We start from the raw sequence: 49444 nt of genomic DNA, 5'->3' as shown, positions 1-49444 counted from the left end.
GGTCTCCACGCATCGTCAGGCATTGGCGGCCTTGCTGTTCTTCTACGGCAAGGTGCTGTGCACGGATCTGCCCTGGCTTCAGGAGATCGGAAGACCTCGGCCGTCGCGGCGCTTGCCGGTGGTGCTGACCCCGGATGAAGTGGTTCGCATCCTCGGTTTTCTGGAAGGCGAGCATCGTTTGTTCGCCCAGCTTCTGTATGGAACGGGCATGCGGATCAGTGAGGGTTTGCAACTGCGGGTCAAGGATCTGGATTTCGATCACGGCACGATCATCGTGCGGGAGGGCAAGGGCTCCAAGGATCGGGCCTTGATGTTACCCGAGAGCTTGGCACCCAGCCTGCGCGAGCAGCTGTCGCGTGCACGGGCATGGTGGCTGAAGGACCAGGCCGAGGGCCGCAGCGGCGTTGCGCTTCCCGACGCCCTTGAGCGGAAGTATCCGCGCGCCGGGCATTCCTGGCCGTGGTTCTGGGTTTTTGCGCAGCACACGCATTCGACCGATCCACGGAGCGGTGTCGTGCGTCGCCATCACATGTATGACCAGACCTTTCAGCGCGCCTTCAAACGTGCCGTAGAACAAGCAGGCATCACGAAGCCCGCCACACCGCACACCCTCCGCCGCTCGTTCGCGACGGCCTTGCTCCGCAGCGGTTACGACATTCGAACCGTGCAGGATCTGCTCGGCCATTCCGACGTCTCTACGACGATGATTTACACGCATGTGCTGAAAGTTGGCGGTGCCGGAGTGCGCTCACCGCTTGATGCGCTGCCGCCCCTCACTAGTGAGAGGTAGGGCAGCGCAAGTCAATCCTGGCGGATTCACTACCCCTGCGCGAAGGCCATCGGTGCCGCATCGAACGGCCGGTTGCGGAAAGTCCTCCCTGCGTCCGCTGATGGCCGGCAGCAGCCCGTCGTTGCCTGATGGATCCAACCCCTCCGCTGCTATAGTGCAGTCGGCTTCTGACGTTCAGTGCAGCCGTCTTCTGAAAACGACAGCTACCCCGGTTACGCGCTGGGAACCGACAGCGAGCTGCCCGAGCCGGTCATCCTGTGGGTGGCCAAGCAAGTCCAGGCCGAGCCGGCGAGCTGGGCAAAGTACGGCGAGCGCGACGTGACCCGTCGCGAGCATGCCCAGGAACTGCGCACCGACCTGCAACTGGCCCCGTTCGGCCTGTCCGACTTCCGCGCCCTGGTGCGCGAGCTAACCGAGCTGGCCCAGCAGACCGACAAAGGCTTGCTGCTGGCCGGTCAGGCCCTGGAGAGCCTACGGCAGAAACGACGCATCCTGCCGGCGCTGAGCGTGATTGACCGGGCCTGCTCGGAAGCCATTGCGCGAGCCAATCGGCGGGTCTACCGCGCCCTGGTCGAACCACTCACGGACTCGCATCGGGCCAAGCTGGACGAGCTGTTGAAGCTCAAGGCCGGCAGCAGCATCACCTGGTTGACCTGGCTGCGCCAGGCACCGCTGAAACCCAACTCTCGGCACATGCTGGAACACATCGAGCGGCTGAAGACATTTCAGTTGGTGGACTTGCCCGAAGGCCTGGGCCGGCACATCCACCAGAACCGCCTGCTCAAGCTGGCCCGCGAGGGTGGGCAGATGACGCCCAAAGACCTCGGTAAGTTCGAGCCGCAGCGCCGCTACGCGACCCTGGCCGCCGTGGTGCTGGAGAGCACCGCGACCGTGATCGATGAGCTGGTCGATCTGCATGACCGCATCCTGGTCAAGCTGTTCAGCGGCGCGAAGCACAAGCATCAGCAGCAGTTCCAGAAGCAGGGCAAGGCGATCAACGACAAGGTGCGCCTGTACTCCAGGATCGGCCAGGCGCTGCTGGAAGCGAAGGAAAGCGGCAGCGACCCCTATGCCGCCATCGAGGCGGTGATTCCCTGGGACGAGTTCACCGAGAGCGTCAGCGAGGCCGAGCTGCTGGCCCGGCCGGAAGGCTTCGACCACCTGCACCTGGTCGGCGAGAACTTCGCCACCCTGCGCCGTTACACGCCGGCCTTGCTGGAGGTGCTGGAACTGCGCGCCGCGCCGGCCGCGCAAGGCGTGCTGGCAGCCGTGCAGACCCTGCGTGAGATGAACGCCGACAACCTGCGCAAGGTGCCGGCCGATGCACCCACGGCCTTCATCAAGCCGCGCTGGAAGCCGCTGGTGATCACCCCGGAAGGCCTCGACCGGAAATTCTACGAAATCTGCGCCCTGTCCGAGCTGAAGAACGCCCTGCGCTCCGGCGACATCTGGGTCAAGGGCTCGCGGCAGTTCCGCGACTTCGACGACTACCTGCTGCCGGCCGAGAAGTTCGCCGCACTCAAGCGCGAGCAGGCCCTGCCCCTGGCGATCAACCCGAACAGCGACCAGTACCTGGAAGAGCGTTTGCAGCTGCTGGACGAGCAGTTGGCCACCGTCACCCGCCTGGCCAAGGACAACGAGCTGCCCGATGCCATCCTCACCGAGTCAGGGCTGAAAATCACCCCGCTGGATGCGGCGGTGCCGGATCGGGCGCAGGCGCTGATCGACCAAACCAGCCAGTTACTGCCGCGCATCAAGATCACCGAACTGCTGATGGACGTGGACGACTGGACGGGCTTCAGCCGCCACTTCACCCACTTGAAGGACGGGGCCGAGGCCAAAGACAGGACGTTGCTGCTGTCCGCAATCCTCGGTGATGCGATCAACCTCGGGCTGACCAAGATGGCCGAGTCGAGCCCCGGCCTGACCTACGCCAAGCTGTCCTGGCTGCAAGCCTGGCACATCCGCGACGAAACCTATTCGGCGGCCTTGGCCGAGCTGGTCAACCACCAGTATCGCCACGCCTTTGCCGCCCACTGGGGCGACGGCACGACCTCATCCTCCGATGGCCAGCGCTTCCGCGCGGGTGGCCGGGGCGAGAGCACCGGGCACGTCAACCCGAAGTACGGTAGCGAGCCGGGACGGCTGTTCTACACCCACATCTCCGACCAGTACGCGCCGTTCAGCACCCGCGTGGTGAATGTCGGCGTGCGCGATTCCACCTATGTGCTCGACGGCTTGCTGTACCACGAGTCCGATCTACGGATCGAGGAGCACTACACCGACACGGCCGGCTTCACCGATCACGTCTTTGCCCTGATGCACCTGCTGGGCTTCCGCTTCGCGCCACGCATCCGCGACCTCGGCGAAACCAAACTGTACGTGCCGCAGGTCGTGCAGGCCTACCCGACGCTGCGCCCGCTGATCGGCGGCACCCTGAACATCAAGCACGTCCGCGCCCATTGGGACGACATCCTGCGCCTGGCCAGCTCGATCAAGCAGGGCACGGTCACCGCCTCGCTGATGCTGCGCAAGCTCGGCAGCTATCCGCGCCAGAACGGCCTGGCCGTGGCCCGGCGCGAGCTGGGCCGGATCGAGCGCACGCTGTTCATCCTCGACTGGTTGCAGAGCGTCGAGCTGCGCCGCCGCGTGCATGCCGGATTGAACAAGGGGGAAGCGCGCAACTCCCTGGCCAGGGCGGTGTTCTTCAACCGCCTCGGTGAGATCAGGGATCGGAGCTTCGAGCAGCAGCGCTATCGGGCCAGCGGCCTCAACCTGGTGACGGCGGCCATCGTGCTGTGGAACACGGTGTACCTGGAGCGCGCCACCCAGGCGATGGGCGACACGGGCAAGCCGGTAGACGGCGAGCTGCTGCAATACCTGTCGCCGCTGGGCTGGGAGCACATCAACCTGACTGGCGATTACGTCTGGCGGCAGAGCCGCAGGCTGGAAGACGGTAAGTTCCGCCCGCTACGAATGCCCGGAAAACCTTAGCGTACGATTTTTTCCGAATTCTGCGGGCTCCCCTTGAAGCGCCTCAACAGCCGCGCTGATGCTGTCAGCCCCTTGTGCCGGATCGACGCCAAGCGAGCGAGCAACCACGCGCAAAGCACGCACTGCATCACGGGCGGCGGTGCTGGCCTCGTCGTCGATTACTGTGCATTCTGCAAGCGCGTCCAGCTTCCAGAAAACATCCGCCAGCTTCATTTCCTGCTTCGTGCTCATTGGTGATTTCCTCGAACTGTAAGTGTTGCTCTTGATGCCATATTAGGTCAGCTCAACTGACCTTGCAAGAGCTTTTTTATCCCTGCCTTTTTGATCACCGGCCCCCAGTCCACAAGCCTGTATTCAGCACCCTCCTTTTCGACCTGGACGCCTAGCTGCTCGCGCAGACGAGGCACATCATCAAGGATGGTCTGCTTATGATGGCCCGTCTCAGCGGCCAGCGCGTTGAGCGTCGGGCGCTCAAGCTCAGCCATGGCCAGGGCGAGGCGCAGCAGGCGCCGAACATCGCCACGAGGAAATTGCGGTTTCGACTCAACAGCCATTTGGTTAAACTCCAGACCTATGAAATCACTCTGTATTATGGTCAGTTGTGCTGACCTTTGGAAGTGCCTATGTTGCTGAGCGAAATCATGCCCGAGAGGCCGCGTCCGCATGCGCAGCAGGTCTGACTGGAAGCCGTTGCTCTTGGTCATCGCGGCAGTCGTTGGCTTCGTCGTTTTTGTTTCCGCGAGATACCCGAGCATGATCGAGCGGCGGCAAGCGGCGAATCAGACGTGGAAGGAATCGCAGCAGGTGAAGCAGGAAAGAGGCCCGTCGATAACGATAACCCTGCCTAACGGCACACAGCTTGATTCCGCCCCTTTCTTGAAGGCCACCCCATAGGCCGCTTTGGTGGCCTCAGACTTCTGTGCTGCCAATCCACTCGTTGCCGAGGTAGGCATCCGCACCGTCGCGGTACAGCTCATGCTGCCGTGCCGCGACTTCGATCAAGCTGTCGTGTGACCAGCCCGTTGCCGGTGCCTGCAATTGCTTGATGATGGAGCCGGTGAGGCTCCTGATTTCAAGCGGCTGATGTTCGCTCCCCGAGATAATGTTCGGTTCACCAGGTTGCTGATCGGTGACGAGGTGCATCGTGGTGTCCTCTGCAGGCTCAGCTCATGTGCGAAAAGCGACTATCGAAGACCGAGCCATCCGGCTCGACCTCATCACGCATGATGGCCACCAGCTGCCCGCCACCGAAGGACTGCTGCAGGGTCAGCGCCAGCGTGTGACACTGCCGGGCCTCAAACACATGCTCATCGATCTGCGCGCGGATGACGCTCAGCAACCCCTCAACCTCAGCCCACTCCTGCACCCGTAACCTCCCTGCCGGCGCCGCCCGCTTTTATACCATCCTCAACAACGACCCCGGATGGAGCGCGCTGCACACCTCGAAATTCCGTGCCTGACCCGAACCCCGAGCCAGACCCATAATTTATACCATCCTCAACACCGACCTACGGGGTAAAGCCGCCCCGTGTACTTCTTTTGCCCTGCCCCTCCCCGCCACAGGCGGCCTCTGGTCGCCCTTGCAGCAGTGGCAGCTCACGCCGGCCAACTGGGTGCAGCACCTGCGCGCCGCTTCGCGTGTTGCCGAAGCCAGCTCTTCGCAAGCATGGTGTAGATTTATCGTTTACATATTATAATACCGTGACCGTAAAAGCCTAGGTGTCAACATGCCTGCTAACGAGCTACACGAAAACGATGGGAAAAATTCGGCTCCACTGACCAGCGTGCGCCTGCACAACATGGTCTTGGATCACATGCTCGATAACCCAGAGCTATTCATTGCCAACGAGGCAAGCGACCCGGTAGGCCACTTCAAATCTGTTCTCGATAGCCTGGTACAGATGGCACATAAGATCGCTGCCGAGAGTCTTGCTAACCGGCAGTTCTTGTCACCGATCAACACCTTCGATGGCGCTATCTCTGCTAACCCGGATGATCAGCCTGATGACGCCCAACGCTATGAGCTGCGTTATCGCCTGGTTGAACAACTCGGCACCAGCACACCCGCTAAAGACACCACGATGACGTTTGAGGAAGCGACGGATATCTATGGTGAAGGCTTCGTAGATAACTACTGGGGCCGACTGGGTGAGCACTGCCCACGCCGGGTTACTACGCCCGGTGATCGAACCTTGTGGTTCACGGTTGTACGGTTGCCTGCTGCCGAACAATCCATGCTCGATAGCGCGGATCAGCAGCGCGAGCACAAGCCTCGTTCCCCAAGCCTTTAACGTCCTCACAGATGCTCTTCGTTCACACCAGCTCAGTTGCCGAGCATCCTCGGTAGCACAGCTGGTGAAAGCGAATACCTCGCCTCGCCCTCACCTCTCCCAGTTCACGAGATAGACGCTATCGAGTTTGCTCGCTAACGAGACAATCGACAGCACAGACACACTCGGCCTCACCCTATCGGTAGGTAACACCCAGACTCGTGATCAGGTACATCGCTATCAGGGTTTCTCGTCACCAAGAACAAGCTCTTCTCGTAATCAGGTAACAGCCTTCATGGGATCGAAAAGCAGTCCTCGGAAACGAGCGAAGCAGCCCCCCAGCGTTCCAGGGCAAGGCCAGCGGGGCGAATAGAACGGCAAGGCACGCAGAAGCGTGCGCGGGGCGCACGGAGGTGGGGCAGAAGAAGAACAGGTGTGCTGGGTTTGAGCCGAGGGCTATGGTGAGGATGGTATAAGTTGGACCGGTACACCAGGCGCTTGGCCGGTGATCCGGGGGCGCTCGCGCGGCCAGCCTACAAGGGTGGCCTGTACCAGGGGCGCGCCGGCGGGCGCGCAGGTCAACAGGACTCGCCGCAGCGGCGCAGCCGATGCCACACCTCTCTCCCCAGCACCGCAGGAAAACAGGTCAACCCGGTGGAGGGCCTACCTCCCTTGTGAGGATGGTATAAATATAGCGTGAAAGGTAAGTACAGCTGACCTATAATAGACGCAGGAACCGCTTAGGGCCTGCCTGCAGGTCATCCGCCTTGGCATCGAGTGATGCCCCATCATCCTCTGGAGTATCCTATGTCCACTCAGCTTCGCGCCATCGACGACCCCGCCGTTCACGACGCCATTGAGCGCGCCGCAAGCGCCGCCTGCAGCCAGCTCGATGCCCTCTTCCCCGGCTGTGACCGTGGCGGCATCGGCTCCAACTTTCAGGCCCTGCTGGGCCAGTGCATTGGCCACATGCTCCAAGGCGGCTCCCTACTCGATCAGCAGCGTGGCCACCGCATCGCTCTGCGCCAGCTCGTCGCCAGCTCGACGATGTTTGGTGATCCACGCATGCCCGGCAACGCCTTCCTGGTCGTGCGCGACGATGACGCTCACCCGTGGCTGACCTCGCGCCCTGAAACGCTGGCGCTGTGCCTCGATACCAACCGCTTCCGCCCGCTCTCTCAAATTGGCGATGCCTGGACCTCCTTCGATGCCGCCGCTAAAGCCGCTCTCGCCTACTGCCAGGGCCAAGGCATGACACTGGAAGAAACCAAGCGACTCGGCCTGCAGGTGCGCGCCGTCACCAACAACGCCAACGCCAACGCCACAGGCCTGCAGCCAGTTGCAGCACTCCAGCCGGTTCAGGCCGCTGGGTAAGCGCCAACCACCTGCCCACACTCGACGAGGATTGGATATGTCAATTACAGCGCCTGCGACGGTCTATCGAACCCTGCATCGGTTGACCAACAAGCTGCACAAGTTCAACGCTCGCGTTGAGTTCGTCATCCTGGCTTTCAAGCACAACATCGTGGATGAAATCACCAACTACGAGCTTTGGGATCGCGGCTACGAAGGCCTTGGCGAACGCGAGTTCGATGCCTGCTTTGAAATGGGTGACTCCCAGGACGTGATCGCTGAGCTGATCAAGACAGCGCGCCGCGACGGCTTCATCGACAACATCCGCGCCTGGTGCGGTGACGAGAGCTTTGGCCGCTGGTGCTCGTATGCAGATCGCCAAGCACAGCTGTTCTAGCCTGCAATCGGCCCGGCGTGCCGGGCCGCTCCCCAGGCAAGTGCGAAATTGCACTCATCTGACCAGGCAATTGCATTGATGCTGACCACCCGCTTGCATTCGACTTGAACAGCGGGCGGCAGAGACGCGGAGGCAGAGACCGCCCCATTGCTGCCGGTAGCAATAGGCAGCAACCGGCCAGAAGCGGCCTTTCATAGACGTTCGTGGCAGCCAATACAGCGGCGGTAGCGTCTAGGAATCCAAGGGTGATTCAGTGTGACAGAGATGCAGCTCGGCGGAATTTTCAGAAAGGCGTTTAAGGCCACTGGAATCTGAACTAGGCTACGCTGCCATGCCAGCTACCCTGTGTCCCGGCGTTAGCGTCATTGGGCCCTTGACTATGAAAATCAAAATGCGAAATGGATGGTTGCAGACTAAATAGCCGCGGTACATTTAACCGAGGTCTAGATAGTCGCAAGTAACAAACCACGGGTGGTGGAAGATGGCGAACGGTAAAATTCTTCGGCAGCTGTTCAGAGCAGGTACGGCAGGGGATGCAGAAGCATTTCGCCTTGCGTCAAAAGCTGTCATCGAAGAAGAAAGACAGAAACAGCACCACCTTCTCGCTAACGATCTTGAGCAGATCCTTTACGGCGGTGACTTAAGCTTACGTGCCACCAATGTTCCGCGCGCGCACTACGATGTTCCGGTAGATAAAGAGCGTGGCCTACCGCTACTGGATATCAGAACGCCCAAGCGCTCACTCGATGAAGTGATTTTGCCCCCAAGCAGTTCTGCTGCTCTCGAGGAAATTCTCGAGGAAAACAGACGTGCCGATGTCTTGCGCAGTTATGGGATGAAACCTGCTGGTAAGGTCATATTCTTTGGCCCCCCTGGTTGCGGGAAGACCTTGGCGGCGGAGGTTGTGGCCTTCGAACTTGATCGGCCACTGGCGATCGTTCGACTGGATGCCCTGGTCTCCTCTTTCTTGGGGGAGACTGCCGCAAACCTCCGGAAGGTTTTCGACTTCATTGCCCAGTATCCGTTTGTGGTCCTGTTCGATGAGTTCGACGCTATCGGTAAAGAGCGGGACAGCAGCAGTGATCATGGCGAACTGCGTCGAGTAGTAAACGCTGTGCTTCAGATGATGGACTCATACGAAGGTAGCAGCTTGATTCTTGCCGCTACAAACCATGAAAAAATCCTCGATTCGGCGATCTGGAGACGATTCGATGAATCCATCGAATTCCCCCTTCCAGATGAAAAACAGCTGAAAGAGATTTTGCATCTGAAGCTGCGAGGCATCCGCCGTCAATTTGAGATTGACGACAAAGAAGTATTGAAGGAGTTTAAGGGTAAGAGCGGAGCAGACGTCGAACGCGTAATACGCCGTGCCGCAAAACGGATGATCCTGCGGGAGCAAGAGTTTCTGACCATCAAGGAGCTGAAAAGCGCTCTTGTTAGGGAGGATCTCAGGAAGTCCTAAATATCAGCCTTCTGGGACGAAGCATTGGCTACCTACAAGCACCTGAACATTGCGCGTGAGGTACTGGACAACCAGCGCCGCACCAAGAATCCACCCCGTTTCGTGACCCGTGGTGATCTCCGCGGGCATGGCCAGAAGCTCAACGGCTACTTCGCTACAGCTGAGGGTCAAGCCAGAAAGCAAATCGGCTCCTCAGCGATCTCTCCCTATGTCCTCAAACTGAAGTACGAGGGCGCCCTTACGTTCGCTAACCTGTCACATCACGGGTTGGAATTCATCAGCCAGGAAGACAAACAGCTCTGTGTGGTGTTTGCAACGGAGGCTGGCTTGTCCATGTTCGCCGACCACCTGAAAAAGCTGGGTGTCTTGGATTCCAGCTTGACCTACCGCCAGATCTTGGAGGCTATCGAGGGTATCGAGGCGTGGTCGGCAGAGGATCGCAAGAGCTGGGCGCTCAAGAATATCGGCCTTCCCAATACTCCTAGCTTCAAGCTTGACGTCGAACTCTGGCCTGTTGACGTAGCGAACCACCCCAACCGCATCCGGCTCACGACTGCTTTCGAAGGGTGGCTGGAGAGCCAGAAGATCTGCAGGCTCGACAAGGTCAATCTGGATAGCCTGTTGCTGTATAGGGTTGAGGTGACTTCGGGCCAGGCGCAACTCCTGCTGGATCATCGCGATGTGCGACTGGTGGACCTGCTTCCTGCTACTGGAATTAGCATTCGCCAGCTGAATCGCGACATCAATGAGCTCCCCCGGAACATTCCTTCCCCGCCCACCGATGCAGCTCGGATCTGTATCTTGGACAGCGGTATCAATGGGAACCACCCACTGTTGAAGCCAGCCATGGCAGAGAGCGCCTCTTTCATTGATGAAGAGGGGGACGCCGATGAGGTAGGGCATGGCACCGCCGTGGCAGGTGTCGCTCTCTACGGCGATGTTGAGGCCTGTGATAACTCGAATTACTGGCGGCCGGAATTCTGGATCTACAACGGGAAGGTGATGAAGAAATGCCCGCATACCGGAAATGCGGTCTATGACGAGCACTCGCTTGAAGCCTCCCTAACCAAGGCTGTCGAGTATTTCGTTGACCTTGGTTGCAGGATCTTTAATCTCTCGTTGGGTAACAGCCACGCTCCCTATGATGGGGCCCATGTGCGAGGCCTTGCCTACATCTTGGATGTCCTCTCCAGGCGCCACAATATTCTGTTCGTAGTTTCGACGGGAAACTTCTGCGGTTCGGATAATCCGCCAATGCCCATCAACAGTTGGCGAGACGAATACCCCGAGTACTTGATAGCAGAGCAGAGCGCCATCATCGATCCGGCTCCCGCTATGACGGTGCTGACGGTAGGGAGCATCTCTCGGCACAATGCCACCTACGATGCCCAGCGGTTTCCTGAGATTCAGCAGCTCTCACCGGCCGCTGAAAACCAGCCATCACCGTTCACCCGGCATGGCCCCTCGGTAAAAGGCGCCTTCAAGCCGGAGCTCGTCGCTGCAGGCGGCAATCTCGCAAGTCCCATGAGGCAGGCAAATGGGCAGTGGCGCCCAGATATGCGTGGCCTAGGTGTCCTCACTCTCAATCACCAGGTGATCGGTAACACGCTGTTCAAAGAGGTAAGTGGCACCAGTTTTGCGGCGCCCTACATCACTCATCTGGCCGGACGTTTGCTGAACGAGTATCCAGCGGCATCTGCCAACCTGCTTCGCGCCATGTTGGTTAACCACGCCTATTTGCCGAACGAGGTTTTTTCCACCTTCCCTGATGAGTACAGGAAGGCCTACAAGAAGGATAAAAAAACCTACAATCGTGAGGTCGCACGGGACGTAGCCGGCTATGGCGCTGTGAGCGAGAGTGACCTATTCCGATCTTCCGACAACGTCGTCGTTCTAATATCGGAAGAAAGCATCGAAAACGACTCGTGCCAGTTTTTTGAGCTACCGCTACCGGCCGACTACCTACGTAGCACCCGCGGCACACGGGAGCTGTCTGTGACGCTAGCCTATTCGCCAGCAGTCCGTACCACCAGAATTGATTACCTGGCGACACAAATCAGCTATCGCTTGGTGAAAGGCACTTCGTTGGATGACGTTCAAAAATACTTCAACCAGTTGAAGAAGGCCGAGACCGAGACGAGAAACGATGACGCGACGTCCAATCGTGACATCTCAGCTCAAACACGTAGCCGGGGAACTGTGCAGTCCTCTCGGTGGACCTTCCAGCAGCGCAAGCCCGATGAAAAATGGTTTGTAGTGGTGATAAGGCAGGACCGCGAGTGGAGTCATCCTGACGTACTGGACAAGGAGCCGTACGCGTTAGTGGTCACCGTTGCGGATCGAGACAATGAAAAGGCTGATCTTTACAACCAAATCCAGGCCCTGATACGGCAGCAAGTCACAGCGAGAGAGCAGTTGCAGGCTGCGACTCGGTTGCAAAACAGAGGGTAAGTCTGTGAGAGCTTCTGGTTCTACTCGGAGCTCCCTCAGTCAGCTCTTGGCCGGTTCCTGTGGCCCGTTCTGTGGCGGGCCCTGACGGCCATGATCACGATATGAATTACCTGCGTGAAATCATGCTGAGCCTAGCCTAAAGTCAGATGTCGCATTCAAGATATATAACCGGCTAGGACAGCAGCCCCCCTCGAAAGGAATTCGACTATGCCTACGATCCTCCGCTACCTTTCCGTCTCCCTTGCTTCCGCCCTGGTGGCCGCTTATACGGCCCTGTGGTTGGCCTACCCCGCGCCCCTGGAACAGCCCCATGCGGTTGTTCGCCCGCCGCTGATCATTCAGCAGCAGGGGGACGATCTGTTGTTGTGGGGTGGCTGGAATACGGTGGCCGGTTACGAGCCGCCCGGGGTGAATGCAGTGGAGATTCGCTGCAACCGCGGCCGCGGCACCTGCCAGGAGGCTTTTGCCTCGATCCACCATCACGACGAGGGCGAAGACCTGGAAGCCCAGGTGTTCGACTACGAAGTGGTGGAGTGGACGGAGCAGATGCTGCATGCCACGGCGACCATGCCCGAGGCCGAGTGCGTGACACGCAGCCTGGTGGTCGCACTGCCGGCCGGCTCCGCCTCGCTGGAGCTGGTGCCGCAGGGCGATGACTGCGAGTTCGAGGTCAGCGCTGCGATGCTGGAGGGTGACCCGCTCTAGGCCGTTACCAGGCTCGGCCAGCGGTCGTGCACCGTTGGCCCACCCTGCGGCGGTGTGGTGGTGACCACGTAGACCCGCCGTTCTTCCCCGTGCTCAATGAGCAGCGCCTCAATGGTTTGGCCTGGCTCCAGGTCAAACCAGTGCGAGGCACCGGCTGCATTCTTCTCCATAAAGCGTTCGGCCAGCACCTGCACTGGCTGCGGGTGGTAGCGCGCCCATTTGCCGGCGGTGATGGAGTCGGTTCGGGCCCAACCGGTGGCGGGCAGGTGGCCGGGTTGCTCTTTGCGGCGGCCCCAGGGGACCCAGGCCACGGCGCCATCGGCCTGACGCACGGGCAGGGCGGCGCGTGGGTTAGGGAAGTAGATTCGCAGTTGCTGGCCGGTTTGGGTGTAGCGCCCAGCCACTTCGACGCCGCCGCACATGAGGTGCCTCCCGTCTATTGTCGTTGCCAAGGTTGGGGTTTGATAATACTGTATTCATATACAGTATTGGTGAGGTTATCCATGGCCCTGACAGTGATCGGCCGCCCGTTGCGGCCAGGTCTGCGGCTACCGTTGTTCCTGAGCCGCGTTGCCGCCGGCTTTCCTTCCCCCGCTGAGGACCATATCGAGGCCAGCCTCTCGCTGGACGAGCTGTGCGTACTGCACCCGGCGGCCACCTTCTTTCTGCGGGTGGTGGGGGACAGTATGACCGGCCTGGGGATTTTCGACGGCGACATCCTGGTGGTAGACCGCTCGATCACGCCGCGCGCGGGCATGGTGGTGGTGGCGGTGGTGAACGGGGAGTTCACCTGCAAGCAGTTGGCCTATGAGCACGGCGCGCCGGTGCTGCGCGCGGCGAACAAGGCCTACCCGGACATTCGCCTGCGCGACGGCGAGGACCTGGAGGTGTTGGGGTTTGGGGAGCAGTGGAACCAAAAACCAACGTAAGGCTTAGCTAGAGTTCACCGCTGCCGAAAATAGGGGCGGTTATCCAGACTTTGTTTTACTGAACGACTTTTCTGCACTGCTTTTCATGCGTTTGGACGGCCTGGCGTCAGTGCCTGCCAGGGTTCGACAAAAGGATGGTTTTCCCGAACTAACCAGACGCCACAAGGGTTTGCGGGCAGGCGCTGGGCTTAAGTGCGGATTCCACGCCATTCGGACACTCAGCCCACGCTGATCCGGACACCTGTTCCACGATCATTCGGACAGGCAGTCGGAGCGCAGCGACGCAGGGGTTGCATTGTTAGTCTGAGGCGCCCGGCGCCGTCAATTTCTTCACCCGCTTTCTCATCGACTCGCCCTTGAGGTTGATCCGGTAGGCGTTGTGCACCAGGCGGTCGAGGATGGCATCGGCCAGGGTTGGATCGCCGATCAGTTCGTGCCAGTTGTCCACGGGCATTTGGCTGGTCACGAGGGTCGAGCGCTGGCCGTAGCGGTCGTCCAGTAGCTCCAGCATGTCGCGGCGCTGTTCGGCGGTGAACGGGGCCAGGCCCGAATGGCACTTACTTAATCGTTAACCGATTGATCTAGAAGAAGAAAGGCTGCTCTTGGTCTACGGTGATAGTTGCGAACACACACCGAGCCCAAGGAGCAGCCCAGATGAATCCTAGGCGCCAAGCCGCCATCCTTCAACAGCGCCGTACGCATCACCTCGCATCCAATGCGGATGCCTATGCGTTCTTCAATCTGCTGACCGGCCCCGAGCTGTTTGACCAGGTCGAATCGCTGCTGCCAGACCACAGAGAGCGTCTGTTTCCGCCGACCGAGACGCTATCCATGTTCATGGCTCAGGCTCTGAGCGCTGATCGGTCCTGCCAGAGGGCGGTCAATGAGTTGGCGGTCAAGCAGTTACGAGCAGGGTTGAAGCCATGCAGTACACACACCGGCGGCTACTGCCGTGCCCGTCAGCGCTTGCCGGTGGAGATGGTTTCCAGTCTGGTACGTAACACCGGCAACTTGATCAGCAGCAACGCCCGATCCGGGCAATGGATGGGGCGCCCCGTTCGGTTGGTAGACGGCACGACAGTGGTGATGCCCGATACCCAGGCGAACCAGGATGCCTACCCGCAATCGCGAGGGCAAAAGCCTGGGCTTGGTTTTCCCATTTGCCGGATGGTCGGCATCGTCTGCCTTTCCAGCGGAGCCTTGCTGAATGCAGCCCTCGGGCGCTTCAGAGGCAAGGGTGGCGACGAGCAGACGCTGCTGCGTTCGATGCTCGACACCTTGAATACTGGGGATGTTTTGCTGGGGGACGCCTTCTACGCGACCTACTTTTTACTCTGTGAATTGCAGCGCAGAGGTATTGATGGCGTGTTCGAACAATATGGTGCTCGCCGACGGAGTACTGACTTCCGGCGAGGTACGCGTCTTGGCACGCGCGATCACCTAATCACCCTGGAAAAGCCTCGCAAACGGCCCGCCTGGATGAGCCAGGCCAGCTACGAGCAAGCGCCTGATCAGTTGGAGGTCCGGGAGCTGAAAGCGGGAAACAAGATCCTGGTTACGACGCTGGGCTGCGCTCGCGAAACCCCAAAAGCGGCTTTGAAGGCGCTGTTCAAAGACAGGTGGCACGTCGAGCTGGACCTGCGCAATCTCAAGACCACGATGGGATTGGAGATGTTGAGCTGCAAAACGGCCGCCATGGCAGTGAAGGAGCTGTGGGTTTATCTATTGGCGCACAACTTGATCCGGCTGCTCATGGTGCAATCGGCATCAATCGCGGACTGTCTGCCACGCCAGCTGAGCTTCAAGCACACCCTGCAGCTGTGGCTTGCTTGGCGGCAATTTGATGGATCGGATATTGATGAGTGCTTCCATCAGCTTCTGATGCTCATTGCCCAACAACGCGTAGGTGGCCGGTCAGGCCGAATGGAGCCGAGAGCAGTAAAGCGAAGGCAGAAACCCTATCCATTGCTGACCCGAGCCCGCCAAGCGGAGCGCAAGGAAATCAGGAAAAATGGACATCCAAGGAAGGGCGGCCGCGAAAACTGAGTGCAACACCTGACCTTTCCGGTACGGTGCTGCCCCTATGTCCTATTCCGAACTCAGCGTCGAAGAGCGCGCCATCATTCAACTCAGTCAAGCTCAAGGCTTCAGCCTGCGCGGCATTGCTCGCCTGATTGACAGGTCGCCCTCGACCATCAGCCGAGAGCTGAAGCGCAATCGAGGCAGTAGTGGTGCTTACTCGGCCCGCTGCGCCCAGCAACAGATGAACATTCGGCGCCAGGTTTGTCGCCCCAAGCGCAAGCTTGTGCCGGGCAGCGAGCGCTTCGAACTGGTGGCCCACATGCTGCGTAAGCGTTTGTCTCCCGAGCAGATTGCCGGCAAGCTGCGCAGCATGACCATACCCAACCTCAGAGATGCCTACGTCTGTCGTGAGACGATCTATAACGCGATCTATGCCTTGCCGGTCGGCGAGTTGCGCAAGGAGCTGATCGTCTGCCTGCGCCAAGGCAAGACGACGCGCCGGCCGCGCTCTGGTGGCGTGGATCGGCGCGGCCAGATCCCTGAGATGGTCAGCATTCATGTTCGCCCGCCAGAGATCGAAGACCGGCTGATGCCGGGGCATTGGGAGGGCGACCTGATCAAGGGTAAGGCCAACGCCTCGTCGGTAGGCACGTTGGTGGAGCGCACCAGTGGCTACCTGATGCTGATGAAGATGAACGACGCAACGGCGACCTCGGCGATGGAGGGCTTCAGTGCAGCGCTCAACAGCATGCCGCTGGCGATGCGCAAGAGCATGACCTACGACCAGGGCCGGGAGATGGCGCGGCATGCTGAAATCACCCAGCAGACAGGGGTCGCTATTTACTTCTGCGACCCGCACAGCCCCTGGCAGCGCGGTAGCAACGAAAACATCAACGGCCTGATCCGCCAGTACCTGCCCAAGGGGACTGACTTGTCGGTACACAGTCAAGAGCAATTGAATGCCATCGCCTTGGAGCTGAATATGCGCCCCCGTAAACGCTTCGATTTCAAGTGCCCGATCGAAGTCATGGGCGAGGTGATGCAGGAAGCCATGGCTATGCGGCATCATGCTCCAGCTTCAAATCAATAACCGTGTTGCACTCAGCTTCTGCAACCGCCTACCCTTGTCTTACTTTATTTTTTAGGAGCGGTAAAAACCAATGGCCCACGAACATAACCATAACACCGAAGCCATAGGCGATAAGCGTTTAATCGCTGCCATTGGCGTTAATGCTGCGTTAACTCTGGCACAAGTTGTTGGAGGAATACTTTCTGGCAGCTTATCGCTTATAGCTGACGCGCTACATAATTTGAGCGATGCCGCATCACTGGTTATTGCGCTAATCGCGCGTAAGATCGGTCGCAGGCCGCCGGATGCTTTTAAAACCTTCGGCTACCGACGCAGTGAAACCATAGCGGCCTTAATCAACTTGGTCTCGTTGATTATCATCGGTCTCTACCTTATTTACGAGGCTATAGGTCGGTTATATTCCCCTCAGCCTATTGAGGGTTGGACAGTGGTCGTGGTGGCGGGAATAGCCTTGATTGTAGATATCGCCACGGCCTTGCTCACCTACACAATGTCTAAGGACAGCATGAATATAAAGGCGGCATTCCTGCATAATGTATCGGATGCACTAGCCTCCGTCGGCGTTGTTGTCGCCGGGACATTGATTCTTTTGTACGGCTGGTACTGGACGGATACTGTAGTGACATTGATGATTGCTGGTTACGTGCTCTGGCAGGGCTTTAGCATGCTGCCTAAAACCATTCACTTGTTGATGGAGGGCGCACCAGAAGGAGTTTCCATCGCCGATATAATCAACGTCATGGAGCAAGTAGACGATGTTGAGAGTGTTCACCACGTACATGTTTGGGAAATCGCGGAACATACAATTGCATTGGAAGCCCACGTTGTCATAAAGAAGGCTAGTCTGCCTGATATCGAACGAGTGAAGACCGATTTAAAACGAGTACTCCATGAGCAATTCAAAGTCAGCCACTCGACACTTGAAATGGAGCTAGACGGCAGTGTTTGTATCGACACCAGGCAGGCCGACAATCATCGCAGCGAAGCATAAGCCTGCTTTGCTTTTACCGCTGTCACCTGACAGTTAGCTCGATATCAACGGAGCGAATTCGCGTGCGTCACTCGTTGGCGCTATGCCCTTGACCTTAGAAATGCTAACGGCATGTGGCCAAAGTAGCTCGCCACGAGGAGATCAGGCTAGGTCGTGGCACCTTCAGCAGGCTGCCGCGACGAGTAAGCCCCGCCAGTCGCTACCGCCGCCGACGCTCAGAGCCAGCGGCGGACTCGTGCACGGTAGCGGGCGAATGATTCGCCGAACAGTGCTTCCAGCGCCCACTCTTCGGGTGTGATCTGGAAACGGTTCATGTAGGGGTTTGGGGAGCAATGGAACCAAAAACCAACGTAAGCTCTGAATCCCACCGTAAAGGGGCTTTCCGATCTCCAGCTCACCCGCCAGGCATTACTCTCTGATCAGTGCCTCGATGATCGGGCAGATCGTTCCGCCGTCTCCCGCATCACATTGCTGCACCAGTTCGCCTAACAGTTGCTGCATGACGACCAAGTCGGCCATCTTCTGCTCGATCAACGCGAGCTTGCGTGCAGCCCGTGCTCGCGTTTCGGCACAGGCGCACGACTCATCCAGCGTCAGCAGTCCACCGACTTCCGAGAGCGTGAAACCCAGCGCCTGAGCCCGCTTGATGAAACGCAGTCGCTTCACCATGTCCACCGGATAGCGCCGATGGCCACCCAAGGGTTTGGCTGGTTCATCCAGCAGCCCGCGTCGCTGGTAGTAGCGGATCGTCTCGACGTTCACCCCGGCGGCGTCTGCCAGCTTGCCAATGGTCAGCTCTGTGGCCATCACTTTCTCCTTGATTCCGTACTTTGGTACGGAGTTTAGAATAGCACCTAGGCAATCAGGCTCAGGAGATGGGAATGGGGATGCAACTCACCGGGAAAGGCTCGCTGGTCGCGAGTTCGCTGACCGCCATCGGTGCGTCGGTGTGCTGTGTCGGGCCACTGGTGCTGTTGGCACTCGGTGTCGGCGGTACGTGGGTGGGCGCTCTGACCATGATGGAGCCACTACGCCCCCTCTTCATCGGGTTGACTCTACTGTTCCTGGGATTGGCATTCCGCAAGCTCTACCTGGTGCCACAGGTTTGTACGCCAGGTACACCCTGCGCCGATCCGCGCACGCTCGTGCGACAGCGACTCGTGTTCTGGATCGTCAGCGTGCTGCTGCTCGGCCTATTGGCCGTGCCGTGGCTCGCCCCGCTGTTCTACTGAAGGAGATTAACCATGCGCAAACTGCTGATCGCCGTGCTTTTCGCCTTGCCCTTCGTGGCGCTGGCGGCTCCCCCGAAAACCGTCACGCTCGACGTGCAGAACATGACGTGCGGACTCTGTCCGATCACGGTCAAGAAGTCGCTGGAGAAGGTGTCCGGCGTGAGTGACGTCCAGGTCAATTTCGACCAGAAGACGGCGACCGTCACCTACGATCCCGATAAGGCCCAGCCCGAGGCACTGACTGAGGCGACCGCGAACGCGGGATACCCCTCCACAGTGCAGAAGTGAGGTCACGATGAGCGCCATTGTCCTTGAGTCCGTGCTGACTTGCCCGCGCTGCGGCTTCGCCAAGCCGGAAACCATGCCCACGGACGCCTGCCAGTTCTATTACGAGTGCAGCAACTGCAAGGCGCTGCTGCGCCCCAACCCAGGGGATTGCTGCGTTTTCTGTTCGTTCGGCTCGGTGAAGTGCCCGCCGATCCAGCAGCAGCTTGGGTGTTGCTCATAGCGTTTAGGGGGATCACAGGTCGTCGTCTGGATTACGCAGTGGCCGCAGCTCGCCGCGCGCAACTTCTTCCGGTACCGCAAAGGAATACCGCCCGAGCATGTTGATGTGCTCGTAGATCAGCGGCGATAGCCGGGCCAAATCCTCTTCCAGCACTGGATAGCCGTGCTGCTTGAGCCGTTCCACGGCCGCCGTCATGTAGAGGGTGTTCCACAGCACGATGATGTTCACCACCAGGCCCAGAGCACCGAGCTGGTCTTCCTGGCCTTCGCGGTAGCGCTGGCGGAGCTCGCCGCGTTTGCCGTGGAACACGGCGCGGGCCAGGCTGTGCCGGCCTTCGCCTCGGTTCAACTGGGTCAGGGTGGCGCGGCGCTTGGACTCGTCGTCGATATAGGTCAACGTGTGCAGAGTCTTTTCGATCCGCCCGAATTCGGCCAGCGCCTGGGCCAGCCGGGTGGGTCTATCTCCCGTTTGCAGCGTGCGCATGATGCCAGTCGCCGGCACCCGGCCGAGTTTGAGCGAGCCGGCCAGGCGCAGCAGGTCGTCCCAGTGCTCGGCGATCAGGTCGAGTTTGACCGACTGGCGGGCCAGCCCGTTGAGCTTGCCGTAGTCCGCGTCCGGGCGCGTGCGCCAGAAGCGGGTACCGCCGACATCGGCCAGCCGCGGACTGAAGTGGTAGCCAAGTAGGCGGAAGAGCCCGAACACCACATCGCTGTAGGCCCCGGTGTCGGTCATGATTTGCGTCGGCTGCAACTCGGTCTGCTGTTCCAGCACGACCGCCAGCAACACCAGGCTGTCGCGCAGCGTGCCGGGCACGGTGATGGCGTTGAGGCCGGAGAATTGGTCGGAAATCAGGTTGTACCAGGTGACACCCCGGCCGGTGCCGAAATACTTCGGATTGGGGCCGGCATGCACGGTGCGCACCGGTACGACGAAGCGCATGCCATCGGCGGAGGCGACCTCGCCGCCACCCCAGACTTGGGCCAGTTCCAGTTGGCTTTGCGCTCCGACCAGGATGGCGTTAGCCGCTGACAGGGTGTCGTCGCGGATATAATTCTGGCTGACCCAGGACAGCCGGTCACGGCGCAGCGCCGGGTTGTCGGTGCGGATCAAGGGCTCCAGGCCGGTGTTGCAGGCCCCGCCCAACAGCACCGCGCAGAGGCTGGTGACCAGGTTGTCGGCGCGTGCATTGCGTTCGGAGACATGGGTGAAGGCCTCGGAAAAGCCAGTGCGGGCGGCGATTTCCAAGAGGATTTCCGGCAGATCGACACGCGGCATCAGGTCAGACACGGCCGCCCGCAGTTGCAGCAACGAGCAGGGCTCGTCCAGCTTGTCCAGCGCCCCGAGCGACAGTTCGGTCTTGCCCTCGGTGTTCTCGCTCAGTTGAATCGCCGGGTTGTCGGGCAGGCGCGCGGCTACTGCCAGCCAGGTTGCATCCAGCTCGACGGACAAGGCGTCCAGGGTGGTTTTGGCGTCGATGGTCAGGCCCAGTGACCGGCAGATGATCGGTCGCGCCGCCAGCCATTCGGCACCGTCGAGCAGGCCAAGGCGCGGGTCGGCATAGCGCCAACTGGGCGAGACGAAGACATCGCGGCGGCGCAGGGCCGTGCGCAGCGCATCGAGCGTGCAGAACACATAGGCACCCATGTCGAGGGAGCCATCTTCGCGGGTGATGTGCTTCTGCCAAGCCTTGGCCACGATCTCCTGCGGCGCGTCATCCTCTGGCTTCCGGCGCGGCAGGTTCAGTTGCAGCCACTCCAGACTAGCCGCCACGCCCTTGCCGGCCGGGCTGAAGCCGAAGCGGATGTGCTTGAGCAGGTCGGGCAGGAAGCGGCGCACGCTGCGGTAGCGCGCTTCCAATGCAAGAAAATAGACGTCATCTACCGGGCGGATCAGCGCGTTGACCTCTTCCAGGGCCTTTTCCAGGGTGGTCCTCGGCAGGTCGTTGAACAGCCGGGCGCGCACGTTGTCATCGCTGATCGAGCTGTCCAGCACGACCTTGCACGCGGCGGCGAGCGTCGCGGCCGACCGATCCAGGTCTTTCAGGCTGCGCATGCGGGCTTTCTTGTCGGCCTTCTCCGCGTTGCTGAACAGGTCGCGCAGCAAGGCCTCCAGGACTTCCAGTGCGTCGTCGTGCGCAGTCGCCTCCAGGCAGAGTGCGAAGGCCACCAGTGTCGCCATCCGCCGCGACGCCGGCAGCCGATTAATCGCGGTGACCTTGGCCGTGTTGGCGAAGCGGGCCAGGGCGGCGATACGGCTGGGAGGGATGTGCGCCGCCGCCGGCAAGGTGATGCCGATGCCGCGCACGTCATCGAGCCGGCGCAGTGCCCGAATCAACGCGGGGCCACTGACCATGACCGGGCCGGAGCGCAATTGATCCAGCCGGGAGCTGCGGTTGCCTTCGGCCACCGTCAGCAAGTCTTGCAGTTGCAATCGCTGTTCCTCAGTCACGCTGCGGCCCAGCGTAAACCAGAGGCGTTCTTCGACCCGACTGCGCAACTGGGCGATAAAGCGCTCTAGTTGAGACACACCAGGCAGGAGGACTTTCTGTGTGAACAGCCACGAGGTGGCTCGCTCAAACAGCACTCCCGGCCGGTCGGTGCCCGTCCAGCAGAGGGCATACAGCCAGCGGCTCAAGCGAAAGCCGATGCCCGGATCGGTGAAATGACGATAGCCAAAGCGGTTCTGAATATCGGTGGCATGTATCCAGCGGCGATGATCGCTATAGCGCTGGAGGCAGTCGGGGTCTGGAATCGCCAGTTGTCGGCAAAGCACCTGCAGGACTTCCACCGGCACGGCGGCGGGCTTGTCCGGCAGAACGCCAACGAAGCGGACGGTGGTCAGCAGAACGGCATAACCCAGACGGTTATGGTTACCCCGCAGCACCTGGATGGCTTCACGGTCTTCATCGCTCAGGTGGAAGTAACGTTCCAGCTCTTCACGGCTGGGCGAATCAACATAGCGGCCAAAACCGTCGCGTTGCTCTTGAGTCAGAAAACCGACCGGCATTGATCACAGCACCTCGACGCAGAACACGGCGGGCGTGACGATCCGCGTGCGTTCGATGTGCCCGCGTTGCAGCAGGCCGGCGCGGCGATCACCGGTTACCAGGTAGTCCGCATCGCCCGCCAAGGCCATGGCCAGCAAAAACGAGTCATCCGGATCATCGGCTTCGACCTCGATGGTCAGGCGCTCCAGTACCACAGCCCGTTGCAGGTTATTGATCATGGCGCCCACCTTGGCGGGCTGTAGGATGGCCTGAAGCTTGGGATAGCGGCTGGCTCGACGAATTTCATCGAGTTGCATCCGCGAGGTCACCACCTCGAAACGCGCCGCCCGCCAGGCACGGTAGATCGCATCGGGCGCGCCATGTGGCGAGATCAGGGCGCTGAACAGGATGTTGGTATCCAACACGACCCGCATCAGCGCTTACGTGCCCAGTCGAGCGCTTCGTCAACCGCGTTGGTCAATTCTGCCTCACTCAGATGGGCGTTAGCGGCCTTGGCCTGCTCAGCGCTCAGCTCCAGGATGTGTGCCCGTACCGCTTCTTCGATGAAGCGCGACAGGTCGCCCTTACGGCCGCCGCCCTGGCTGGCCAGAAACATCCGAAGCGACTGGTCGGTGTCGGCCGAGACGGCGACATTCCAGCGAATGGTATTCATAGCGTTCTCCGCTAATAGGTGTTTGTGTGTTTATACGCCAATCACAAAGGGCGATGCAATGGTTCGACAAAACGAAGGTTTTGCCGAACTCTATCGAGGAATGGCTCGGTTCGTTAAGCTCCCCGCGCTACGGTTCAAATAACTGGTACGCTTAATCAAAGTTCAACTATTACTAACGTAGTCGAGTAAACAGTACTTTTGATGAAGATCGGTTATGCGCGAGTGAGCACTCGGGATCAGAAAGCCGACCTACAAGTCGATGCCCTGAAACAGGCCGGGTGCGAACGCATCTACCAAGACATCGCCAGCGGCGCGAAAAGCGCCCGGCCGGAGTTGGACAAACTGCTGGCCAACGTGCGGCCGGGTGATGCCGTGGTGATCTGGAAGCTGGATCGCCTTGGGCGTTCCCTCAAGCACCTGGTCGAGTTGGTCGGCGAGCTGGCAGAGCGCAAGGTCGGCTTACAGAGCCTGAATGACCCCATCGACACCACCCACGCCCAAGGCCGCCTGGTGTTCAACCTGTTCGCCTCGCTGGCGGAGTTCGAGCGCGAGCTGATCCGCGAGCGGACTCAGGCGGGTCTGTCGGCCGCACGGGCGCGTGGCCGGATCGGTGGCCGTCCCAAGGGCCTGCCAGCCAAGGCTGAGGCCACCGCCATGGCGGCCGAAACCCTCTACCGCGAAGGTCGCCTGAGCGTCAGCGCGATCGGCGAGAAGCTGCACATCTCCAAGAGCACGCTGTACAGCTACCTGCGCCACCGTGGTGTCGAGATCGGCGCGTACCAGAAGAGCGCCAGGTCACGCGACCAGCAGCCTTCGGCCGCGTCGCCGGCAGAGCCGCCCGCCGCCGAGCGGGTGGCCACCGTCACCCTGCGCCTCGCGGTGGTGAATAACAGCAAGTTCGTGCGCGGCCGGAAGCGGGCCACGGAGAACATTGAGCGCTACTGCCTGGAGCCCTATGGCATGAAGCGGCTGGATGCCGGCCACTATGAGTTGACCATTCCGTATCGGAGCGACGATGAGCTGGACAAGAGCGTGCATGACCTGCTGACCGAGATCAGCCAGGAGGCCGACATGCGCAACTGTTTTGTCGAGATGGGCGCCTGGGAAGAAGACACCGAAAAGCGTTGGTAGGGCTTACGTTGGTTTTTGGTTCCATTGCTCCCCAAACCCCATAATCGGATAAAATGTAGCAATTCATATTCGTAAGCGTGGAGTAATCAGATGGGAAATTCCAAGTCAGCAGACAAGTAAGCCGCAACAACAAACACTGTTGTTGCGGCGTTCTGTAAGACCAATCCCAATCTGATTGTTGACGAGCAGACGCCGCCCGGAATCCTTAATCGAGCGGTTTATTCGTCATGACTATCACACGCCCCGCGTGGGCCTATACGTTGCCGGCAGCCCTGCTGCTGATGGCTCCCTTCGACATCCTCGCGTCACTGGCGATGGATATTTATCTCCCCGTCGTTCCAGCGATGCCTGGCATCCTGAACACGACGCCATCCATGATCCAACTCACGTTGAGCCTCTACATGGTTATGCTCGGCGTGGGGCAGGTGATCTTTGGCCCAATGTCGGATCGCATCGGGCGACGGCCGATCTTGCTTGCGGGCGGGGCGCTTTTCATCGTTGCTTCTCTCGGAGCGGCATGGTCGTCAACGGCCGCAACCTTCGTCGCGTTTCGCTTGCTACAAGCGGTCGGCGCGTCGGCGGCGTTGGTGGCGACGTTCGCGACGGTTCGCGACGTTTATGCCAGCCGCCCCGAGGGTGTCGTCATCTACGGTCTTTTCAGTTCGATGCTGGCCTTCGTGCCCGCCCTTGGCCCCATCGCCGGAGCACTGATCTGCGAGTTTTTCGGATGGCGGGCGATATTCGTCACGCTGGCTGCACTTGCGTTGCCTGCACTCTTGAACGCCGGTTTCAGATGGCACGAAACCCGCCCCTCGGATGAAGTAAACACACGCCGTTCCGTTTTGCCTATCTTCGTGAGTCCAACCTTTTGGGTTTACACGGTCGGCTTTAGCGCTGGCATGGGCACCTTCTTCGTCTTCTTCTCGACAGCCCCCCGAGTGCTCATAGGCCAAGCCGATTATTCCGAAATCGGGTTCAGTTTGGCTTTCGCCACTGTCGCACTGGTCATGATTGTGACAACCCGTTTCGCGAAGTCCTTTGTAGCCAGATGGGGCATTGCGGGATGCGCGGCGCGTGGGATGGCGTTGCTCGTTTGCGGGGCGATTCTGTTGGGAATCGGTGAACTTTTCGGCTCACCATCGTTCCTCAGCTTCATCCTGCCAATGTGGGTAATGGCAGTCGGCATTGTCTTCACGGTGTCCGTCACCGCCAATGGTGCTCTCGCACAGTTCGACGACATCGCAGGATCGGCAGTCGCCTTCTACTTCTGCGTCCAAAGCCTGATCGTCAGCATCGTCGGGACACTAGCGGTAACGCTGTTGAACGGAGATACGGCTTGGCCCGTGATCTGTTACGCCACGACGATGGCGATGCTAGTTTCGACGGGTCTTGCGCTACTTCGATTCCGTGAGGTTCACGCCGAGAGGTCGACGGTCGTCTGACCGGCAACTGGCAGGACGGTCGGCACCCATTCGGCGCACCCGTCATCGCAGCTTCATGAATGGCGGTATCCTGTCCGGCAGGATACCGCTCATTTCCCTTGTTCAGTTCATGGCCGTTGCCGAGCATTTGAATTTTCGGCACGCGGCCAACGCGCTCGGCGTCAGTCAGTCGAGCGTCAGCGCGCGCGTGAAGGCGCTGGAGAAAATCTTGGTGTCCTGCTGTTCGAGCGCCATGCGCGAGGCGTCCGGTTAACGGATGCAGGCAGACATTTCATGGAGCTGGTCGCGGTGGGCGTCGATCAGCTCGATCACGCCGTCAAGACCGCCGGCATGACAGCGCAAGGCGAATGCGGCCGGCTACGCATCGTTGTCTATGCCCTGATTCCGGGCAGCTTCCTTGCAGAGCTCGTCGCCAGTATCGGAAGGACCATCCCAATCTCGACATCGAAATCACGGAGGGCACCGCTGGCGGCCGGTCATCGACCGCCAGATCGGCCGCAAGGTCATGGGCGTCGTGCAGGGCGGATCGGAATCGTGGCAACTCGCGCGGCAGAGGGGGATAAGCCCCTAATCTGTTGTAGATGAACGTAGCCGCTCGAAACCGGTGATGAGGCTGTCAAGTCCGAAGTTGAACGCAGCATCTATGCCTTCTGTTTCCAACTCGTGAAACAGATCGTGCAGGAAGGACGATGCTGCCTGCCCGGACACATCTGATCTGTCCGACATTCTCTCATCAGCATCAGATGCCTGCTGTTCGAGAACGGAACCGACCACATAGTGACTGACCGCCCGGAGCGCCCAAACAGCGTGCTTCGGACCAAAGCCCGCCGCGCAGAGAAAGCGTATTTGTGTCTCGGCAGCGCCAAAATTCGGTTCTGTCGGTCGAGTGCCGGCATGGATGCGCGCACCGTCGCGATAATAGAGCAACGCCGTTCTGAAACTCTGGGCGTTCTCTTTCAGGAATAGCCGCCAGTCTTCGTTCTCTTCGGGTAGCGAGCGGGTGTGACGTTCCGTCAGCATTGCCTCGGCCAGTGCGTCAAGCAGCGCGCGCTTGTTCTGGAAATGCCAGTAAAGCGCAGGCTGCTGAACCTTGAGGCGTTCAGCGAGCTTTCGCGTCGTCAGGTTGTCCATGCCAACCTCGTTCAGCAACTCCAGCGCCGCCGCGATCACGGTGCCCTTGTCCAGTTTGGTCATTCACGTTCCTTCGCTAGTGCTTGACAATTTATCACCGATAAGTTCTATGTCTATGTCCTTATCATTGATAAAGTCGCTCGCATTGAGCGGCGCTGGAGTTTCAGGTGCGCAGCTCTGCCATCATCGCCCTGCTGATCGTCAGTCTCGACGCCATGGGACTCGGCCTCATCATGCCGGTCCTTCCGACGCTTCTGCGCGAGCTTGTGCCGGCGGAGCAGGTCGCTGGTCACTATGGTGCTTTGCTGTCACTCTATGCGTTGATGCAGGTCATCTTCGCGCCCGTGCTTGGACAATTTTCAGATGCTTACGGTCGGCGTCCGGTGCTTCTGGCTTCTCTTGCGGGGGCCGCAGTCGATTACACGATTATGGCATCAGCGCCGGTCTTATGGGTGCTCTATATCGGCCGACTCGTCTCCGGCGTCACGGGCGCAACCGGAGCTGTAGCTGCCTCAACCATTGCGGATTCGACGGGGGAAGGTTCTCGCGCACGCTGGTTCGGCTACATGGGGGCCTGTTATGGGGCAGGCATGATTGCCGGGCCAGCACTTGGTGGTATGCTCGGTGGTATTTCTGCCCATGCTCCGTTTATCGCCGCTGCCCTTCTCAACGGCTTCGCGTTCCTGCTAGCCTGCATTTTCCTCAGGGAGACTCGTCGCGGCGATGGCGAGACCGGAAAGCCGGTTCGCATCAAACCATTCGTTCTGTTCCGGCTGGATGATGCATTGCGCGGGCTAGCGGCCCTTTTCGCAGTTTTCTTCATTATTCAACTGATCGGCCAGGTCCCTGCGGCCCTATGGGTCATATATGGCGAGGATCGTTTTCAGTGGAACACCACGACCGTTGGCTTGTCGCTCGCGGCGTTTGGAGCAACGCACGCGATTTTTCAGGCGTTTGTTACCGGCCCTCTTTCAAGCCGGCTTGGAGAACGGCGCACGCTACTCTTTGGCATGGCTGCGGATGCGACTGGCTTCATTCTTCTGGCTTTTGCCACGCAGGGATGGATGGTGTTCCCGATTTTGTTGCTGCTTGCCGCCGGAGGTGTTGGCATGCCGGCCTTGCAGGCAATGCTTTCAAATAATGTCAGCAGTAACAAGCAAGGAGCTTTACAGGGAACGCTTACAAGCCTCATCAATCTAAGCTCTATCGCGGGACCGCTTGGCTTCACGGCACTCTATTCTGCCACCGTAGGAGCATGGAACGGTTGGGTTTGGATTGTCGGCGCGATCCTCTACTTAATATGTCTGCCAATACTACGCAGACCTTTCGCAACTTCATTGTGATTGAGTCATGGCGAATTGGTATGCGTAGACTTACGAGAAATGACGGATTAAATCCGTTGAGCCATCATCTCCTCTCGGGGCGAGTGCCGATGATGACCTTAGTTCACACTCTCGCCGTCGCCGAATATCTGAACTTCCGCCACGCCGCCAATGCGCTCGGCGTGGCGCAATCCAGCGTCAGCGCGCGCGTGAAGGCACTGGAGGAAGACCTTGGCATCCTCCTGTTCGAGCGCCATGCACGAGGTGTCCGACTGACCGAGGCCGGCCGCCACTTCGTCGAACGGATCGCGGCCGGTGTCGATCTATTGGACCATGCGATTAAGACCGCCGGCATGGCGGCAGCCGGAGAAAGCGGCCGGCTTCGTATCGGAATCCATGCCCTGATCCCTCGAAGCTTCCTAGCAAAGCTGATCGGCCGATACCGCAAGGCTTACCCCGGCGTTGAAGTCGAAATCACCGAAGGCCCAGCCCGTGAAGGGGAGCCAGCAGAATTCGGAAAAAATCGTACGCTAAGCCATTCGCGTAGATTTGTGATAATGTGAATACACGTATCACATAGGAGCCTTAAACATGGCCACTTCCATTCGCTTGGCACCCGAAACCGAGCAGCGCCTAGACTTTTTGGCGACAAGCACCGGGCGTACCAAGGCGTACTATCTGCGCGAAATCATCGATCATGGCCTGACTGACCTTGAGGATTACTACCTCGCGGCTGAAGTCCTGGAGCGAGTCCGTAAAAATACAGAGGTCGTTCACTCTGCTGCGGACGTAAGGAAAGACCTTGGCCTGGACGATTGATTACACCGACACGGCCAAAACACAGTTGCGGAAGCTCGACAAGCAGTCAGCGAAGCGCATTCTTGACTTTATGGATGAGCGGGTGTCCAGCAGGGATGATCCGAGAACTACTGGCAAGGCGCTAACAGGCCCATTGGGTGGCCTGTGGCGGTATCGCGTAGGAGACTTCAGGGTAATCTGCGAGATACAGGACGGCGCCTTACGGATACTGGTTGTACAGCTTGGCAACCGTCGAGAAGTTTACCGCTGAAACCAACGTAACCCGCTGTCGCGTCCAGTTGAAGTACGCCCTAACTAGGCGTCAGGCCGGAACCTTGGGCCGCGTCAGGATAGGGCCGATTCCAGCATTTTCTGACGCCTCGCCGGCAACCTCTAGGGCCTCAACCTGACAGGCCGTACGCTTAACGTACGATTTTTTCCGTTTTCTCTATCGTCCCCGATTACACGTTGATGTGGGATTAAAAAGGTTGCATCATAGGAATATGAAAGGCGGCTAAAAGCCGCATAGAAAGCGTTATGTGCTTTCTCTAAAACAAGCCAGATTCACTGAAACTTTCTTCTGGCTGGCCGCATCGGTCGTTTCGAATTAGCCACCTTTAAAATGCCGTTTTGATGCCTTATTTTGGCTAAAACGGGGTGTTTTAAGTTTCTGTTTTTATTGGTTTTGTTTTTGTTGAGAACTTTCAGGTAAATGATAGTCTTCAAATCAAATGTTTTTTGGAGCCACAGCATGGAAAAATCAAAGCAATTATATAATCAAGTGAACTTCTCACATCAGGACTTGCAAGAACATATCTTTAGCAATTGTACTTTTATACATTGTAATTTTAAGCGCTCAAACCTCCGAGATACACAGTTCATTAACTGTACTTTCATAGAGCAGGGGGCATTGGAAGGGTGCGATTTTTCTTATGCTGATCTTCGAGATGCTTCATTTAAAAACTGTCAGCTTTCAATGTCCCATTTTAAGGGGGCAAATTGCTTTGGTATTGAACTGAGAGATTGTGATCTTAAAGGAGCAAATTTTAGTCAAGTTAGTTTTGTAAATCAGGTTTCGAATAAAATGTACTTTTGTTCTGCATACATAACAGGTTGTAACTTATCCTATGCCAATTTTGAGCAGCAGCTTATTGAAAAATGTGACCTGTTCGAAAATAGATGGATTGGTGCAAATCTTCGAGGCGCTTCATTTAAAGAATCAGATTTAAGCCGTGGTGTTTTTTCGGAAGACTGCTGGGAACAGTTTAGAGTACAAGGCTGTGATTTAAGCCATTCAGAGCTTTATGGTTTAGATCCTCGAAAGATTGATCTTACGGGTGTAAAAATATGCTCGTGGCAACAGGAACAGTTACTGGAGCAATTAGGGGTAATCATTGTTCCTGACTAAGCGCAAGATTCGGCTACGCACATAACAAACGCTTTAAGACGGATTCGCAACGTTTGGCGGTTTTAGTTTGAATTGGCTTTTGTATTTACGGTGTAATAATTGAGTGTTGTGGTAGCGTTGCTCACCACTTAAGCGGGCGTTATAACACATTTGAGTTTATCGATTAAAAAGGAACAAAATGGAAGAGTATTGGAATCCGATGGTTCCTGAATTATTAGTGAGCAATTTCGACGAATCGTTAAAGTTCTACCAAAATTTACTTGGCTTTAAAATTAGAAACCAACGTTCAAATCCAGAGTTTGCATACTTGGAAAACGAAAATGTTCAAATCATGCTTGAACAGATTCATGATACGGGGTGGGTAACAGGAGAACTGGAATATCCGCTAGGGCGAGGTGTTAATTTTCAAATCGAGTTAACGGACATTTCACCGATACTAGAGCGTTTAAACGCCGCTAATGTCGCACTTTATCGGGAACCAAAGGAGAGTTGGTATGATGAAGGTGACATTTTTTCTGGTCAGCGTGAGTTTTTAGTCCAAGATCCTGATGGTTATCTGTTACGTTTTACTCAGTATTTGGGCGAAAAAAGCAAATAAGGTTATTGTGTTATAACAAACCGTTTAAGAGCGATTCCGCAACGCGTGCCAGTTTCGCTTCGCTCACAGTATGGCACGCATTACGTCACGCCTTAACGCGGCGTTATACCACAGCCAGAAAATATGGAGAAAAGGAAATGGATCTTAATTCACTACTACTATTTATAGTCGCTTGTCTTGCTATCAATATGATACCAGGGCCAGACGTTATCTATATTGTTTCAAACACAATGAAAGGTAAGTTGGTCACTGGTTTCAAAGCTGCAATGGGACTTGGTGTAGGTTACTTTGTTCATACCTTAGCAGCTTCATTAGGATTATCTGCAATTATCCTCAGCTCAGCGTTAGCTTTTAGCGCAGTCAAATGGTTAGGTGCCGCTTATCTAGTCTATTTGGGTGTTCAGGGGGACGGTAGAGAAAACGGACAAAATCGTACGCTAAGCATGCGGCCTGTCAGGTTGAGGCCATAGAGTTTGACGTTTAGGCGTCAGATAATGCAGAAAGCGGCCCTAGTCTGACGCGATGCCAGTGAGCCGACTGACGCCCAGTTGAGGTGTACTTCAACTGGACGTTCGCGGCGGGCCTACGTTGGGTTTTGGTTCCATTGCTCCCCAAATCCCGAATAGGGGGTCGTTTGCGGGAAGGGGCGGAATCCTACGCTAAGGCTTTGGCCAGCGATATTCTCCGGTGAGATTGATGTGTTCCCAGGGGATAGGAGAAGTCGCTTGATATCTAGTATGACGTCTGTCGCACCTGCTTGATCGCGGCCGCGATAGCTAGATCGCGTTGCTCCTCTTCTCCATCCGCGTTCCAAGCTGCGGAAAGGCACCCATAAGCGTACGCCTGGTCGAGCAGGCGACGCGGATCGACGTCCAGCGCACGAGAGAATGCGTCCGCCATCTGTGCAATGCGTCTAGGATCGAGACAAAGGTCGTCTCTGTCAGCCGGATCGTAGAACATATTGGCGGCGCCAAAGCCCACTTCACCGACCAGACCGACGGGATCTATCACCAGCCAGCCGCGACTGGAGAACATGATGTTTTCATGATGCAGATCGCCATGTAGCCCACGCAGTTCCGAGGCATTGCTCATCATTTGATCGGCTATAATCGCCGCGTGGACGTAGTCAGTTTGACAACCTGCGTTTTGATCATCGCGCGCCCGCTGAAACAAAGCTGCAAAGCGATCCCGGATCGGGAGAAGGGCAGAAGGCAGGGGTTCCTCAGATGCGGCATACAGCTTCGCCATTAGTTCCGCTGCAATTTCGGTCGCCTGGTAGTCGCCGTGCTCGGCAACGATGTGAGAGAGCATTCGCTCCCCGGCATATTCGAGCAACATCAGATTGTTCTCACGACCGAGCAACCGGACTGCTCCCCTCCCATTGCGCCATACCAGATAGTCGGCCCCGCGCAGTTCATCAGCAATGTCTTCTATAGGTTTCAATCCCTTGACGATTGCAGGAGTCCCGTCTGGCAATGAAACTTTCCAAACGAGGCTGGAAAAGGTGTCCGCAATGAGAACAGGTTGCGAAACGTGCCAATGAGCAGGAAAAACAGGCGGCATGAACATCAACCCCAAGTCAGAGGGTCCAATCGCAGATAGAAGGCAAGGCGTTCGCGGTCGGGGGCTTCGATCCCCAATACATTGAATAGGACAGCGAAGGCGCGCTCTGCTTCATCTGGCGCTGCCCAGTTCTCTTCGGCGTTAGCAATCATGAGTGCCAAATCGGCATAGCGATCTGCTGTTCCGAGCCGCCCAAGGTCGATCAGACCCGTGCATTGAAGAGTTTTAGGGTCCACCATGAAGTTCGGCATGCAGGGATCACCATGGCAAACAACCATATCGGTGCGCTCTTGGTCGAGCCGCACCGGTAGCTCTCGTTCGACACGAGCCAAAAGATCGAGCTGCGGCGTACTCTTGTCCTCGTCCGGTAAGAAGTCGGGATTGACGGCATTGCGGGACACCACATCAACGGCGCGTCCGAACATTCGCGACAGCCTGCGCTCAAACGGACATTGATCAACCGATAGGCTGTGAACAGCGCCAAGTTGCTGCCCCATTGACGGCCACGCTTTGAGCAAATCCGCTCCAGACAGATCAGCCGCCGGTACTCCCGGAATTGCCGTTATCACCAAGCATGCACCCTCCTGTTCCTCCTGCCAGTTGATCACCTCGGGGCAAGCCACACCTCGACCTTTGAGCCAAATGAGGCGGTCACGCTCTCCAGCGAGCTCACCGCGGCGGGAAGCAGGTGCGATTTTCGCGAAGGCATGCCCGTCACCACGTCGAAAAACAAAATCACCAGATTCTCCGCCTCTGACAGGCAACCAGTCAGAATGCGATTCACCAAAAAAAATATTAGTTCGATTCAATGGAGGTTCCTTCAGTTTTCTGATGAAGCGCGGAGGTGGCTCAACCTGCGAAAAGAAACGAGTTGCTACGTAAGTCCGAGAACATGCTTTCCATGGTCTCTGAGCTCGCCTTTGGGACCGACATATCGGTAGAGAGTGACGCGCTCGATGCCGAGTTCCTTGCAGAGATCGGAAACTGAAGTATCGCGCTGGGCCATGGCGGCTTGCGCGAGACGCACCTGAGCTTTGGTGAGCGCGAATTTTCGTCCGCCCTTGCGACCGCGCGCTCTCGCGGAGGCGAGACCCGCCATGGTGCGCTCTCGGATCAGATCCCGCTCGAACTCGGCCAAGGTGGCGAAGATTCCGAACACCATGCGACCGGACGCAGTCGTGGTGTCGATCTGAGCGCCCTTTCCAGTCAGAACCCGCAGGCCGATCTTGCGGTCTGACAGCTCCTTCACCGTGTTGACCAGATGGGCAAGCGATCGTCCGAGGCGATCGAGCTTCCAGACCACCAGCACATCGCCGTCACGCAATGACTTGAGGCAGGCAGTCAAGCCAGGGCGATCATCACGACCGCCGGAAGCAAGATCATCATAGATATTGTCCCGTTCGACACCTGCGGCGCGCAAGGCGTCGTGCTGCAGGTCGAGAGACTGCGAGCCATCGGCTTTGGAGACGCGGGCATATCCGATCAGCATGTATCACAAACGTTGGTTTGAGGCGGCGCTTCGGCCACGATTGCATTGACCTCTGGAAATGTATCTCAACCAGCTTCATAAACAAAGCGTCTTGAACGCTATCAGATTTTGAAAAAGGAACATGTATGCCGCGTCGCGTCACTCTAACCGATCGGCAGAAAGACGCGCTGTTGCGCTTGCCGACTTCACAGACGGATTTGCTCAAGCACTATACGCTGAGTGATGAAGACTTTGGGCATATCAGGCTGCGTCGGCGCGCTCACAACAGGTTCGGCTTCGCCCTGCAATTGTGTGTCCTGCGCTATCCCGGCCGGGTGCTGGCTCCAGGCGAACTGATCCCTGCAGAGGTCATCGAATTTATCGGAGCGCAGCTTGGCCTGGGTGCCGACGATCTCGTAGACTATGCTGCCCGCGAGGAAACACGGCACGAGCATCTTGCCGAGTTACGGGGGCTCTACGGCTTCCGCACCTTCTCCGGACGTGGTGCGAGCGAGCTGAAGGAATGGTTGTTCCGAGAAGCCGAGATGGCGGTGTCGAACGAGGATATCGCCCGTCGCTTCGTAGCCGAGTGCCGACGCACCCGCACTGTCCTTCCCGCGACATCCACGATCGAGCGGCTTTGTGCCGCGGCTCTCGTCGATGCCGAGCGACGCATCGAGACGAGGATCGCCAGTCGGCTGCCTATGTCGATCCGAGAACAGTTGCTGGCATTGCTCGAGGAGACGGCTGATGATCGGGTGACCCGTTTTGTGTGGCTGCGCCAGTTCGAGCCTGGCTCGAACTCTTCGTCGGCCAACCGGCTGCTCGACCGGCTCGAATATCTGCAACGCGTCGATCTCCCCGAGGATCTGCTTGCCGGCGTTCCTGCCCATCGGGTGACTCGTCTGCGCAGGCAGGGTGAACGGTATTATGCCGACGGCATGCGCGATCTCCCGGAGGACAGGCGGCTTGCGATCTTGGCTGTTTGCGTCTCGGAATGGCAGGCGATGTTGGCCGACGCAGTGGTCGAAACCCACGACCGGATCGTCGGCCGTCTCTACCGTGCTTCGGAGCGTATTTGCCATGCAAAGGTCGCAGACGAAGCGGGGGTGGTGCGTGACACCCTGAAATCCTTCGCCGAGATCGGGGGCGCCCTGGTCGATGCACAGGATGATGGCCAGCCGCTGGGCGACGTCATCGCGAGCGGATCAGGGTGGGACGGCTTCAAAACCCTTGTTGCAATGGCAACCAGGCTCACCGCCACCATGGCCGACGATCCGCTCAACCATGTGCTCGACGGTTATCACCGCTTCCGCCGATACGCTCCACGCATGTTGCGCCTGCTCGATCTGCGAGCTGCGCCCGTTGCACTGCCGCTTCTGGAAGCGGTGACGGCCCTTCGTACCGGTTTGAACGATGCCGCGATGACCAGCTTCTTGCGGCCCAGCTCGAAATGGCATCGCCACCTTCGGGCCCAGAGGGCTGGCGACGCTCGCCTATGGGAGATCGCGGTGCTGTTCCATCTGCGCGATGCGTTCCGCTCCGGAGATGTCTGGCTTACTAGGTCCCGGCGCTATGGCGATCTGAAACACGCACTCGTTCCGGCACAAGCCATCGCGGAAGGCGGTCGTCTCGCTGTGCCATTGCGGCCGGAGGAATGGCTGGCAGACCGGCAAGCTCGCCTCGACATGCGGTTGCGCGAGCTTGGCCGTGCCGCTCGCGCAGGCACGATCCCGGGCGGGTCGATTGAAAACGGCGTTCTGCATATCGAGAAACTCGAAGCCGCCGCGCCGACAGGCGCCGAAGATCTGGTGCTCGATCTCTACAAGCAGATCCCGCCCACGCGCATCACCGATCTCCTGCTGGAGGTGGATGCGGCGACCGGCTTCACCGAAGCGTTCACCCATCTGCGCACAGGAGCACCCTGCGCTGACCGGATCGGGCTAATGAACGTTATCTTGGCGGAAGGGATCAACCTCGGCTTGCGCAAAATGGCGGATGCGACAAACACCCACACCTTCTGGGAATTGATCCGCATTGGACGGTGGCATGTCGAGGGCGAAGCCTATGACCGGGCGCTGGCCATGGTGGTCGAGGCACAGGCAGCGTTACCCATGGCCCGGTTCTGGGGCATGGGCACGTCGGCTTCGAGCGACGGACAGTTCTTCGTCGCTACAGAGCAAGGTGAGGCCATGAACCTGGTCAACGCGAAATATGGCAATACCCCGGGCCTGAAAGCCTATAGCCACGTCTCCGACCAATATGCGCCGTTCGCAACCCAGGTGATTCCTGCAACGGCAAGCGAAGCGCCTTACATCCTCGATGGCCTGCTGATGAACGATGCTGGACGCCATATCCGCGAGCAGTTCACCGACACGGGCGGCTTCACCGATCACGTCTTTGCCGCATGTGCCATTCTCGGCTACCAGGTACGTACCTACAAAAATCGACGGGAAGGAGAAGTGCTATTCGAGATCTTTGCCAGTTATCGAGAGTGGTTCGAGCGCTATCTCGAATGGCGTTCCGAATGGTTTCCCAATGAGCCGGATGGTTTGCTCTTTCCGCTTATACGTAGCGGGGGACGAATCCTAGAAGAGGCGACGCAGTTCACGAACGTTACGCGCATCTGCCGCGAGCTTGGCATACCGATAGTGAGACCGCGAAAACTGCGCGGGACGCGCATCAACTGGTTGCTTCGGGAGTCCCAGAATCCCCAACAGGTTGCGGAGTTGGCCCAGCATACGGTGCAAACGCTGATACGCGTATATGCCGACCCCCATCCGCAGATCGCTATGGTGGAAATTACGCGCTTCCATCAGCAAACCGATCCGTCCCTTTCACCTCCTGCTCCTGGTAGATGTGTATCGGCCACACCTGAACCAGTGGGCACGATGCCGAAGAATGGTCCGCGACCCGACTGCATCAATGCTGCCGGTTGCCTGTTCTGTACCCAGCACCGGGATATCGAAAGTGAGGATCATGTGTGGTCTCTCGGTAGCTTGCGCCACCTCAAATCGCTTGAACTGGCACGCTACCGCCCATCCAGTTCGGGTAAGCACCTGACGACAGAGCATCCGGCCCTGCTGGTGATCGATCGGCTGACGGCCAAACTGCGCTTCTTCGAAGAAAGTAGCGAGGTCCGCAGGCTTTGGGTCGAAGAAGCCAGAGCGCGCATAAGTGAAGGTGACTACCACCCGGCCTGGGATGGCTTCATCCGATTGGCAGAACTGCGACAAAGATCAGCATGACGAAAAATATTCTTTCCGAACTTGGCCTCGGCATCGACTCGCCCCTAGCGATTCCTGATGCGCCGAACTACCGTCCGCCGTGCTGGCCACCGCAGCGTGATTGGCCGGTCATCATAGATGCCGCTGGCCAGGTGGTGAGCCGTTGGGGCGATGCCATTTGGCGGCTCGACCCATGGGCGGGAAAACGGCTCACTCTCAATTTCGGCGATGGCCCAGATAAGAAATATGTCGCCGCGATCGATCCTGCGAACGCCGATTTATTGCGGACCGTAATCGGCTGGTGGCTATACGGCCCCAATGGAGCCCGTGGATACCGAGGCCTGAAAACGCGCTTCGACCAGATGCGTCGGCTGTTCGTCTTGTGCACTCAAGAAGGCATTCTCGCATCCGAACTGAGTCATTTTCCGCGCGTTGCCGACCGTCTCCCGGAGGTGCTCCAGGCTTCCCGGTCCGGTGAGTTCTTGGCATTGCTGCACGAACTGTACGAGCGGCGGGATGCGCTGGGGTTCACCTTGTTGGATCGCGCAGGGTTGGCACGCCTCGCAGCGGCCATGCCCGACCACCAGAAGCTCCAGACCCCCTATATCCCGCCCCGCATTTGGCACTATCAAATCACACGCTTGCGCGAATGCCTGGATGACTTTTTGGCGCATCGAGGCCAAGTCGAGGAGTGCTTCCGCTTCTGTCTGGCTGCCTATCGGCACAACTCTGCCAGTCTCCAAGGACAACGCAGGCCACAATCGTTCTATCCGTTTCAGTGGCCGTCGGATGGATCAAACGGAAAGTGGACTGGGCGGCAGTACTACGGCCCATTCATCGACACCGCGCATCGGTTTGGCATGGTGGAACTATTTCGTCGCTGGCTGGGAGTGAGCGACGACGAAATTCGCATTCAAACTCTGAGTCGCTACCTCAACCTCGTGAGTCGATCTGGACTGTGCTATCTGCTGAACTTCAGCCTCATGCGAGTCGAAGAGGCTTGGAACCTGCGCGCCGATTGCTTGCACATAGAACGTGATCCGCAGTTTGGCGACATCCATGTATTGTGCGGACGAACGACCAAGACGATGTCGGATTCTGAGGCACTTTGGGTGACGTCCCCGTCAGCTCAGGTGGCAGTTGAAGCCATGCGTGTGGTCGCAGACCTCCGCGCAGAATGCGACTCTCCCCCCGGCGAGGCCTCGGTGCCGGATGATCCGGCCAAGCGCTATCTGCTTGATTATTGCCTTGAACCGTGGGGAACGAAGTTCACCAAGATCAACCGCACGATTCGGCCATCGATTCCGAGCTATGCCCATGTGCTTCAGTGGTTCGACAAGCTGTTCGACCGTGAGCAATTGCGCATTACGCCGGAAGATTTCGAATTGGCTCGGTTGGTGACGCCGACGCTGACCGACGAGTTTGCGGTCGGCAAAATCTGGCCGTTGGCCTGGCATCAACTCCGACGAACCGGCGCAGTGAATATGCAGGCATCCGGGCTGGTCAGCGACGCTTCATTGCAGTTTCAGCTAAAGCACGTCGCCAGAGCGATGAGTCTCTACTACGGGCAAAACCATTCCAGGGTACGGCTGGAAGAGAAGGCCCATACCTACTACGTCCGCACCATGTACGAAACTTTGGGTAGGCAGCTGCAACAGCTGACGAGCAACCGATTCGTCAGCCCCCACGGCGAGAAGCGAAAATCTGAGATTGTCCGCCTAATCTCAGCCTCTGATGCTAAGAAAGCGATCAATCTGGCTAAGAAGGGGACGGTCACTCATCGACCGATTTTGCTGGGCATCTGCACGAGCCGTACCCCCTGTCCCTATGGGGGCATCGACAATATCGCTCGCTGCGGAGGGGGCGACTCCCCCGGAGAAACCAAACCATGTGCGGACGTTCTCTATGACCCCGAGCAACTCGACGAAGTCGAAGTGTTGGAGGCGGTATTGGATGAGCGCCTGGCCGCTGCCGAGGTAGACAGTCCGCTAAGGACTTCGTTGGAAGCCCAGAAACGTAGTGTGGAGAATTATCGCCATGTCATCCGGCAAACATGAATCCGCTGACCCGGCTAAGCGAATGAGTGCCGGCGAGCAGTATCGCGCAGCGTTCGAGCGGCTGAAGAGCAACAAGCCCGAACGACTGCCGAAGGGGACGCCCGTAAGTCAGAACAACGTTGCCAAGGAGGCCGGCAGCGACCCCTCTGCACTGAAAAAAGCTCGTTTCCCCCTACTGATCGCTGAGATCCAAAAGTACGTGGAAGGACACGCTGAGCAACGTCCGCCATCAGTGCGCCAAGTCAGCTTATTAGCCCGCAGAAAAAATCGTGGACTTCGAGAACGGATCGAGGAAATCACGCAGCAGCGTGACCACCTAGCCAGCCTACTCAGTGAGGCCGACGCCACCATTCTTGAGCTGTACGACCGTATTGCGGACTTGGAGCGCCAACTGCCGGCCTCCAATGTGCTTCCTCTTGATCCGCGAGGCCACAAAAAACTTTGAAACGGAGAGCTCGCAATATTCGAAAGAAACACAGCCATGCCCGACCAGCCCGGCATGAAACGTCGGGCTAGCCGCCGAAGAGCTTCTTGCGTTGCGCGGTCCGCTCCCGGCGTAGATTCTCGTAGGCAGTTCGGCGTTTAGTCGCGTTTTTGATTAATTCCAGGACCTGGGCGATATCGCCGAGCAACTCCTCACGCGCGGGAAGCGGTAGTTGGCGCTCGCCTGGGGTGTCGTGGGCCTCGGTAGCTTCGCAGGCCCGCGCATACACTGCCAGCAACTGCTCCCACTCCTCTGCGGGGTGGCCAATGACAGCACCAAATGCTTCTACGCTCACCACATCGCTGAACGGCTGGACGGTATTGTTCAAAAAAACCTCGCGTATGGCGCGCTCGACAGTGCCTCGGAGGCTTGAGTATCCCGATGCGATTTGCCGCTCAAGCTCATCATCCGGGTCGCTGCCGACCGGAACGTTCAGCGCTTTCGCACGACTTTCGAGATCGGCCAGGCGGGCCTTGGTGTCCATCGTCGTCCACGTCAGCCCCTCGCTCACTAGTCCCGGCGACTCGTCCCAACCGATGGTCTTGTAGCTGGCCGAGCGATCAGCGCGCTGAAGCGCCATCGCGAGCTCGGTCAGGAACACCGCATCATGGGTGAACACCAGCACTTGGCGGGTCTCAGCCAGCGCTACCAAACGCCGAGCTATGGCCCGACGATATACGTGATCCAGCGACGTAGACGGATCGTCGAAAATAACGGTCGAAGTATGTGGCAGGGATTCGAGCTCGGCGAGGAACATAGCCATCCCCAACGCGCGCTGCTCGCCCTCTGACAGCACCTTGGAGGCTTTCGCCGTGATTTCCTGCAGGCGCAGCGTGACCTTGGTCACCCCCAGCTCTGTGCGCCCGCTCAGGTCGGGTTGCACCCGTCGCTTATAGCCCAGGGCTTTCAACTCAGCATTCATAGAAGCGGCCAGAGCCTCGGTCACATGCGTCGCCGCCAGGGACGTCAGTTTGCGTGACACTGCCGCTGGGTTGAGGGCGGCATGGCAGCGGCTCAATGTGGCATGGACCTGACTGTCCTGAACAAAGCGCTCCACCGCGCCAAGCTGGTTGGCGAGGCGTTGTCGGGCTTCTAGCTCTGCCAGTTCTTGGGTCAGCGCCAAGCGTAGAGCGGGATCGGCAGAGGTCCGCAGGGTATTGGCGTCGACTCGGAGCGAAGCAGCTTTGGCGGCGAAGAGACTATCGAGGTTTGCTTCGATAGGAAGCGGTTCTGACTCGGGGGACCAGTTTCCAGTTTGCAGGGCTTGGCTAACCCAAGTATGCCGGGCGGTCCAGACCGATGCCGCTGCGGTGATGGCAGCGTGTAGGTCGGGCAGTCGCTCCTCCACGTCAGCCCGTGTTGGCACATCCAGAACGTTTAGATCGACAGCCTGCACCTTCCCTAGAGCGTTCATGCGCGCAAGCGTGGCGGCTTGCGCATCCGCCGTGGCGCTGTCGGCGACAAATGCCGCGAAACGCCGCATGCGCTCCGAGGCATCCGTTGAATAAGGTTGCTGGCAGAGTACGCAGTAAGCGTCCGGTTCCAGGTGCGGGAAGGGATGTTCAGGGTATGCCGTCTGCTGAGAGAAAGCCTCAGCGGCTCGGTACATCGTTTGCCAGAGTTCAGCTCCTGTGCCTTCCAGCAGCGTGGCGGTGGGTGAGGACGTTACCGGCAACTCCATGGCGTTCAGTGTGTCTCGATCCTGAAGACGCGCTTGCGCCAGTTGCATGGCGAGATGCGCGGTTTTTTCCGTTGTAATCAGTTCCTTTGCCCGTGCTATGGCACGATCATTCACCCAGCGCTGGACTTCCTCGGCTCGACGCTGCGCCTGGTCCAAGCGTGTCGCCAAACGTTCCAAGGCCAGCGCCTGCGGCACAGGATCGCTTTCCAGTAATGTCCGCTTCAGAAACTCCAGTCGCCGGAGTTCATCGTCACCGACCGTCCCTAATCGAGCAAGCACGGCGCGGTCCGAGTCCCCACCTAATTTGGCGATGTAGCGGCCGACTTCGGTGTCACCCTTCAGCGGTTCGAATTGCCGGGTATCCAGAGCCAAGGCATTGCGTTCGGTCCCAATCCGTGCCTGTAAATCACGCTGAAGTAGGACCAGGCGCGTCAGATGAGTGAGTCCGTAGGGCTGAAATGCAGGGGTCCCTTCCGCGTCGATGTAGTCATTGGCACAGGCCGCGTCGTAGACCGAGACCGAACTCAAATGCAAATGGGCCGGCCCGTTCTGGACCCAACGTGCGGTTTCCGGAGTGCCATCCACCAAAATGGCGAAATCTGCTGATGGCAGTCTAGCTGGGGTTGCCGCCCCAAAAGCGTCGGGCAGGACCTCCACCCGATGCCGAGCGTTGCAGGCATTCTTGAAGACGCGGGCGTAGCCGGATTTGCCGGCGCCGTTATGACCAAAGAAAATGGTCATGCCCTCCGGTGCGAGGTCAAAGGCACGACCGGACGGGAAGCCGTTTACCTGGTCTAGCCCCGAGACACCCACCAACCGCACGGTTGCGCCACTTCCGGCGCCTGGTACGTCGTCCAGCGTGAATGGCCGTGCTCCCCCCGTGGTTGCGTCTTCCCGTTCTTGCTCGCGAACCATTCGCAGAATGGTCTCGATGTCATCTTGGGTTAGTTCGGCCCGGGCAAATATCCGGCGCAGTGCTTCCTGCTGCCAGGGTCTGAGTCCGCCGGCCCACCCAATAATCTCGTCCAACAATGGCATATCCGTCTCCTTTCCAGATCCGCCGATTAAAGGCCGCGCCCAGTTGGATGGCAAGTGGCCAGCGCCTTCGAGGTGCTTCGCCGTGTTCCGTTTGCCTGCCTTCCTGACCGCCACCCTAGTGGCTTGTCCGGTCGTGACGCTACACGGGCAGAATTTCTGCATGCTGGCCAGTATCAAGCCGCTCTAAAGTCCGCTACCGGAAAGCGCTGTTTAGCGGTGAGAGACGGGGAAAGTGCGGAAGCTACTACCGACGCAAGCGATGTGGTGAGCAGTCCTCAGGTATGTGCGAAATTGCACTCCTCTTGACCACCAATTTGGGTTGGCGTTGACCACGGATTGCGTTCAACTTGACCAGGGCGTGTCACTGTCACGACCGTCAGAGAACGGCCAAAAACGGACACCGCCAACCCGTTGGAAAAAAACTGAGCGTTGCTTTCCGTTAAGTTTGGTAGTTGCAAGCCCCGTTCAGGAAGAATTGCTCGATCAACGCCGCCATACCTGCGCGTGCGATACGGCCGCGGCGCTCGGCGTCTACCAGGCCGAAGATCAAGGAGGAGAAGATTTCGGTAAGCGCCGGGGCACCGATATCGATACGGAATACGCCCAGTTTTTGCCCGCGTAGAAAGAACTCGTCCAGCGTTTCTGAGTAAGGCAGCCATCGGCAGCCGCCTGCATCTAAATCAAACGTGTCCGGGCGCCACTGGAATGAGAGGAATACCAACAACTCCCTGTGAATCAAATGGCCTTCGATCAGACGATGCAATGCGTCCAAGGGCGCCGCCTCAAGATCGGCATCGGCAATGACCCTATAAATAACCACCGAACCATGATTCAGAAGCATCTCGATCAGGTTGTCGCGGGTGCCGCAAAACCTGTTGAGCGTCGCCTTGCTGACCCCCGCTGCCTGGGCTATTTCTTTGAACGTGGCTCGCGGGTGGTCAACGATGGCGATCGCCAGGGCCTTCAGCAATTTCTCATCGGCAGCAGTTAAATCCATCGGTCACTCTTTATCTATCGCGGGCAGATGCGGGTATTTTGCCTAGAACACTCATTTTTCTCAAAGAGGATACTAGCTTTGTTCACACCAAAATCAAATGAGTCAATATTGACTCATTTAATTTTTGCGTGGATCATGCGCGGCTTCGACTACGTACTGGCTTCGCGCTTGGGTGAGATATGAACAAATTCCGCGAATGGATCACTTTTTCCGTGATCTCCTATTTGATCGCCGTGACCCTGGTTGGCTGCGACAAGCCCGAAGAGCAACGGGAAGAGGCGCCAGCGCGTGAAGTCGATGTGCTCAGCGTGAAGACCGAGCCCTTCACAGTGTTCGCCGAGCTACCAGGGCGCATCGAGCCGGTGCGTGTCGCCGAGGTGCGCGCGCGGGTGGCGGGGATCGTGCTCAAGCGCACCTTCGAGGAAGGGGCCGACGTGAAGGCCGGTGACGTGCTGTTCCAGATCGACCCTGCGCCGTTCAAGGCGGCCCTGTCGCGGGCGCAAGGTGAACTGGCTCGCGCCGAGGCGCAGCTGTTCCAGGCTCAGGCGATGGTTCGCCGTTACGAACCACTGGTGAAGATCGACGCCGTCAGCCAGCAGGATTTCGACAACGCCAAGGCCGCTCTGCAGAGCGCCCAGGCCGACAAGCGCTCGGCCCAGGCCAATGTCGAAACTGCCCGCCTGGACCTGGGTTATGCCGAGGTTCGCGCCCCCATCGCCGGGCGTATCGGTCGCGCCCAGGTCACCGAAGGGGCTCTGGTAGGCCAGGGCGAAGCCACGCTGCTGGCACGTATCCAGCAACTCGATCCGGTGTACGCCGACTTCACCCAGCCTGCTGCCGATGCCCTGCGCCTGCGCGCGGCAATCGCCGAGGGCAAGGTTGCCGGTGCGAGCGACCAGCCGCTGTCGCTGCGTGTCGACGGTACCGATATCGAGCGCAAGGGCACGCTGCTGTTCACCGATATCTCGGTGGATCGCAGCACCGGGCAGATCGCCCTGCGAGGCCAGTTCGACAACCCCGAGGGCGTGCTGCTGCCGGGTATGTACGTGCGTGTGCGCACACCGCAAGGGCTCGACCAGAACGCCATCCTGGTGCCGCAACGTGCCGTGCAGCGTTCGGCTGACGGCCAGGCCAGCGTGATGCTGCTGGGGGAGGGCGATACCGTCGAGGCGCGCCAGGTCACCACCGGTGCCATGCAGGGCTCGCGCTGGCAAATCAGCGAGGGCCTGCAGGTCGGCGACAAGGTGATCACCAGCTCGCTGGCGGCTATCCGTCCGGGCGCCAAGGTCATGCCCCGCGAGCAAGATGCCGCCGAAGCCGCTCCACAGTCCCAGGCGCAGTAAGCCGGAGAACCTCTCATGTCCCTGTTTTTCATCCGGCGCCCCAATTTCGCCTGGGTAGTCGCCCTGTTCATCTCGCTGGGTGGCCTGCTGGCCATCCCGTTCCTGCCGGTGGCGCAGTACCCCAACGTGGCGCCGCCGCAGATCACCGTGACCGCCACCTATCCCGGCGCTTCGGCGCAGGTGCTCACCGACTCGGTGACCAGCGTCATCGAGGAAGAACTCAACGGCGCCAAGAACCTGCTGTACTTCGAGTCCACCAGCAACGCCAACGGCATCGCCGAGATCACCGTCACCTTCCAGCCAGGGACCGACCCCGAACTGGCCCAGGTTGACGTGCAGAACCGTCTGAAGAAGGCCGAGGCACGCATGCCGCAGGCCGTGCTGACGCTCGGCATCCAGACCGAGCAGGCCACCGCCGGCTTCCTGCTGATCTATACGCTGAGCTACACCGATGGCGACAAGGACGCCAACGTCACGGCGCTGGCCGATTACGCCGCGCGCAACATCAACAACGAAATCCGTCGCGTGAACGGCGTCGGCAAGCTGCAGTTCTTCGCCTCCGAGGCGGCCATGCGCGTGTGGATCGATCCGCAGAAGCTGGTCGGCTACGGCCTATCCATCGATGACGTGAACAACGCCATCCGCGCGCAGAACGTGCAGGTGCCGGCCGGTGCCTTCGGCAGCACGCCGGGTTCCAGCGAGCAGGAGCTGACGGCGACCCTGGCGGTCAAGGGTACCCTGGACAACCCGCAGGAATTCGCCGCCATCGTGCTGCGTGCCAACCAGGACGGCTCGCGCCTGACCCTGGGCGACGTGGCGCGCATCGAGGTCGGCAGCCAGGACTACAACTTCGGCTCGCGCCAGGACGGCAAGCCCGCCGTTGCCGCCGCCGTGCAGCTGTCGCCCGGTGCCAACGCGATCCAGACCGCCGAGGCGGTCAAGCAGCGTCTGACCGAGCTGTCGGCCAACTTCCCGGACAACGTCGAGTTCTCCGTGCCGTACGACACCTCGCGCTTCGTCGACGTGGCGATCGACAAGGTCATCATGACCCTCATCGAGGCCATGGTGCTGGTGTTCCTGGTGATGTTCCTGTTCCTGCAGAACGTGCGCTACACCCTGATCCCGTCCATCGTCGTGCCGGTGTGTCTGCTCGGTACGCTGACCTTCATGTACCTGCTTGGCTTCTCGGTGAACATGATGACCATGTTCGGCATGGTGCTGGCCATCGGCATCCTGGTGGACGACGCCATCGTGGTGGTGGAGAACGTCGAGCGGATCATGGCCGAGGAAGGCCTGGCGCCGGTGCCGGCGACCATCAAGGCGATGGGGCAGGTGTCCGGGGCGATCATCGGTATCACCCTGGTGCTGTCGGCGGTGTTCCTGCCGCTGGCCTTCATGGCCGGCTCGGTGGGGGTGATCTACCAGCAGTTCTCGCTGTCGCTGGCGGTGTCGATCCTGTTCTCGGGCTTCCTCGCGCTGACCTTCACCCCGGCGCTGTGCGCCACGCTGCTCAAACCGATCCCCGAAGGCCATCACGAGAAGACCGGTTTCTTCGGCTGGTTCAACCGCAAGTTCACCGCCCTGACCGGCCGCTACACCAAACTCAACGGCAAGCTGGTGCCGCGCGCCGGGCGGGTGATGTTCATCTACCTGGGCGTGGTGGTGCTGATGGGTTTCTTCTACCTGCGCCTGCCGGAATCCTTCGTGCCGGTGGAAGACCAGGGCTACATGATCGTCGACATCCAGTTGCCGCCAGGCGCCACCCGTGAGCGCACCTCGGCCACGGGTGAGGAGCTGGAAGAGTTTCTGATGGCCCGCGAGGCCGTGCAGACGTCCTTCCTGGTCCTCGGCTTCAGCTTCTCCGGCATGGGTGAGAACGCGGCCATTGCCTTCCCGCTGCTCAAGGACTGGTCCGAGCGAGATTCTTCGCAGTCGCCGGAAGCCGAGTCGGCTGCGGTCAACCAGCACTTCGCCAACCTCGATGACGGCGCGATCATGGCGGTGCCGCCACCGCCGGTCGAAGGCCTGGGCAACTCGGGTGGTTTCGCCCTGCGCCTGCAGGACCGCGCCGGCCTTGGCCGCGATGCCCTGTTGGCAGCGCGCGATGAAGTGCTGGGCAAGGTCAACGGCAATCCGAAGTTCCTCTACGCCATGATGGAAGGTCTGGCCGAGGCGCCGCAGCTGCGCCTGGTGATCGACCGTGAGCAGGCGCGCACGCTGGGAGTCAGCTTCGAAGCGATCAGCAGCGCGCTGTCCACTGCGTTCGGCTCGTCGGTGATCAACGACTTCGCCAACGCCGGCCGCCAGCAGCGCGTGGTGGTACAGGCCGAACAGGCCGAGCGCATGACACCGGAAAGCGTCCTGCGCCTGCATGTGCCCAACGACAGCGGCAGCCTGGTACCGCTGAGTGCTTTCGTCACCACGAGCTGGGAAGAAGGCCCGGTGCAGGTCGCGCGTTACAACGGTTACCCGTCGATCCGCATTGCCGGTGACGCCGCGCCCGGCGTGAGCACTGGCGAGGCGATGCTCGAACTGGAGCGCATCGCTGCCGAGCTGCCCGAAGGTATCGGTTACGAGTGGACCGGGCTGTCGTATCAGGAGCGGGTCGCCAGCGGGCAGGCGACGATGCTGTTCGCCCTGGCCATCACCGTGGTGTTCCTGCTGCTGGTGGCGCTCTACGAGAGCTGGGCGATCCCGCTGACGGTGATGCTGATCGTGCCGGTCGGCGCACTCGGCGCGGTACTGGCGGTGACTGCTATCGGCCTGCCCAACGACGTGTACTTCAAGGTCGGCCTGATCACCGTGATCGGCCTGGCGGCGAAGAACGCCATTCTCATCGTCGAGTTCGCCAAGGACCTGTGGGAAGACGGCTACTCGCTGCGCGATGCTGCTGTCGAAGCCGCGCGCCTGCGTTTCCGCCCGATCATCATGACCTCCATGGCGTTCATGCTCGGCGTGGTGCCGCTGGCCATCGCCACTGGCGCCGGCGCTGCGAGCCAGCGCGCACTGGGCACCGGGGTGCTGGGCGGGATGCTCAGCGCGACCATGCTCGGGGTGATCTTCGTGCCGATCTTCTTCGTCTGGGTGCTGTCGCTGCTGCGCACCAAACCTCAGCAAACCGACAACCATCCCCTGCATAAAGCGGAGTAATGCGATGACCTCTCACTTCATGCTCCGTCGCGCTCTGCTGCCCCTGGCCATCGCCGCCCTGGCGGGTTGTTCGCTGGCCCCGACCTACGAGCGCCCGCAGGCACCGGTCGCGTCGCACTGGCAAGCCGCCGACGCGGAGGGCACCCGTGCCCAGGCGCTGGACTGGCAGACCTTCATCGTCGATGCCGACCTGCGCCGCGCGGTGGATACGGCGCTGAGCAACAACCGCAGCCTGCGCCAGGCGCTGCTGGATATCGAAGCTGCGCGTGCCCAGTACCGCATCCAGCGTGCTGATCGCCTGCCTTCGATCAACGCCAATGCCAGCGGCAACCGCCAGCGCCTGCCTGCCGATCTGTCGCAGACCGGGCGCTCGGAAGTGACCAGCAACTATCAGGTCGGCCTCGGCCTCGCGGAGTACGAAGTCGACCTGTTCGGCCGCGTGCGCCACCTCTCCGAGGCCGCGCTGGAGACCTACCTGGCGACCGAGGAGGCGACCCGTGCCACGCAGATCAGCCTGGTTGCCGAGGTCATCCAGGCCTACCTGACCCGCGATGGTGCGCTACGCCGCATGGCCCTGGTCGAACAAACCCTGGACAGCCGCATGGCCTCGCTGGAGCTGGTCAGCCAGCGCCGTGCAGCGGGGGCCGCCACCGCCCTGGATTACCAGGAAGCGGTCGGCCTTGCCGAACAGGCTAGGGCCGAGCGCGAGAGCACCGAACGCCAGTTACGCCAGGCGGACAACGCCCTGGTCCTGTTGCTCGGCACGCCAGATGCCGCTCGCCTGCTGCCCGCGACGCCCCGCGACGACCTGATGGTGCTGCAGGACATCGCCCCCGGCACCAGCTCGGAACTGATCGAACGGCGCCCGGACATTCTCGCCAGCGAGCACCGCCTCAAGGCGCGCAATGCCGATATCGGTGCAGCTCGCGCCGCGTTCTTTCCCCGGATCAGCCTGACCGGTTCGGTGGGCAGCTCCAGTGCCGAGTTGTCCGGATTGTTCGATGGCGGCTCGCGGGCCTGGAGCTTTGCCCCGACGCTGTCGCTGCCGATCTTCGCCGGTGGCCGCAACCGCGCCAACCTGGACCTCGCCGAAGTGCGCCAGGACGCGGCGGTGGCCGACTACGAAGGCACCATCCAGACCGCCTTCCGCGAAGTGGCCGATGCCCTGGCCGCCACCGACACCCTGCGCCGCGAGGAGGCTGCCCGCCAGGCTCTGGCCGGTTCCAGCGAGGCTGCGATGGCCCTGGCTAAGGCGCGTTACGAGGGCGGCGTGGACGACTACCTGCGTTATCTTGACGCCCAGCGCAGCACCTTTAGCAACCAGACCACACTAATTCAAATCAGCACGGAACGGCAGATTGCGCTGGTTGACCTGTTCAGGTCTCTGGGCGGTGGCTGGGGCCAAACTGAACCGATGGCCGGGATCGGCGCTGAGTGAGCAAAGCCAGGAGTCCTGCATCCGAAGACCGGACTCTGGCTCCATCACCGGTGAGCTACTGGTCATCGACGGGGCAATCGTCTGATCGAGAATAAGACTGTCTGACGACTGGCAGGCCTATGGATTATTGGTGGCAGCAGCTAACGGCTCTATAAAGAGCTGCAAAAAATCACTGTAACGCATGATTGACTGACTGCTTCTGGCCCAGACCGTGTAAAAACGCAGCAAACGATGACCATCAACTTCCGGGGATTTTCTCAGCGTCTAGGAGGCCGTCGGAGGCCCAATCAGGCGCAATCGATAATTCTGGTT

At 59.3% G+C, this 49444-nt stretch carries 45 protein-coding genes and 3 pseudogenes; 32 read left to right on the top strand and 16 right to left on the bottom strand.

Features of this window, described 5'->3' with window-relative positions; all coding sequences use genetic code 11:
• Both intI1 and EGJ86_RS21115 read left to right on the top strand, forming a co-directional pair.
• Nucleotides 1-790 (top strand): class 1 integron integrase IntI1 (gene intI1, locus EGJ86_RS21125; RefSeq protein WP_125836504.1); only part of this gene is annotated, 790 nt, incomplete at its 5' end.
• Nucleotides 791-994: 204 nt separating this feature from the next.
• Nucleotides 995-3784, top strand: a pseudogene (locus tag EGJ86_RS21115) (Tn3-like element TnAs1 family transposase); the annotation flags it as partial.
• On the opposite strand, the gene EGJ86_RS21110 reads toward EGJ86_RS21115, so the two are convergent.
• The 4 genes from EGJ86_RS21110 to EGJ86_RS21095 form a co-directional block, all read right to left on the bottom strand.
• Nucleotides 3761-4015, bottom strand: coding sequence for a hypothetical protein (locus tag EGJ86_RS21110; protein WP_125836503.1), 255 nt, complete (start codon nt 4013-4015; stop codon nt 3761-3763). The pseudogene EGJ86_RS21115 and the gene EGJ86_RS21110 sit on opposite strands and share 24 nt — an antisense overlap.
• Nucleotides 4016-4062: 47 nt before the next feature.
• Nucleotides 4063-4488, bottom strand: coding sequence for a hypothetical protein (locus EGJ86_RS25420; protein ID WP_241243323.1), 426 nt, complete (start codon nt 4486-4488; stop codon nt 4063-4065).
• A 205-nt stretch (nt 4489-4693) separates the two neighbouring features.
• Nucleotides 4694-4927 (bottom strand): hypothetical protein, encoded by a 234-nt coding sequence (locus tag EGJ86_RS21100; RefSeq protein ID WP_125836502.1) that lies wholly within the window; start codon nt 4925-4927, stop codon nt 4694-4696.
• A gap of 19 nt (nt 4928-4946) precedes the next feature.
• A complete protein-coding gene (locus EGJ86_RS21095; protein WP_125836501.1) occupies nt 4947-5150 on the bottom strand; it encodes a hypothetical protein in 204 nt (67 codons plus the stop codon).
• Nucleotides 5151-5511: 361 nt separating this feature from the next.
• Between EGJ86_RS21095 and EGJ86_RS21090 the strand changes: the two genes are divergently transcribed.
• The 6 genes from EGJ86_RS21090 (at nt 5512) to EGJ86_RS21065 (ending at nt 12425) form a co-directional block, all read left to right on the top strand.
• Nucleotides 5512-6075: a hypothetical protein gene (locus EGJ86_RS21090; protein WP_125836500.1), complete on the top strand. Its 564-nt coding sequence runs from the start codon at nt 5512-5514 to the stop codon at nt 6073-6075.
• Between the two features lie 786 nt (nt 6076-6861).
• Nucleotides 6862-7428, top strand: coding sequence for a hypothetical protein (locus tag EGJ86_RS21085; protein WP_125836499.1), 567 nt, complete (start codon nt 6862-6864; stop codon nt 7426-7428).
• Nucleotides 7429-7465: 37 nt separating this feature from the next.
• Nucleotides 7466-7804, top strand: coding sequence for a hypothetical protein (locus EGJ86_RS21080; RefSeq protein WP_125836498.1), 339 nt, complete (start codon nt 7466-7468; stop codon nt 7802-7804).
• A 481-nt stretch (nt 7805-8285) separates the two neighbouring features.
• Nucleotides 8286-9269 carry an AAA family ATPase gene (locus EGJ86_RS21075; protein WP_058171248.1) on the top strand — a complete coding sequence of 328 codons (984 nt, stop codon included), beginning with the start codon at nt 8286-8288 and terminating at the stop codon, nt 9267-9269.
• 24 nt (nt 9270-9293) lie between these two features.
• Nucleotides 9294-11720 (top strand): S8 family peptidase, encoded by a 2427-nt coding sequence (locus EGJ86_RS21070; protein WP_058171249.1) that lies wholly within the window; start codon nt 9294-9296, stop codon nt 11718-11720.
• Between the two features lie 207 nt (nt 11721-11927).
• The gene (locus EGJ86_RS21065) at nt 11928-12425 is read left to right on the top strand and encodes a hypothetical protein (protein WP_021441674.1); all 498 of its coding nucleotides are present in this window, start codon (nt 11928-11930) and stop codon (nt 12423-12425) included.
• On the opposite strand, the gene EGJ86_RS21060 is transcribed toward EGJ86_RS21065, so the two are convergent.
• Nucleotides 12422-12847: a hypothetical protein gene (locus EGJ86_RS21060; RefSeq protein ID WP_021441675.1), complete on the bottom strand. Its 426-nt coding sequence runs from the start codon at nt 12845-12847 to the stop codon at nt 12422-12424. The genes EGJ86_RS21065 and EGJ86_RS21060 overlap by 4 nt on opposite strands.
• Nucleotides 12848-12928: 81 nt before the next feature.
• Between EGJ86_RS21060 and EGJ86_RS21055 the strand changes: the two genes are divergently transcribed.
• Nucleotides 12929-13354: a LexA family transcriptional regulator gene (locus EGJ86_RS21055; protein ID WP_058171250.1), complete on the top strand. Its 426-nt coding sequence runs from the start codon at nt 12929-12931 to the stop codon at nt 13352-13354.
• A gap of 298 nt (nt 13355-13652) precedes the next feature.
• Here the strand turns inward: EGJ86_RS21055 and EGJ86_RS21050 are convergent.
• Nucleotides 13653-13901 (bottom strand): annotated as a pseudogene (locus EGJ86_RS21050) (ATP-binding protein); the annotation flags it as partial.
• Nucleotides 13902-14008: 107 nt separating this feature from the next.
• Between EGJ86_RS21050 and EGJ86_RS21045 the strand changes: the two are divergent.
• The 3 genes from EGJ86_RS21045 to EGJ86_RS21035 all read left to right on the top strand — a co-directional run bounded on the left by EGJ86_RS21045 (nt 14009) and on the right by EGJ86_RS21035 (nt 17457).
• Nucleotides 14009-15400, top strand: coding sequence for an IS4 family transposase (locus tag EGJ86_RS21045; protein ID WP_023118183.1), 1392 nt, complete (start codon nt 14009-14011; stop codon nt 15398-15400).
• Nucleotides 15401-15437: 37 nt separating this feature from the next.
• A complete protein-coding gene (locus tag EGJ86_RS21040) occupies nt 15438-16466 on the top strand; it encodes an IS30 family transposase (protein ID WP_019818564.1) in 1029 nt (342 codons plus the stop codon).
• Nucleotides 16467-16536: 70 nt separating this feature from the next.
• Entirely contained in the window at nt 16537-17457 is a 921-nt protein-coding gene (locus EGJ86_RS21035; RefSeq protein WP_003463565.1) for a cation diffusion facilitator family transporter, read from the top strand.
• Between the two features lie 408 nt (nt 17458-17865).
• On the opposite strand, the gene merR is transcribed toward EGJ86_RS21035, so the two are convergent.
• Nucleotides 17866-18264 (bottom strand): Hg(II)-responsive transcriptional regulator, encoded by a 399-nt coding sequence (merR, locus tag EGJ86_RS21025; protein ID WP_003089120.1) that lies wholly within the window; start codon nt 18262-18264, stop codon nt 17866-17868.
• Between the two features lie 74 nt (nt 18265-18338).
• On the opposite strand from merR, the gene EGJ86_RS21020 reads away from it, so the two are divergent.
• The 3 genes from EGJ86_RS21020 to EGJ86_RS21010 are packed head-to-tail and all read left to right on the top strand — an operon-like array spanning nt 18339 to nt 19197.
• A complete protein-coding gene (locus tag EGJ86_RS21020; protein WP_003089115.1) occupies nt 18339-18689 on the top strand; it encodes a mercuric transporter MerT family protein in 351 nt (116 codons plus the stop codon).
• A 12-nt stretch (nt 18690-18701) separates the two neighbouring features.
• Entirely contained in the window at nt 18702-18977 is a 276-nt protein-coding gene (merP, locus tag EGJ86_RS21015) for a mercury resistance system periplasmic binding protein MerP (RefSeq protein WP_003150552.1), read from the top strand.
• A gap of 7 nt (nt 18978-18984) precedes the next feature.
• Complete coding sequence (locus EGJ86_RS21010) at nt 18985-19197, top strand: GDCCVxC domain-containing (seleno)protein (RefSeq protein ID WP_003089113.1); 213 nt, start codon at nt 18985-18987, stop codon at nt 19195-19197.
• A gap of 12 nt (nt 19198-19209) precedes the next feature.
• Here the strand turns inward: EGJ86_RS21010 and EGJ86_RS21005 are convergent, their stop codons facing one another.
• The 3 genes from EGJ86_RS21005 to EGJ86_RS20995 are packed head-to-tail and all read right to left on the bottom strand — an operon-like array spanning nt 19210 to nt 22856.
• A complete protein-coding gene (locus tag EGJ86_RS21005; protein WP_003299771.1) occupies nt 19210-22203 on the bottom strand; it encodes a Tn3 family transposase in 2994 nt (997 codons plus the stop codon).
• Between the two features lie 3 nt (nt 22204-22206).
• Entirely contained in the window at nt 22207-22617 is a 411-nt protein-coding gene (locus EGJ86_RS21000; RefSeq protein ID WP_003150546.1) for a putative toxin-antitoxin system toxin component, PIN family, read from the bottom strand.
• Nucleotides 22617-22856, bottom strand: coding sequence for a ribbon-helix-helix domain-containing protein (locus tag EGJ86_RS20995; RefSeq protein ID WP_003089107.1), 240 nt, complete (start codon nt 22854-22856; stop codon nt 22617-22619). Before EGJ86_RS20995 ends, EGJ86_RS21000 begins: the two co-directional genes overlap by 1 nt.
• Before the next feature lie 201 nt (nt 22857-23057).
• Between EGJ86_RS20995 and EGJ86_RS20990 the strand changes: the two genes are divergently transcribed.
• The 4 genes and pseudogenes from EGJ86_RS20990 (at nt 23058) to EGJ86_RS25695 (ending at nt 26000) form a co-directional block, all read left to right on the top strand.
• A complete protein-coding gene (locus EGJ86_RS20990; protein WP_003150544.1) occupies nt 23058-23987 on the top strand; it encodes a recombinase family protein in 930 nt (309 codons plus the stop codon).
• 227 nt (nt 23988-24214) lie between these two features.
• Nucleotides 24215-25429 carry a chloramphenicol/florfenicol efflux MFS transporter FloR gene (gene floR / locus EGJ86_RS20985; RefSeq protein ID WP_125836497.1) on the top strand — a complete coding sequence of 405 codons (1215 nt, stop codon included), beginning with the start codon at nt 24215-24217 and terminating at the stop codon, nt 25427-25429.
• Nucleotides 25430-25457: 28 nt separating this feature from the next.
• Nucleotides 25458-25756 (top strand): annotated as a pseudogene (locus tag EGJ86_RS25145) (LysR family transcriptional regulator); the annotation flags it as partial.
• Between the two features lie 178 nt (nt 25757-25934).
• The gene (locus EGJ86_RS25695) at nt 25935-26000 is read left to right on the top strand and encodes a hypothetical protein (protein ID WP_372237984.1); all 66 of its coding nucleotides are present in this window, start codon (nt 25935-25937) and stop codon (nt 25998-26000) included.
• Here the strand turns inward: EGJ86_RS25695 and tetR are convergent.
• Nucleotides 25997-26623 (bottom strand): tetracycline resistance transcriptional repressor TetR, encoded by a 627-nt coding sequence (tetR, locus tag EGJ86_RS20975; protein ID WP_125836496.1) that lies wholly within the window; start codon nt 26621-26623, stop codon nt 25997-25999. The genes EGJ86_RS25695 and tetR overlap by 4 nt on opposite strands.
• Nucleotides 26624-26727: 104 nt before the next feature.
• Between tetR and tet(G) the strand changes: the two genes are divergently transcribed.
• From tet(G) to EGJ86_RS20940, 7 genes are all read left to right on the top strand, one after another.
• Entirely contained in the window at nt 26728-27903 is a 1176-nt protein-coding gene (gene tet(G), locus EGJ86_RS20970) for a tetracycline efflux MFS transporter Tet(G) (protein WP_125836495.1), read from the top strand.
• Between the two features lie 56 nt (nt 27904-27959).
• Nucleotides 27960-28445 carry a LysR family transcriptional regulator gene (locus tag EGJ86_RS20965; RefSeq protein ID WP_230964573.1) on the top strand — a complete coding sequence of 162 codons (486 nt, stop codon included), beginning with the start codon at nt 27960-27962 and terminating at the stop codon, nt 28443-28445.
• A gap of 28 nt (nt 28446-28473) precedes the next feature.
• Nucleotides 28474-28701 (top strand): hypothetical protein, encoded by a 228-nt coding sequence (locus EGJ86_RS20960; RefSeq protein WP_005730594.1) that lies wholly within the window; start codon nt 28474-28476, stop codon nt 28699-28701.
• Nucleotides 28685-28951, top strand: coding sequence for a type II toxin-antitoxin system RelE/ParE family toxin (locus tag EGJ86_RS20955; RefSeq protein WP_005730593.1), 267 nt, complete (start codon nt 28685-28687; stop codon nt 28949-28951). Before EGJ86_RS20960 ends, EGJ86_RS20955 begins: the two co-directional genes overlap by 17 nt.
• A gap of 480 nt (nt 28952-29431) precedes the next feature.
• Nucleotides 29432-30088, top strand: a complete 657-nt coding sequence (locus tag EGJ86_RS20950) for a quinolone resistance pentapeptide repeat protein QnrVC1 (RefSeq protein WP_000415714.1) — start codon at nt 29432-29434, stop codon at nt 30086-30088.
• A gap of 178 nt (nt 30089-30266) precedes the next feature.
• Nucleotides 30267-30686: a VOC family protein gene (locus EGJ86_RS20945; RefSeq protein WP_079761391.1), complete on the top strand. Its 420-nt coding sequence runs from the start codon at nt 30267-30269 to the stop codon at nt 30684-30686.
• 137 nt (nt 30687-30823) lie between these two features.
• Entirely contained in the window at nt 30824-31156 is a 333-nt protein-coding gene (locus tag EGJ86_RS20940; protein WP_196496125.1) for a LysE family translocator, read from the top strand.
• A 262-nt stretch (nt 31157-31418) separates the two neighbouring features.
• Here the strand turns inward: EGJ86_RS20940 and EGJ86_RS20930 are convergent, their stop codons facing one another.
• From EGJ86_RS20930 to EGJ86_RS20920, 3 genes are all read right to left on the bottom strand, one after another.
• On the bottom strand, nt 31419-32255 hold the full coding sequence (locus tag EGJ86_RS20930) for an aminoglycoside O-phosphotransferase APH(6)-Id (RefSeq protein WP_000480968.1): 837 nt from the start codon (nt 32253-32255) through the stop codon (nt 31419-31421).
• Entirely contained in the window at nt 32255-33058 is an 804-nt protein-coding gene (aph(3'')-Ib, locus tag EGJ86_RS20925) for an aminoglycoside O-phosphotransferase APH(3'')-Ib (RefSeq protein WP_001082319.1), read from the bottom strand. Before aph(3'')-Ib ends, EGJ86_RS20930 begins: the two co-directional genes overlap by 1 nt.
• Nucleotides 33059-33123: 65 nt before the next feature.
• Nucleotides 33124-33738 (bottom strand): recombinase family protein, encoded by a 615-nt coding sequence (locus tag EGJ86_RS20920; RefSeq protein ID WP_000904906.1) that lies wholly within the window; start codon nt 33736-33738, stop codon nt 33124-33126.
• Nucleotides 33739-33863: 125 nt separating this feature from the next.
• Here EGJ86_RS20920 and EGJ86_RS20915 point away from each other — a divergent pair, with 125 nt between their 5' ends.
• From EGJ86_RS20915 to EGJ86_RS20905, 3 genes are read left to right on the top strand one after another with little or no spacing between them, the layout of a single operon-like run.
• A complete protein-coding gene (locus tag EGJ86_RS20915; protein ID WP_125836494.1) occupies nt 33864-36965 on the top strand; it encodes a Tn3 family transposase in 3102 nt (1033 codons plus the stop codon).
• The gene (locus tag EGJ86_RS25415) at nt 36962-39001 is read left to right on the top strand and encodes a hypothetical protein (RefSeq protein WP_155684878.1); all 2040 of its coding nucleotides are present in this window, start codon (nt 36962-36964) and stop codon (nt 38999-39001) included. Before EGJ86_RS20915 ends, EGJ86_RS25415 begins: the two co-directional genes overlap by 4 nt.
• Nucleotides 38982-39446 (top strand): hypothetical protein, encoded by a 465-nt coding sequence (locus tag EGJ86_RS20905; RefSeq protein WP_023443007.1) that lies wholly within the window; start codon nt 38982-38984, stop codon nt 39444-39446. The genes EGJ86_RS25415 and EGJ86_RS20905 overlap by 20 nt, the downstream gene beginning before the upstream one ends.
• A gap of 67 nt (nt 39447-39513) precedes the next feature.
• On the opposite strand, the gene EGJ86_RS20900 is transcribed toward EGJ86_RS20905, so the two are convergent.
• Nucleotides 39514-42204, bottom strand: coding sequence for an AAA family ATPase (locus tag EGJ86_RS20900; RefSeq protein WP_058131653.1), 2691 nt, complete (start codon nt 42202-42204; stop codon nt 39514-39516).
• 439 nt (nt 42205-42643) lie between these two features.
• Nucleotides 42644-43201, bottom strand: a complete 558-nt coding sequence (locus EGJ86_RS20895) for a TetR/AcrR family transcriptional regulator (protein ID WP_090519109.1) — start codon at nt 43199-43201, stop codon at nt 42644-42646.
• 179 nt (nt 43202-43380) lie between these two features.
• On the opposite strand from EGJ86_RS20895, the gene tmexC reads away from it, so the two are divergent.
• The 3 genes from tmexC to toprJ are packed head-to-tail and all read left to right on the top strand — an operon-like array spanning nt 43381 to nt 49132.
• A complete protein-coding gene (tmexC, locus tag EGJ86_RS20890; protein WP_125836493.1) occupies nt 43381-44544 on the top strand; it encodes a multidrug efflux RND transporter periplasmic adaptor subunit TMexC in 1164 nt (387 codons plus the stop codon).
• A 15-nt stretch (nt 44545-44559) separates the two neighbouring features.
• The gene (gene tmexD, locus EGJ86_RS20885) at nt 44560-47694 is read left to right on the top strand and encodes a multidrug efflux RND transporter permease subunit TMexD (protein ID WP_090519107.1); all 3135 of its coding nucleotides are present in this window, start codon (nt 44560-44562) and stop codon (nt 47692-47694) included.
• A gap of 4 nt (nt 47695-47698) precedes the next feature.
• Nucleotides 47699-49132, top strand: a complete 1434-nt coding sequence (gene toprJ, locus EGJ86_RS20880) for a multidrug efflux transporter outer membrane subunit TOprJ (protein ID WP_218565893.1) — start codon at nt 47699-47701, stop codon at nt 49130-49132.
• Nucleotides 49133-49444: the final 312 nt, after the last annotated feature.

Source organism: Pseudomonas sp. o96-267 (genome assembly GCF_003935465.1).
Taxonomy (GTDB): Bacteria; Pseudomonadota; Gammaproteobacteria; order Pseudomonadales; family Pseudomonadaceae; genus Aquipseudomonas; species Aquipseudomonas sediminis.
The sequence above is the reverse complement of the archived record's forward strand: the minus strand, read 5'-3'. Positions and strand labels throughout refer to the sequence as shown.

Bases quoted from the DNA above. Each gene is read 5' to 3' on its own strand.
- EGJ86_RS21055 (WP_058171250.1), top strand. From the start codon at position 12,929: ATGGCCCTGACAGTGATCGGCCGCCCGTTGCGGCCAGGTCTGCGGCTA.
- EGJ86_RS20990 (WP_003150544.1), top strand. From the start codon at position 23,058: ATGAAGATCGGTTATGCGCGAGTGAGCACTCGGGATCAGAAAGCCGAC.
- EGJ86_RS21010 (WP_003089113.1), top strand. From the start codon at position 18,985: ATGAGCGCCATTGTCCTTGAGTCCGTGCTGACTTGCCCGCGCTGCGGC.
- toprJ (WP_218565893.1), top strand. From the start codon at position 47,699: ATGACCTCTCACTTCATGCTCCGTCGCGCTCTGCTGCCCCTGGCCATC.
- merP (WP_003150552.1), top strand. From the start codon at position 18,702: ATGCGCAAACTGCTGATCGCCGTGCTTTTCGCCTTGCCCTTCGTGGCG.
- EGJ86_RS21040 (WP_019818564.1), top strand. From the start codon at position 15,438: ATGTCCTATTCCGAACTCAGCGTCGAAGAGCGCGCCATCATTCAACTC.
- EGJ86_RS21110 (WP_125836503.1), bottom strand. From the start codon at position 4,015: ATGAGCACGAAGCAGGAAATGAAGCTGGCGGATGTTTTCTGGAAGCTG.
- EGJ86_RS21020 (WP_003089115.1), top strand. From the start codon at position 18,339: ATGGGGATGCAACTCACCGGGAAAGGCTCGCTGGTCGCGAGTTCGCTG.
- EGJ86_RS20950 (WP_000415714.1), top strand. From the start codon at position 29,432: ATGGAAAAATCAAAGCAATTATATAATCAAGTGAACTTCTCACATCAG.
- EGJ86_RS20940 (WP_196496125.1), top strand. From the start codon at position 30,824: ATGGATCTTAATTCACTACTACTATTTATAGTCGCTTGTCTTGCTATC.
- EGJ86_RS25420 (WP_241243323.1), bottom strand. From the start codon at position 4,488: ATGACCAAGAGCAACGGCTTCCAGTCAGACCTGCTGCGCATGCGGACG.
- EGJ86_RS21085 (WP_125836499.1), top strand. From the start codon at position 6,862: ATGTCCACTCAGCTTCGCGCCATCGACGACCCCGCCGTTCACGACGCC.
- EGJ86_RS21080 (WP_125836498.1), top strand. From the start codon at position 7,466: ATGTCAATTACAGCGCCTGCGACGGTCTATCGAACCCTGCATCGGTTG.
- EGJ86_RS21100 (WP_125836502.1), bottom strand. From the start codon at position 4,927: ATGCACCTCGTCACCGATCAGCAACCTGGTGAACCGAACATTATCTCG.
- EGJ86_RS21090 (WP_125836500.1), top strand. From the start codon at position 5,512: ATGCCTGCTAACGAGCTACACGAAAACGATGGGAAAAATTCGGCTCCA.
- EGJ86_RS21075 (WP_058171248.1), top strand. From the start codon at position 8,286: ATGGCGAACGGTAAAATTCTTCGGCAGCTGTTCAGAGCAGGTACGGCA.
- EGJ86_RS20920 (WP_000904906.1), bottom strand. From the start codon at position 33,738: ATGCTGATCGGATATGCCCGCGTCTCCAAAGCCGATGGCTCGCAGTCT.
- tetR (WP_125836496.1), bottom strand. From the start codon at position 26,623: ATGACCAAACTGGACAAGGGCACCGTGATCGCGGCGGCGCTGGAGTTG.
- EGJ86_RS20915 (WP_125836494.1), top strand. From the start codon at position 33,864: ATGCCGCGTCGCGTCACTCTAACCGATCGGCAGAAAGACGCGCTGTTG.
- tmexD (WP_090519107.1), top strand. From the start codon at position 44,560: ATGTCCCTGTTTTTCATCCGGCGCCCCAATTTCGCCTGGGTAGTCGCC.
- EGJ86_RS21005 (WP_003299771.1), bottom strand. From the start codon at position 22,203: ATGCCGGTCGGTTTTCTGACTCAAGAGCAACGCGACGGTTTTGGCCGC.
- EGJ86_RS20960 (WP_005730594.1), top strand. From the start codon at position 28,474: ATGGCCACTTCCATTCGCTTGGCACCCGAAACCGAGCAGCGCCTAGAC.
- EGJ86_RS20995 (WP_003089107.1), bottom strand. From the start codon at position 22,856: ATGAATACCATTCGCTGGAATGTCGCCGTCTCGGCCGACACCGACCAG.
- EGJ86_RS21060 (WP_021441675.1), bottom strand. From the start codon at position 12,847: ATGTGCGGCGGCGTCGAAGTGGCTGGGCGCTACACCCAAACCGGCCAG.
- EGJ86_RS20945 (WP_079761391.1), top strand. From the start codon at position 30,267: ATGGAAGAGTATTGGAATCCGATGGTTCCTGAATTATTAGTGAGCAAT.
- EGJ86_RS25415 (WP_155684878.1), top strand. From the start codon at position 36,962: ATGACGAAAAATATTCTTTCCGAACTTGGCCTCGGCATCGACTCGCCC.
- EGJ86_RS21000 (WP_003150546.1), bottom strand. From the start codon at position 22,617: ATGCGGGTCGTGTTGGATACCAACATCCTGTTCAGCGCCCTGATCTCG.
- EGJ86_RS21035 (WP_003463565.1), top strand. From the start codon at position 16,537: ATGGCCCACGAACATAACCATAACACCGAAGCCATAGGCGATAAGCGT.
- EGJ86_RS20900 (WP_058131653.1), bottom strand. From the start codon at position 42,204: ATGCCATTGTTGGACGAGATTATTGGGTGGGCCGGCGGACTCAGACCC.
- EGJ86_RS21065 (WP_021441674.1), top strand. From the start codon at position 11,928: ATGCCTACGATCCTCCGCTACCTTTCCGTCTCCCTTGCTTCCGCCCTG.
- tmexC (WP_125836493.1), top strand. From the start codon at position 43,381: ATGAACAAATTCCGCGAATGGATCACTTTTTCCGTGATCTCCTATTTG.
- EGJ86_RS20930 (WP_000480968.1), bottom strand. From the start codon at position 32,255: ATGTTCATGCCGCCTGTTTTTCCTGCTCATTGGCACGTTTCGCAACCT.
- EGJ86_RS20905 (WP_023443007.1), top strand. From the start codon at position 38,982: ATGTCATCCGGCAAACATGAATCCGCTGACCCGGCTAAGCGAATGAGT.
- floR (WP_125836497.1), top strand. From the start codon at position 24,215: ATGACTATCACACGCCCCGCGTGGGCCTATACGTTGCCGGCAGCCCTG.
- merR (WP_003089120.1), bottom strand. From the start codon at position 18,264: ATGGCCACAGAGCTGACCATTGGCAAGCTGGCAGACGCCGCCGGGGTG.
- EGJ86_RS21045 (WP_023118183.1), top strand. From the start codon at position 14,009: ATGAATCCTAGGCGCCAAGCCGCCATCCTTCAACAGCGCCGTACGCAT.
- EGJ86_RS20895 (WP_090519109.1), bottom strand. From the start codon at position 43,201: ATGGATTTAACTGCTGCCGATGAGAAATTGCTGAAGGCCCTGGCGATC.